General features: G+C 68.8%; 45 protein-coding genes (1 of these 45 running past the window's edge). 33 read left to right on the top strand and 12 right to left on the bottom strand.

Annotated features, from left to right (window positions below; genetic code table 11):
* Positions 1-345 precede the first annotated feature (345 nt).
* Entirely contained in the window at positions 346-993 is a 648-nt protein-coding gene (locus FYW95_RS23345; protein ID WP_160050843.1) for an HAD family hydrolase, read from the bottom strand.
* Positions 994-1,490: 497 nt separating this feature from the next.
* On the opposite strand from FYW95_RS23345, the gene FYW95_RS23340 reads away from it, so the two are divergent.
* The 6 genes from FYW95_RS23340 to argS are packed head-to-tail and all read left to right on the top strand — an operon-like array spanning position 1,491 to position 7,060.
* Positions 1,491-1,901 carry a dihydroneopterin aldolase gene (locus tag FYW95_RS23340; protein ID WP_159944009.1) on the top strand — a complete coding sequence of 137 codons (411 nt, stop codon included), beginning with the start codon at positions 1,491-1,493 and terminating at the stop codon, positions 1,899-1,901.
* 56 nt (positions 1,902-1,957) lie between these two features.
* Positions 1,958-2,509 (top strand): GTP cyclohydrolase I FolE, encoded by a 552-nt coding sequence (folE, locus tag FYW95_RS23335; RefSeq protein ID WP_236567928.1) that lies wholly within the window; start codon positions 1,958-1,960, stop codon positions 2,507-2,509.
* On the top strand, positions 2,506-3,021 hold the full coding sequence (gene folK, locus FYW95_RS23330) for a 2-amino-4-hydroxy-6-hydroxymethyldihydropteridine diphosphokinase (RefSeq protein ID WP_160050841.1): 516 nt from the start codon (positions 2,506-2,508) through the stop codon (positions 3,019-3,021). Before folE ends, folK begins: the two co-directional genes overlap by 4 nt.
* On the top strand, positions 3,021-4,547 hold the full coding sequence (locus FYW95_RS23325; RefSeq protein WP_160050840.1) for a hypothetical protein: 1,527 nt from the start codon (positions 3,021-3,023) through the stop codon (positions 4,545-4,547). Before folK ends, FYW95_RS23325 begins: the two co-directional genes overlap by 1 nt.
* Entirely contained in the window at positions 4,537-5,307 is a 771-nt protein-coding gene (locus FYW95_RS23320; RefSeq protein ID WP_236572290.1) for an SDR family oxidoreductase, read from the top strand. The genes FYW95_RS23325 and FYW95_RS23320 overlap by 11 nt, the downstream gene beginning before the upstream one ends.
* 25 nt (positions 5,308-5,332) lie before the next feature.
* A complete protein-coding gene (argS, locus tag FYW95_RS23315) occupies positions 5,333-7,060 on the top strand; it encodes an arginine--tRNA ligase (RefSeq protein ID WP_160050838.1) in 1,728 nt (575 codons plus the stop codon).
* Between the two features lie 125 nt (positions 7,061-7,185).
* Here argS and FYW95_RS23310 read toward each other — a convergent pair whose 3' ends face one another.
* Positions 7,186-7,368 (bottom strand): DUF397 domain-containing protein, encoded by a 183-nt coding sequence (locus tag FYW95_RS23310; protein WP_159944003.1) that lies wholly within the window; start codon positions 7,366-7,368, stop codon positions 7,186-7,188.
* Positions 7,365-8,252, bottom strand: a complete 888-nt coding sequence (locus tag FYW95_RS23305; protein ID WP_159944002.1) for a helix-turn-helix domain-containing protein — start codon at positions 8,250-8,252, stop codon at positions 7,365-7,367. Before FYW95_RS23305 ends, FYW95_RS23310 begins: the two co-directional genes overlap by 4 nt.
* A gap of 167 nt (positions 8,253-8,419) precedes the next feature.
* On the opposite strand from FYW95_RS23305, the gene FYW95_RS23300 reads away from it, so the two are divergent.
* The 13 genes from FYW95_RS23300 to FYW95_RS23245 all read left to right on the top strand — a co-directional run bounded on the left by FYW95_RS23300 (position 8,420) and on the right by FYW95_RS23245 (position 19,357).
* The gene (locus tag FYW95_RS23300) at positions 8,420-8,935 is read left to right on the top strand and encodes an ATP-binding protein (protein ID WP_160050837.1); all 516 of its coding nucleotides are present in this window, start codon (positions 8,420-8,422) and stop codon (positions 8,933-8,935) included.
* Positions 8,936-9,724: 789 nt separating this feature from the next.
* Positions 9,725-10,249, top strand: coding sequence for a hypothetical protein (locus FYW95_RS23295; protein ID WP_160050836.1), 525 nt, complete (start codon positions 9,725-9,727; stop codon positions 10,247-10,249).
* Between the two features lie 418 nt (positions 10,250-10,667).
* On the top strand, positions 10,668-11,045 hold the full coding sequence (locus tag FYW95_RS23290; protein WP_236572289.1) for a PKD domain-containing protein: 378 nt from the start codon (positions 10,668-10,670) through the stop codon (positions 11,043-11,045).
* A 13-nt stretch (positions 11,046-11,058) separates the two neighbouring features.
* Positions 11,059-11,697, top strand: coding sequence for an SAF domain-containing protein (locus tag FYW95_RS23285; protein WP_236572288.1), 639 nt, complete (start codon positions 11,059-11,061; stop codon positions 11,695-11,697).
* Positions 11,697-12,449, top strand: coding sequence for a CpaE/TadZ family protein (locus FYW95_RS23280; RefSeq protein ID WP_160050835.1), 753 nt, complete (start codon positions 11,697-11,699; stop codon positions 12,447-12,449). The genes FYW95_RS23285 and FYW95_RS23280 overlap by 1 nt, the downstream gene beginning before the upstream one ends.
* Positions 12,446-13,753, top strand: coding sequence for a TadA family conjugal transfer-associated ATPase (locus FYW95_RS23275; protein WP_160050834.1), 1,308 nt, complete (start codon positions 12,446-12,448; stop codon positions 13,751-13,753). Before FYW95_RS23280 ends, FYW95_RS23275 begins: the two co-directional genes overlap by 4 nt.
* On the top strand, positions 13,750-14,616 hold the full coding sequence (locus tag FYW95_RS23270) for a type II secretion system F family protein (protein ID WP_160050833.1): 867 nt from the start codon (positions 13,750-13,752) through the stop codon (positions 14,614-14,616). Before FYW95_RS23275 ends, FYW95_RS23270 begins: the two co-directional genes overlap by 4 nt.
* Complete coding sequence (locus FYW95_RS23265) at positions 14,613-15,515, top strand: type II secretion system F family protein (RefSeq protein WP_201294997.1); 903 nt, start codon at positions 14,613-14,615, stop codon at positions 15,513-15,515. Before FYW95_RS23270 ends, FYW95_RS23265 begins: the two co-directional genes overlap by 4 nt.
* Positions 15,516-15,534: 19 nt before the next feature.
* A complete protein-coding gene (locus tag FYW95_RS27830) occupies positions 15,535-15,702 on the top strand; it encodes a hypothetical protein (RefSeq protein WP_201294996.1) in 168 nt (55 codons plus the stop codon).
* A 5-nt stretch (positions 15,703-15,707) separates the two neighbouring features.
* A complete protein-coding gene (locus tag FYW95_RS23260) occupies positions 15,708-16,106 on the top strand; it encodes a pilus assembly protein (RefSeq protein ID WP_160050832.1) in 399 nt (132 codons plus the stop codon).
* Positions 16,103-16,525 (top strand): TadE/TadG family type IV pilus assembly protein, encoded by a 423-nt coding sequence (locus FYW95_RS23255; protein WP_160050831.1) that lies wholly within the window; start codon positions 16,103-16,105, stop codon positions 16,523-16,525. Before FYW95_RS23260 ends, FYW95_RS23255 begins: the two co-directional genes overlap by 4 nt.
* Positions 16,522-16,929, top strand: coding sequence for a pilus assembly protein TadG-related protein (locus FYW95_RS23250; protein WP_160050830.1), 408 nt, complete (start codon positions 16,522-16,524; stop codon positions 16,927-16,929). The genes FYW95_RS23255 and FYW95_RS23250 overlap by 4 nt, the downstream gene beginning before the upstream one ends.
* Before the next feature lie 7 nt (positions 16,930-16,936).
* Positions 16,937-19,357, top strand: coding sequence for an AfsR/SARP family transcriptional regulator (locus tag FYW95_RS23245; RefSeq protein WP_160050829.1), 2,421 nt, complete (start codon positions 16,937-16,939; stop codon positions 19,355-19,357).
* A 305-nt stretch (positions 19,358-19,662) separates the two neighbouring features.
* Here the strand turns inward: FYW95_RS23245 and FYW95_RS23240 are convergent, their stop codons facing one another.
* Entirely contained in the window at positions 19,663-19,833 is a 171-nt protein-coding gene (locus FYW95_RS23240; RefSeq protein WP_160050828.1) for a hypothetical protein, read from the bottom strand.
* Between the two features lie 383 nt (positions 19,834-20,216).
* On the opposite strand from FYW95_RS23240, the gene FYW95_RS23235 reads away from it, so the two are divergent.
* The 9 genes from FYW95_RS23235 to FYW95_RS23195 all read left to right on the top strand — a co-directional run bounded on the left by FYW95_RS23235 (position 20,217) and on the right by FYW95_RS23195 (position 26,887).
* Positions 20,217-20,630: a hypothetical protein gene (locus tag FYW95_RS23235; protein WP_160050827.1), complete on the top strand. Its 414-nt coding sequence runs from the start codon at positions 20,217-20,219 to the stop codon at positions 20,628-20,630.
* A 101-nt stretch (positions 20,631-20,731) separates the two neighbouring features.
* The gene (locus FYW95_RS23230) at positions 20,732-21,961 is read left to right on the top strand and encodes a DNA polymerase III subunit beta (RefSeq protein ID WP_160050826.1); all 1,230 of its coding nucleotides are present in this window, start codon (positions 20,732-20,734) and stop codon (positions 21,959-21,961) included.
* Positions 21,962-22,163: 202 nt separating this feature from the next.
* A complete protein-coding gene (locus FYW95_RS23225; RefSeq protein ID WP_236572287.1) occupies positions 22,164-23,036 on the top strand; it encodes an ArdC-like ssDNA-binding domain-containing protein in 873 nt (290 codons plus the stop codon).
* A 56-nt stretch (positions 23,037-23,092) separates the two neighbouring features.
* Positions 23,093-23,422: a hypothetical protein gene (locus FYW95_RS23220; RefSeq protein ID WP_160050825.1), complete on the top strand. Its 330-nt coding sequence runs from the start codon at positions 23,093-23,095 to the stop codon at positions 23,420-23,422.
* Between the two features lie 51 nt (positions 23,423-23,473).
* Entirely contained in the window at positions 23,474-24,025 is a 552-nt protein-coding gene (locus FYW95_RS23215; RefSeq protein WP_160050824.1) for a hypothetical protein, read from the top strand.
* Positions 24,026-24,128: 103 nt separating this feature from the next.
* Positions 24,129-24,323: a hypothetical protein gene (locus FYW95_RS23210; protein ID WP_160050823.1), complete on the top strand. Its 195-nt coding sequence runs from the start codon at positions 24,129-24,131 to the stop codon at positions 24,321-24,323.
* The gene (locus FYW95_RS23205; protein WP_160050822.1) at positions 24,320-24,886 is read left to right on the top strand and encodes a hypothetical protein; all 567 of its coding nucleotides are present in this window, start codon (positions 24,320-24,322) and stop codon (positions 24,884-24,886) included. The genes FYW95_RS23210 and FYW95_RS23205 overlap by 4 nt, the downstream gene beginning before the upstream one ends.
* Positions 24,887-25,146: 260 nt before the next feature.
* On the top strand, positions 25,147-26,235 hold the full coding sequence (locus FYW95_RS23200) for a DUF3560 domain-containing protein (protein ID WP_160050821.1): 1,089 nt from the start codon (positions 25,147-25,149) through the stop codon (positions 26,233-26,235).
* 139 nt (positions 26,236-26,374) lie between these two features.
* Positions 26,375-26,887: a hypothetical protein gene (locus FYW95_RS23195; RefSeq protein ID WP_160050820.1), complete on the top strand. Its 513-nt coding sequence runs from the start codon at positions 26,375-26,377 to the stop codon at positions 26,885-26,887.
* 76 nt (positions 26,888-26,963) lie between these two features.
* On the opposite strand, the gene FYW95_RS23190 is transcribed toward FYW95_RS23195, so the two are convergent.
* From FYW95_RS23190 to FYW95_RS23155, 8 genes are all read right to left on the bottom strand, one after another.
* A complete protein-coding gene (locus tag FYW95_RS23190; protein WP_160050819.1) occupies positions 26,964-28,031 on the bottom strand; it encodes a C40 family peptidase in 1,068 nt (355 codons plus the stop codon).
* Positions 28,024-28,908 (bottom strand): replication-relaxation family protein, encoded by an 885-nt coding sequence (locus tag FYW95_RS23185; protein WP_236572286.1) that lies wholly within the window; start codon positions 28,906-28,908, stop codon positions 28,024-28,026. Before FYW95_RS23185 ends, FYW95_RS23190 begins: the two co-directional genes overlap by 8 nt.
* Before the next feature lie 25 nt (positions 28,909-28,933).
* Positions 28,934-31,255: a type IV secretory system conjugative DNA transfer family protein gene (locus FYW95_RS23180; RefSeq protein ID WP_160050818.1), complete on the bottom strand. Its 2,322-nt coding sequence runs from the start codon at positions 31,253-31,255 to the stop codon at positions 28,934-28,936.
* Positions 31,252-33,039, bottom strand: coding sequence for a VirB4 family type IV secretion system protein (locus tag FYW95_RS23175; RefSeq protein WP_236572285.1), 1,788 nt, complete (start codon positions 33,037-33,039; stop codon positions 31,252-31,254). The genes FYW95_RS23180 and FYW95_RS23175 overlap by 4 nt, the downstream gene beginning before the upstream one ends.
* A 1-nt stretch (position 33,040) precedes the next feature.
* A complete protein-coding gene (locus FYW95_RS23170) occupies positions 33,041-33,967 on the bottom strand; it encodes a PrgI family protein (protein WP_236572284.1) in 927 nt (308 codons plus the stop codon).
* Positions 33,968-35,428: a TrbL/VirB6 family protein gene (locus FYW95_RS23165; protein WP_160050816.1), complete on the bottom strand. Its 1,461-nt coding sequence runs from the start codon at positions 35,426-35,428 to the stop codon at positions 33,968-33,970. It abuts the gene before it with no gap.
* Complete coding sequence (locus tag FYW95_RS23160) at positions 35,428-35,778, bottom strand: pilin (protein WP_160050815.1); 351 nt, start codon at positions 35,776-35,778, stop codon at positions 35,428-35,430. Before FYW95_RS23160 ends, FYW95_RS23165 begins: the two co-directional genes overlap by 1 nt.
* Before the next feature lie 190 nt (positions 35,779-35,968).
* Entirely contained in the window at positions 35,969-36,667 is a 699-nt protein-coding gene (locus FYW95_RS23155; protein ID WP_160050814.1) for a hypothetical protein, read from the bottom strand.
* Between the two features lie 331 nt (positions 36,668-36,998).
* On the opposite strand from FYW95_RS23155, the gene FYW95_RS23150 reads away from it, so the two are divergent.
* The 5 genes from FYW95_RS23150 to FYW95_RS23130 form a co-directional block, all read left to right on the top strand.
* On the top strand, positions 36,999-37,766 hold the full coding sequence (locus tag FYW95_RS23150; protein WP_236572283.1) for a hypothetical protein: 768 nt from the start codon (positions 36,999-37,001) through the stop codon (positions 37,764-37,766).
* Between the two features lie 91 nt (positions 37,767-37,857).
* The gene (locus tag FYW95_RS23145) at positions 37,858-39,009 is read left to right on the top strand and encodes a DNA cytosine methyltransferase (RefSeq protein WP_160050813.1); all 1,152 of its coding nucleotides are present in this window, start codon (positions 37,858-37,860) and stop codon (positions 39,007-39,009) included.
* Complete coding sequence (locus tag FYW95_RS23140; RefSeq protein ID WP_160050812.1) at positions 39,000-39,437, top strand: XF1762 family protein; 438 nt, start codon at positions 39,000-39,002, stop codon at positions 39,435-39,437. Before FYW95_RS23145 ends, FYW95_RS23140 begins: the two co-directional genes overlap by 10 nt.
* Before the next feature lie 412 nt (positions 39,438-39,849).
* Positions 39,850-40,056 (top strand): helix-turn-helix domain-containing protein, encoded by a 207-nt coding sequence (locus FYW95_RS23135; protein ID WP_160050811.1) that lies wholly within the window; start codon positions 39,850-39,852, stop codon positions 40,054-40,056.
* A gap of 61 nt (positions 40,057-40,117) precedes the next feature.
* Positions 40,118-40,433 carry the start of a tyrosine-type recombinase/integrase gene (locus FYW95_RS23130; RefSeq protein ID WP_160050810.1) on the top strand. It continues 1,148 nt past the right edge of the window, so the window shows 316 of its 1,464 coding nt (coding positions 1-316); it begins with the start codon at positions 40,118-40,120; its stop codon lies off the right edge, out of view.

The raw sequence follows: 40,433 nt of genomic DNA, 5'->3' as shown, positions 1-40,433 counted from the left end.
TCTGCTCTGATCGGTGCAAACGGCGGATCTCCGCCCAGTCCTCCACAGTGATCACCTTCCTGATCATCAGCAGAGGGGGTCAGATTTCGGACGACGCTACGGGGTCAGTATTCACGTGTCGCCGACAGCCAGCCGAACGTGCCTCGTATTTCTACATCGATGTCGCCCGTGCCCAGATGCGGGTTCGGCGGCCGGACGGAGCGCTTGACGCGCTGACCCGAGCATGGAGAGCCGCTCCCGAGCACACCCGGCTCCATCCGCAGGTGACCACGATGCTCACACAGCTGAGTAGAGCCGGTGGGTCACCGGCATCCGCGGCACGGGACTTCGCGGCTGCCGCAGGGCTCACTGTGCCTTAACCACGAGGTCAGTGAGTTCCTTCAGGGAATCGATGGTCCAGTCCGCGGCGGTGACGAGTACCGGGTCGTTCGCCCACAGGTGACCCCAGGGGCCGCGTCGGAGCAGGGCGGTGCGCAGTCCGGCGGCGTGCGCCGGAACGATGTCGTTGTCGCGGTGGTCGCCCACGTACACGATCTGCTCTGGGGAGCCCGGAGCCATGTCGATGACCTTCGTGAAGAACGCGGGATCGGGTTTGGCGACCCCCCACTCGCCTGAGGTGGCGATCCCGTCCACCGGCAGGCGCAGTTCCCGCAGCAGTTCCCCGGCTCGCACCGTCTGGTTCCCGGCGATGCCCACCCAGATGCCCGCCTCCTGGAGTGAGCGCAGCCCGGGGCGTACGTCCGCGTACAGGTCCTCCTCCTCGATGAGTTCTCCCAGACCCGCTTCCTCCCGCAGCCGCCGTTCCCGGACGAGGTCGAAGCCCGGCCGGAAGTAGTCGAAGGTCTCGGCGTTGTCGCGCCCCTCGGCGGTCACCGCGCCCAAGACTGCGGAGAAGGTGTGCCGGGGCACGTTGATCCAGTCCGCCCAACGCGCCCACTCGCGAGTGTCGTCCAGCAGGGTCTCGCCGACGTCGAACACCACGGAACGGATCATGCCTTTGGTCTTCCTCATCCGAGTTGGCCGCCTTGTCTGTGCTCATTGTGCCCGTGAGCAGAAGCGGTCCGCTCAGCCCTGACCGCCTCCCGCAACGCACCCACGAGGAACAGGGATGTGGCTGCCGGGGCATTGATCCTGTTCAGGGTGCCTTAATCGAACGCCGCGCATAATCCGAACACGAAGGTTATGCGCGTGCGCATAGGCCGTGAGAGTCGGGCACGGGACACTTCTGCCGTCGGACAACGGACGGAAGGGCTCAGCAACGACAGATGCGGTCAACGGAACAGTCAAACCGCCCGAGGGCATCAGCCGTCCCTTCAGCTCGTAGTCCGCTGCCGGTGTCCCTGTGTGCCGAGGAGCAGCAGAACCCCCTCCCGTAGGACACAGCCGCACAGGTCGCACACGCTGCGAATCCCGGCGCGGCGACACCTTCCGAATTCGCGTACCGGTTGCCTTGCCCCTCTGCCGACCCCTCAGCGATCTGATGGAGAGCCATGGACGAAATCGAAATCGACGGGCTACGGCTGCGCTGCGTCATCGGCTGCAGCGAGGAGGAACGCCGTGACCGCAGCGACGTGGTGATCGACCTGCGGATCCACACGAACACGCGACCGGCCGCGCGCAGCGACCATCTGCGGGACGCGTGGAACTACCGCACCCCGACCAAGGCGATCATCCGCGCGGTGCAGGCCGACCGCTCCTGGAACACCGTTGAGGCCCTGGCCACCGAGATCGCCCGCATCGTGGTCATCGACCACGGTGCTCCCCGGGTGCGTGTGCGCGTCCACAAGCCCGGAGCTCTGCGGTTCGCCGACAGCGTGGGCGTGGTGATCGAGCGGACCCCTCAGGACTTCCACCGCCCCTTCCCCGAACAGGTCCCGCAGGAGCAGGCGGTGAGCGTATGAGTGTCGAAACCGTGAGGAGCGGTGAACCGCCGTGCGCGGAAGGGTGCCGCCCCGCTGTGGATACGGAGCGTGCGACCAGCGCGGCGGCCGAGCTGCTCACCGCGTTCGGCTTGGACGTGTCCGCCGAATCGACCAAACGCACCCCGGAGCGGATGGTCAACGCCTACCGGGAACTGCTCACCCCTCGCGAGTTCGACCTGACCACGTTTCCCAACGACGAGGACTACGACGAGCTCCTCCTGCAGCGCGACATCGCGTTCGTGAGCCTGTGCGAGCACCACGCCCTGCCCTTCACCGGCACGGCCACGGTGGGATACCTGCCGGGAGACCGCATCGTGGGGCTGTCGAAGCTGGCCCGAGTGGTGGAGTTGTTCTCGCGCCGCCCCCAGGTGCAGGAGCGCCTCACCAAGCAGATCGCCATGTGGCTGGACGAGCACCTTGCTCCCAAGGGCGTGGGGGTGGTGATGCGAGCCGAACACACCTGCATGACGCTCCGTGGTGTCCAGGCACCCGGGACCACGACCGTCACCTCCTCGTTGCGCGGCGAGATGCTGAGGGACGAACGCACCCGTGCCGAGTTCTTCGCGCTCGGAGGTGCCGCACGGTGACCACCTCCCTGGAACCGCTCGTGATCGGAATGGGCTCCAACATCGATCCCGCTCACCACGTCTCCCTGGCCCTGGACGCTCTGCACCAGCGCGCGTCGGTGGTCGACACCTCCTCCGTCTACCGCTCTCCGGCTGTCGGACTCCCGGTCGGCTCCCCGGACTTTCTCAACCTGGCTGTCCGCCTGCGCTGGTCGGGAACGCTGTTCGAGCTCAAAGCGCTGTTGGAGGACATCGAGAACGGCCAGGGACGTGTTCGGGATTCCGGATCGTGGGTTTCCCGCACTCTGGACCTGGACATCCTGGTCGCCGGTCGTCTCCACGGGCAGGTCGGTTCCTTCAGCCTGCCGCACCCCGACATCGAGCGGTTCGCGCATGTGGCGGTTCCCTTGGCCGAGCTGGTGGGGGAACACATCCATTCGCGGCTCGGAGTGACCTACTCCGACCTGGCCACGAGCATGGACGCCTCACACATGGAACGGTTAGAGGTTCTTCCCCGAGGGACGGTGGCCTGATGGGGTGGCCAACCCGGGCGGCGGCGATCGTGTGCGTGCCCTGTCGTCGCCAGGGCGGCCACTTCCTCCCGACCTCCGAGCTGGTACTAGCCTCCCTGGACGGCACCGAACAACGCCATCCCGTGTTCCAGCTGGCCGCGCTGACACGGTCACCCCGTACTGTCTCCGAGCTTCGTCGGCGCGGAGTCGAGGAGATCGTGGTCGTCGTCGATGACCTGGCGGTGCCCCGCAGCTGGATGCTGCCTTCCGCCGCGGCGACGGTCGCCGACCTGTGGCCGGACCTGTGCGCTTCCTTCACCAGGGTCCTGGAGGGGGGACCGATCCCCTGCCGGGTGACGCTGTGGTCCCGCCTGGTGGAAGGCCTCGACTACGAAGGAGAGGTCGGACGGGTGGCGGTCCTGTGTGAGGGAAGCGCCACCCCGGAGAAGGATCCCCTCCACACGGCGTTCGGAACCGAGATCGCCAAGCGGCGCCGGTTCGAGCGTGAGACCGGACGAGGAGACACGGCGGAGGTGATGCGCCGACGCGCTGCCGCCCAGGTCGCCAACTACGCCGCTCAGGGCAAGCTCCTGCACGCATGGGGGCTGAACACCTACCTGGCTTGGACGGTTGAGGAGACCGGCCTCATGGCCGTGGTGGAGCCCGGCTTCACCGACCTTGTCCTGAAGGCCACCTACGGCTCGCTCCAACAGAACCAGGAGGAGCCGTGGGGAGCCTTCCCCGTTGACTTCAGCGAGCTCAGGGAAGAACTCCGCCTCTACGCCGACGACCTGGAGCGCACTCCCGGGCGGGTGCGCCCCGAGCTTGCCACCACGCTCCTGAACGCCTTGGCGCAGCTCCTGACACCGGGGACCCAGTCAGCGGCAGCACGTCAGGTCCGGGCGTTCAACCACGTCCTGTCCGGCGGACAGGCCAACCGGCTCCGGACGGAGAGGCTGTTGGAGGAGGCGCTGCGTCTGCCCCTCATACCCGGATGGGCTGTGGAGCAGACGGTCAAGAAGCTCTTCTGCCAACTGGCTTCCCGGTACGGCGATGACGAAGCCGATGCCGAGTACACCCGGCATGTGGACGTCGTGCGCTCCCTGAGCCGACGCCTGCCCGCACACAGGCGGGAACACGTGGCGTTGGCGTTGACCGGCTCCCTGGCCCTGGCGCCCGCGGGTATATGGCACCCCTTCTTCAGCGATATCGACGTCATGCCGCTGTTCTCCACACCTCCCCCGGAGGGCTTGGTGGCGGCAGTGCGTGCTTCCTACACCAGTACACCGAGGCCGCCGTGGCTGTATCTGAACGAGGGAGCCAAGCAGGGCCTGGCCGGTCTCACCCACGACCCCACACGGGGGATGTTCGTCGCGGACCGGCTCCACACCCTGACGGACACCGAGTACGGCAAGTTGTCCCGGCTGGTCGCTCCCATGCGCCATGTGGGCGGATCACCAGCGGTGTTCACGACCTTCACCGACGCTTATCACCGCCAGCGGCACGCCCGTTCCGAACAGCCGAGGGAGGGTGCCGGTGCCGACTGAGCAGCGGTGGGCGCTGATCACCGGGGCGGCACAGCGCACGGGTGCGCACCTGGCCCGAGGACTGGCCGCACAGGGGTACGGGCTGCACCTGCACACCCACACCAGAGATCCCGCGCCGCTGGCCCGCACCCTGCGTGCGGAAGCCGGGATCCCGGTGCGCACCCACCGAGTGGACCTGGCCGACACCGAAGCGGTACGCACCTGGGCGCACCACCTACGCACCGGACCGTGCCCGCCGAGCCTGGTGGTCAACAACGCCTCACCGTTCCCACCCCCACACCACGTCGACGACCTCGGCCTACTAGAGGAGGGGCTTCGCGTCCATCTGATGGCTCCGGTCCTCCTGCACGCGGCTCTTCCTGAGGAGGGCGGGCACGTGGTGAACATGCTCGACGCACGCCTCTCCCTGCTGGACGGGGTCAGGCCGGGATATGAGGTGTCCAAGCACGCCTTGGCCGCCCACACCCTTCTGGCCGCCCGGCGCCTGGCCCCACATGTGCGTGTCAACGCCATCGCGCCCGGCTTGCTGCTGCCTCCGCCCGGCCACGACGAGAAGCACCTGCGTGCCCTGGCACGCCAACGCAGCTGCCTGGGGCATCCCGCACAGCCGGACGACGTCGTCGCGGCGCTGCTCTTCCTTGAACAGGCGCGCTCCGTCACCGGGCAGATCATCCACGTCGACTCCGGTGAACATCTCGGGGGAAACGAGACGTGCACCGTGGCAGACTTGAAGCATCCCAGCGATTCAGACCAGGGATGAACAGCAATAAAAGGTAAGGAATGCTGTGACAGGGGACATCGGAGACGATCTCGGGCAGCGCGTTGTTGTTGCCATCAGTGCCGCGTTCGGAGTGGACTGCACGGTCGAGGAGACCGTGGTCCGGCCCTCCCAGCGTGTGGGCGTGGACTACCAGATCAACGCCGCGATGGCGTTGGCCAAGCGCCTCCGACGGCGCTCACGCGAGGTCGCCGACACGATCGTCACCCACCTCGAACTCGGCGACATGGCCGAGAACGTCGAGGTCGCCGGACCCGGCTTCATCAACGTCACCCTCTCCGACACCTGGTTGGGTGAGCACGCCGCCAGTTTGGCCGCCGATTCGCGGCTCGGCTACCAACCCGAAGCCCCGCGGCGTGTGATCATCGACTACTCCTCGCCGAACATGGCCAAGGAGATGCACGTCGGTCACCTGCGCTCCACCATCATCGGTGACGCGCTGGTCCGCTTCATGGAGTTCTCCGGACACGAGGTGATCCGTCAGAACCACCTCGGGGACTGGGGTACCCCGTTCGGCATGCTCGTCGAGCACCTGGTCGACGAGGGCCTGGACAAGCAGCACTTCAGCATCAGCGACCTCAACGTCTTCTACCGGGAGGCCCGGGAGAAGTTCGACAACGTGGAGGGGTTCGCTGACCGGGCCCGTGCCCGGGTGGTCGCCCTCCAGGCCGGCGACCCCGGCACCCTGGCGCTGTGGGAGAGGTTGCTCACCGAGTCCAAGCACCACATCGAAGCCGTGTACGAGCTGCTCGGCGTCAAGCTCACCCCCGACGACTACAAGGGTGAGAGCACTTATCAGCCCTGGCTCAACGATGTGGCCGACGAGCTCACCCGCCGGGGCCTGGCGGAGGTCAGCGACGGTGCCCTGTGCGTATTCCTCGAAGGCTTCACCGGGCGTGAGGGCAAACCGCTGCCCCTGATCGTCCGCAAGCGCGATGGCGGGTTCGGCTATGACGCCACCGACCTGGCCACGATCCGCTACCGCGCCCAGGAGCTCAAGGGCGACCACCTCGTCTACGTCGTCGGCGCGCCCCAGGCCCAGCACTTCGCGCTGATCTTCGCCGCCGCTCGCAAGGCTGAGTGGATCAGCCCGCAGACCGCCACGACACACGTCGGGTTCGGCAGCGTTCTCGGTGAGGACGGTCGGATCCTGCGTACCCGGGCCGGGGCATCGCTCAAGCTCACCGACCTGCTGAACGAGGGTGTGGAACGGGCAGCGGCCATCGTCGCCGACCGCACCGACCTGACGGAGGCGGAACGGGCGGAGATCGCTCGTGCGGTGGGCATCGGCGCCATCAAGTACGCGGACCTGTCGACGGACCGGGTGAAGGACTACCAGTTCGACTGGGACCGGATGCTGGCCATGGACGGCAACACCGCCGTGTACCTCCAATACGCGCTCGCGCGTATCCGCTCCATCATGCGTCGCGCCGAGCGGGTGCCCGAGCTGGGCGCCCCGGTGGTGCTGACCGAGCAGGCCGAGCGAGAGCTGGTCCTGACGCTGTCACGGTTCCCCGCGGCGATGCAGGCAGCCGTCGACTACCTGCAGCCGCACCGGCTGGCCACGTACCTGTTCGAGTTGGCCACCCAGTTCAGCTCGTTCTACGAGAACTGCCCGGTTCTCAAGTCCGAGGGGCGTGTTCGCGAGTCCCGGCTCGCGCTGGCCGCGCACACCGCCGCGGTGCTGGAACAGGGCCTGAACCTCCTCGGTATCGAGGCGCCTCAGAGGCTGTGACGGACGTGGGCGGATGCGACAACCGCATCCGCCCTTTTCCAGTGGTCGGCCGCTGATGTGGCTCGCCTCTCAGCCAGTCCGCGGTACGGACACCAGCCGGTAGGCCTCTCTGATGGGTAGTCCCCTCACTGGCCCTTCAGCTCGTCCAGGAAGGCGGCCCACTCCTGGCGGGGAAACGCGAGGGCTCCCTTCTCGGGGTGCACCGAGTCCCGAACCCCCACGAGCGCGGGTAGCTGTGCGATCTCCACGCACTGGCCCTGGTTCTGGGAGTAAGTGGACTTGTACCAGACGGCCTTGTCTGCGTTCACGGTGAACTCTCCGTACTCGGTGCCTCGTAGGTCTTCATGATCTCAGCGACCAGTCTCCTGGAATCCGCAGGGCTGAGAGCTTGGCCCCACAGATAGCGCCAGGTCTCCTCGCAGAGCTCTATGTCACTGTGCTTCTCCAGGTAGAGGTCTCCGGCGACCGTCTCGATGTAGGGGATGGGGTCCATGGCGGCAGCGGGGAAGTCCAGGATGACGAAGCTCCCGCTGGCTCCGGCGTGCACGCCCGAGGCCAGAGGGAGGATCCGGAGGGTGATGTTGTCCCGCTCCGCGCTGTCGAGCAGGTGGGCGAGCTGTTCCCGCATGATCTGCGGTCCACCGACCTGGCGGCGCAGGACGGCCTCGTCGAGGATGGCGTCCAGGCGGGTCTCCTGGGAGCGGTCCAGGAGGTTCTGCTGGCGTTGCAGCCGTACACGAAGGCGGCTCTCGACCTCCTCGGGGGTGAAGTCGTGCATCCCGTGAGTGAGCAGGTGACGGGCATAGCCCTCTGTCTGGAGGAGCCCCGGGACGACGATCACTTCCGTGTTGCGGATGGAGCAGGCGGAGGACTCCAGCCCGACGTAGTCGGCGTACCTGGGCGGCAGGGTGCTCTTGTAGGGCTCCCACCATCCCTGTTGCTTCGCCTGCCGGGCCAGTTCGAGGAGCTTTTCCTTCTTCCTGTCGTCGTCCACGCGGTACAGCTCGAACAGGCGCTTGAGATCTCTGATCTGGATGCCGCGTTGGCCGTTCTCGATACGGGTGACCCAGGAGGGGGCCACCTCCATCTCGCTGCTGACGGCCTTGGCGGTGAGTCCTCGGGTCTCCCTCAGCTCTCGGAGTTCACGGCCCAGGAGCAGGCGTCTGAACGTCGGGGTGGTGTCTGACGGCACGGGTGTCCTCTCTTCGTCATCGGCCATCTTCCCCCTGCCCTGTTCCATCTTCAATCCATAGGCAATATTGCCTTAGGTGGTTGCCAAAGGATGGGGTGCCGTGGATAGTAGCAGTAAGCGCTCCGTGCGAACGCGGAGTGAAGGAATCTCCCTTGGAGGCGCTTGTCGTGGAAGCAAGCGAAGGCGCGCCGACGCTCTTCGGTGAGCCTGTCAACCTGATCCGATTCCCAACCCCCGCGCAGTGCGTCTGCAGCGTCGAGCTGCTGGAACGCTGCCTGCCCGCCCGGCTGGCCCGCAGAACGGCCCACTCGTTTCTGAGCGCCTTCGATGTCCTCCCCGAACAGGCGCTGCAGATCGAGGAAGCCGTCGCGGAACTCGTCGCCAACTCCGAGCGCTACTCGCGCAAGCCCTGGCGGCTGCGTGTCTACCTCGACGACCACGCCCTGTGGGTGGGTGTCTTCGACGGTGACGTGCACACGATCGGGCTGCTGAGAGGCCTCCTGGCAAGGAAGGACGGTCCCGATCTGATGCGGGAGGACGGGAGAGGCCTGTTCCTCGTCCGGGTCGCCTGCGACGGCCAGTGCTGGGTGCGCACCGTCCGTACCGGTTCCGCCGAGGGCAAGGAAGTGCTCATGCGCTTCTCGGTACCGAACGCGGGCGACACGGCCGGTTCGGCGGCGTAGAGCGACTCTCCCATCCGCGCATACGAAAGTCCGGCCCGGCGAGCGCGTCATGCGGCGCGACGGCGCGGTACGGACCCTCCCGGTGGTCGAGGCCCACTCGGGCGAGCAGTTTCTCCCACCGGGAAAGCCCTGAACCCACCCCGACGCAAGAGCCCCCGGCAGCCGTGCGACCGGCTCCGGGGTTGGACAACGCTTGTAGGGAGCGCTGCCGAATGAACCTTATCTTCCCGTTACTCCACTGGCTGAGCCGGGCGTTCTCCCCGGCTCGCGGACGCCACCGTCCCGGAACCGTCCTGGAGGCTCCCCGTCCGGGAATCCGAACCGTGGAGCCAGCGCCGATACCTGCTCCGGTCCGCATGGACGACCCCGCCGACAGCCGAAGGTACTCCGTGCCCCGCCCGCCCTTCCTGGTCTGGGAGGCGAGGAGGTATGAGGAACGCAGAGCTTCGACTCACCTCTCCCGTCACGGACTCGTGCCCCAGACAGTCCGCTAGACGAGCGGAGGGCAGTGCCCTCTGACCTCGGAAAAGAATACGCGCGAAACGTTGGACGCCCCGCCTTCTGAGGGAACGCAGGCGGGGCGTCTCCGCGGTTCACGGTTCTTTTCCTTCTCTGGAGGAGTCAAGGAGAACATGAATGATCATGTTCATCGTTCACAGATAAACCTTACCTTTCGGTGAGGAACGCCTATCGGATCAGAGTTCCATGGCGGTTACGTCTTGGATTGCGGCGATTCCAGTACTAGCCTCGTCACTCCAAGTGAGGAGCTGCTGAGGAGCTGGAGGTCCGATGAGGCTCCACACGACTGGAGTGCTTCTCGTTGGAGCGCTCGTTGTCGGATGCACGCCGAGTGAGAGCGAACCCGACCCCCGGCCCAGCGCCCCGCCGGAACCCACAGAACAGGCACCGCCTGAAGACCTTGCCCTGGAGGCCTACACCTCCATGTGGGACGTACTGGTCGAAGAGGCCCGTAAGCCTGAACCCGACTACTCCCAGCTGGAGCTGTACGCCAGCGGCGACGCTTTGGCGCTCGTCGAGCACGGCTTGGTGGCCGAGGGGGACGAAGGCGTCATCGCCCGCGGTGAACCGACCTTCTCACCCGAGGTGGTCTCGGCTGAGGACACCCACGTCGAAATCGAAGACTGTATGGACTCGACCTCCTGGCTTCGGGAGAACGCCGAATCGGGGGAGCTCGTGGAACCGTCCCCGGAGACTCCCGTGCTTCGGAGGGTGGACGCGGGAGTGTCCTTCGACGGGCTTTCTTGGAGAGTGTCCGACCTGCGGATATGGGAAATCGGATCGTGCGATGGATAGCAAGAGGATTTCGTTCGCCGCCATCGCAACCGCAACGGCGGTCCTGGCGGCTCCAGTGCTCGCCTGGGCGGACCCGGACTTCCTCGGCGGCCACGTGGAATGCGGTTCCTCCGGCGGGCCTGGATGCGGTGTTTCCGCTGAGTCCGGTGGTGGGAACTCGGCTGGCTCCGGTGGCGGTGGCGGTGGCAGAGCACCCGCGCCTGAGTCTGAGAGCGGTGCTTCGGAAGGTATGGATTCTGCGTCGGCTGAACCCGAGTGCGAAATGGACGGTTCCGTAGCCCGGTGCACCACCTTCGCCAGTGAGCGAGGCATTGCGGAAGCCGAGGGAGTCGACTTCGAGAACCTTGCCTATGCCGCTCGCGCCGCGTTCCAGCTCTCCTCTCCCCGAATCTCGATGTCGCCGGGCGCGGACACACCCGTGCTCGTGCGCGTCCCGGTGTGGCTGTGGATCTCCTCCGATGACTGGCAGGCCGAGACGGCGACCGCGAGCGTGCCCGGCGGGTCGGTGACGGTGAGCGCCACACCCGCCTCCCTGTCCTGGTCCATGGGGGACGGCACGACCGTGGAGTGCGACGGACCTGGTACCGCCTACGACCCGCAGGCGCACGACCCGGCACAGGAGTCCCCGGACTGCGGGCACACCTACACCTCCAGCGGAGGCTATGACCTGACCGCCCGCGTGTCCTGGGCCGTGGAGTGGTCCAGCTCCGACGGTGGCGGCGGCACCATGCCCGCGCTGGTGACCCAGACCTCCACCAGCGTGCGGGTGGTCGAGTCCTCCGGGGTGGTCACGTGAGAGGGGAACGGACGTGGTAACCACAACCGGAGCCCGCACCGACAGCGATGAGGAAGCCCCCGTCCGCTTGACGGGACGCGGCACGCGCCGGTGGCGATCGCTGCTGGTCGCGGTGGCGCTCATGGTGGCCGGAGCCACCGCCGTGGTGCTCGCGCTCACCCAGGTGGACCAACGGGTGCCGGTGCTGGTGGCGGCTGGTGACCTTCCGGCCGGCCACGTGATCACCGCGGCCGACGTCCAAGTGGTGGAGCTGGCCGGAGCCGAGAGGTTGGCGACGGTGTCCGACATCGACCAGGCGGTCGGTGCCACGCTCACCCTCCCGGTGTCCGAAGGCGCGCTGCTCTCGGACGCGGTGCTCGGCGGGGACGGTGAACAACTCTCCTCGGGTCAGGCCGTGGTGAGTGCCCAGCTCACCGCCGGGCGGGTGCCCTCCTCGGTGCGCGCCGGATCGCAGGTGTCGGTGACCCTGACCGGGGACGGCGCGGATGTGTCCTTTCCGGCCCAGGTGCAGAACCTGACCCCGTTGTCGGGGGAAGCGGGCGGGGACGTGCTCGTCGACCTGGTGGTCGACGGAACCCACGCCGCCCGGCTCGCCCGGGCCGCGGCCGAGGACCACGTCGCTCTGGTCCAGACCCCTCACGGGGGCGGCTGATGCTGGTCGCGGTGTTCTCCCTCGCCGGAGCTCCCGGGGTGACGACCCTGTCGCTCGCGCTGGCCAGCACCTGGCCCGCCGCGGAGTCGGTGTGGATGGTGGAGGCGGACGCCTCCGGCGGTGACGTGGCCGCGTGGTGGCGCCTTCCGGTCTGGCCAGGGCTCGTGGACCTCGCGGCGGCCAGCCGCAGCGGGCAGGACCACGAGGCCGTGGACACCACGGCGTGCTCCCAGGTGCTGCCCGGGGGCCTGCGGGTGTGCGTGGCACCACCCACAGCCGAACGAACGGTCGGTGCGGTGGGTCTGCTCGCGCACAACCCCAAAGCCCTCACCGGCGAGGAGGTGACCGTGGTGGACCTGGGGCGCTTGACCCCGGACTCGTCCGCCCTTGCCCTGCTGGAGGCCGCTGACACCGCGGTACTCGTCGCCTCGGGCGACGTCGCCCAGCTCAAACGCGTCAAGGAAGCCGTCCCCGGCCTGACCGGTCGAAGCGCGCACCTGGGATTGGCCGTGGTCGACCCGACCAGGAGCAGCAGCGAGGTCAGTGACGCTGTGGACCTGCCAGTCTGGGCGCGGGTGCCCCAGGACGCGCGCACCGCGGCGTTCCTGCGGGGCCAAGGAGAAGTGCGCCGTCCGCACCGACGGCCTCTGCTCAGGCAGGCCCGTGCTCTGGGCCGCACCCTCGCGGAACACGCGCGAACAGCGGCTCCGCCGGATCCGACAGTGGCCAGGTTTCTGGGAGAGGCGCCATGAGCGAGGACACGACGCGATCCCACGTCCGTGAGGTCGCCGGGGAGGTGACCCGGCGCCTGAGCGCGCAGGCCGCGGACACCGACCCCGTCGTAGGGCAGGAGTACCGGACGCTGGCCCGCAGGGTCATCCGCCAGGTTCTGGACGAGAAGGCCAGCCGCGCTCTGGCCTCCGGACAGGTGGTGTTGGACCGCCAGGTTGAGGAGACCATCGCCCGGCAGGTTCTGGCACAGGTGTGCGGGCTGGGTCCCTTGGAGGCATTGCTGGAGGACGACGAGATCGAGAACGTCAACCTCACCGGCACACAGGTGTGGGTGCGCTACGCCGACGGGCGCCGCGCACAGCTACCGCCGATCGTGGACGGCCCCGAGGAGCTCATCGCCCTGGTACGGCGGATCGCCGCGGACTCACCCACGGGGGAGCGGCGCTTCGACCCGGCCGCCCCCATCCTGGACATGGCCTTGGCCGACGGATCACGGCTCAACGCGATCCTGGACGTCTCCCACCAGCCAGCGGTGTCCATCCGCCGCCACCGCTACCGCACCACCGGCCTGGGCCAGCTGCGGCGCCTGGAGACCCTGGACGCCACGCTCGTGGACCTGCTGCGGGCCGCCGTCCAAGCACGCCGCAACATCGTCATCACCGGAGGCACCGGCGCGGGGAAAACCACGCTGCTTCGCGCCCTGGCCGCGGAGATCCCGCCTGAGGAACGCGTGGTGACCATCGAGGACGTGCCCGAACTCGCTCTGGAGCGCGACGAGACCGCCCATCCGGACGCCGTGGCCCTGCACGCACGTCCGCCCAACACCGAGGGCCGCGGCGAGGTCACCGTCGCCGACCTGGTCCGGGCCGCGCTGCGCATGTCCCCGGACCGCGTCATCGTCGGTGAGACCCGCGGCAGCGAGACCGTGCCGCTGCTGACAGCGATGTCCCAGGGAAACGACGGCTCCCTGACCACCTTGCACGCGGCCAGTTCGCAGGGTGCGTTCACCAAGCTGGGCGCCTACGCGGCCCTGTCCGACCAGCTCCCGTTGGAGGCGACGTCTTTGCTGGTGGCGGCGGCGGTACACCTGGTGGTGCACATCTCCGCCACCCCGACCGGAGGGCGAAGGGTCACCAGCGTCCGCGAGGTGGTCGGTGCGGACGGAGCCCAGGTGGTATCCAACGAGATTTACCGACACGAGCACGGTGAGACGGTCTCGGCCGCCCCGCCCAGCCCGGAAACGAGCCGGGCGCTGAAGGCGGCCGGCTTCGACGTGGCCCACCTGATAGCGGCACCCGGCACGGTGAACGGACGCCGACGGTGACGGGGGCACTGGTACTCGGGGGAGCGGGAGGACTGCTGCTCGGCGCGGGGGCATGGTTCCTGCTGACGCTGGTCGTCCAGCACCTTCCCCGCGGAAAGGACGCGCGCGCACTCCACGAGAGAACCACCCGTACCCGTACCCTCCACGTGGTTTCCACCGTGCTGGTCGGAGCAGCGGTGGTCCTCATCACCGGATGGCCCGTCGCGGGACTCCTCGCCGCGGCCGGAACGTGGTGGCTGCCGCGCCTGCTGGGGCCCGACCACGACCACACCGCCCGGGTCGCCCAGGTGGAAGCGGTCGCCGGGTGGGCCGAACAGGTCCGCGACCTCATGGCCGGAGCCGCAGGCCTGCACCAGGCCATCGCCCACACCGTGCCCACCGCCCCCGAACCCATCCGCGCCGACGTGGCCCACCTGGCCGAACAGCTCCAGCAGGGCACCCCGCCCGAGGACGCCCTCCAGGAGTTCGCGGCCCGGGTCGACGTGCCCACCGCGGACCTGGTGGTGGCCGCCCTGGCCAGCGCGGCCAGCCGCCACGCCGCCGACCTCGGCGGACTGCTGTCCAGCCTGGCCCGGGCCGCCCGGGAACAGGCCGCGATGCTGGTGCGCGTGGCCGCCACTCGGGCAAGGGTGCGCACCTCCGCGCGCATCATCGCCACCATCACCCTGGCGTTGGCGGTCGGCCTGGCCCTGGTCAACGCCACCTACCTCGCCCCCTACAGCACCGGCATCGGCCAACTCGTCCTACTGGTCATCGGCGTGCTGTGGGCGGTGGCCCTGGCCTGGCTCGCCCGACTCTCGCGCACCGACCTGGGGCCACGAGTCCTGGCCCGAGAACACCCGCGGCGGGAGGTGCGGGCGTGAACCCGATCGCCCTCGCCGCCATCGGCGGCTGCCTGCTCGCCGCCGGGGTCTGGTACGCCCTCCTTCCCCGCCTGGACCGCCCCTCCCTGGCAGAGCTCCTGCAGGACCCCTCCCCACCCCTGGAACCCGCACCCTCCCACGAGCAGACCCCATCACCGGGGTGGTCGCGCAGGCTCGGTGCGCCCGCGGCACCCGTCCTGGCCGCACTGGGACTGCCGACCGCACGCACACGAGAGCGCCTGGCCGCCTGCGACCGGGACGTTCCCGGCTACCTGTCCCAAAAAGCCGCCATGGCCGCCCTCGCCCTCATCGTTCCGCCGCTCCTCGCCGCGGCCCTGACCGCCCTGGGCCTGTCCATCTCACCCCTGTTCGGCCTGGGGGCCTGGGCGGTCTTCGCCGCGGTGCTGTGGACGGCACCCGACCTGGAGGTACGCGACCAGGCACACGAGCGCTCCGAACAGATGCGCCACACCATCGCCGCCGTCTGCGACCTGGTCGTCATCTCCCTGGCCGGAGGAGCCGGAGTCACCTCAGCCCTGGACGACGCCACCCGGGCCAGCGACACCTGGGCCATGCGCCGCATCCGCACCGCCCTGCACGCCGCCACCATCCAACACCAACCCACCTGGACCGCCCTGGAAGAGCTGGGCGAGCGCTACCAGGTGCCCGCCGCCACCGAGCTGGCCGCGAGCCTGCGCCTGGCCGGAGCCGACGGCGCCCGCGTGCGCGCCAGCCTCTCCGCCAAAGCCACCTCCCTGCGTACGCAACACCTGGCCGAACTGGAAGCCGACGCCCAGTCCGCCACCGAACGCATGAGCCTGCCCACCGTGCTGCTCTTCGCGGGGTTCCTGATCCTGATCGGCTACCCCGCCCTACACCTGATCCTCACCAGCGTGTGAACCCGTCCTGGAGGAGACGATGTTCCCTTTCCTCAACCGCCCCGACCGCTCTCGTGAGAACTCCGATGAGGGCTACTCCACCGAAGCCGTCGCCGTGATCGCCACCCTGGTCATCCTCGCCGTCGGAGCCCTGGCCCTGATCTCCGAAGCCGTCCTGGGATGGGCCGAATCCATCAGCCTCGGGTGACCGCGATGCCCGGTCCGACCCCTCACCGCGCCGATCCCGAACGGGACCGGGGCAGCGCCGAGCTGGTGGCCGCCACCCCGCTGATGCTCCTGCTGCTGGTCCTGGTGGCCCAGGTCGCCCTGTGGGCGCACGCCACCCAGCTCTGCCAGACCATCGCCCAACACGGACAAGCAGCCACCCGCGCTCTGGAGGCGACCGAAGCCGACGGGCACGCGCGCGCCGACGAGGTCGCCTCCCAGCTGCGCGGCGAGCTGCTCCAGGACCTGGACATCACGGTGGAGCGCACCGATACCACCGCCACGGTCCAGGTGAGCGCGCGGGTGCCCACGATGGTCCCCGGCCTGGACTGGCCCGTGCACACCGCGGTCTCCGGCCCCGTGGAACACATCGGTGGCCAACCATGACGCACGGCGATCACGCACAGGACCGGGGATCAGCCTCGGCGGAACTGGCGCTGCTCACCCCCGTGCTGATCCTGATCGCGCTGCTGGTCCTGCTCGCCCACCGCCTGGTCACGGCAGGCATGGCCGCCGACGCCGCGGCACATGCCGCTGCCCGCGCCGCCACCCTGCAACGCACCCCTTCCGCCGCCCAGACAGAGGCTGAGACCGCAGCCGCCGAAGCGGTGCGTACGCACGCCTTGAGCTGCGCCACCCATGACCTGGCCGTGGACACCGGCGGACTCGCCCCCGGAGCGACCGTGGAGGTGACCCTCACCTGCCACGCGGATCTGTCCGACCTGGTCGGCTTGGGCGTACCCGGCACGCGCACCGTCGTGGGAACGGCGTCATCGGTGGTCGACACCTACCGGAGCACACCATGAGACGCCACGTTCACGACGACCGCGGACAGGCGACCGCGTTCCTCGTCATCATGGCCACCGCCCTCCTGCTGCTGGTCGCTCTGGTCTTCGACGTCGGCGGAGCCTTGGGGGAGCGCAACCGCAACCTCCAGCTCGCCCAGGAAGCCGCCCGCGCCGGAGCCCAGCAGATCGACCTGGCCGCCTACCGGGCCGACGGCACCCTGGCCCTTGACCCCACCGCCGCGGCCACGGCTGCGAACGCCTTCCTCACGGACGCCGGCGTGCACGGCACCGTCACGGTGAACGGCGACGTGGTCACCGTCACCGCCCAGAGCACCTACACCTTCCGCCTGCTCCCCGTGGGCCCGCGCACCGCCTCCGGCACCGCCAGCGCCACCCCGGTCACCGAACCCACCACGCCGTGAGACACCCATGACACACCAGCGCCTTCGCCAGATCGCCGCCCTCGCCACCACCCTCATCCTCCTGGCCGGACTGCCCTGGCTGGCCACCACCCTGACCTGGCCCACCCTCGACCTGTCCTGGACCAGCGTCGAGGTACACCTGCGCAGCGGGCGCCTGCCCGCAGGCGTGGGCACCGCGGCCCTGATCCTGGCGCTGTGGACCCTCTGGGGCCTGTACCTGGGCGTCCTGATCACCGAAGCGGTGGGACGCCTTCACCACCGCCCATCCCGGCTCCGGCCCCTGCGCCCCCTGCAACTTCTCGCAGCCACCACACTCGGCACACTCGCCGTCTCCCCGACCGTGGCCCATGCCGCACCCGCGACCGCCACGGTCTCCGAAGCCCCTGCCGAACCCAGGTCCCCCGAGGAAACCGGACCAGAGGCGCCACAGCAGGACGCACGAGAGCCGTTCATCGTGGACCGCTCCCGTCTCATCGACAGTTTCGGCTACGACTCGGCCGAACTCACCGAGGAGATGACCGAGGACGTGGAGGCCACCGCCGACCTCATCGCCCAGCACGGCTCCCCAGAGCTACCGATCACCGTGACCGGACACACCGACGCCGCGGGCGATCCCGACTACAACCTCGACCTGTCCCAGCGACGCGCCGAAGCGGTCGCCGACGTGCTGCGTACGCACCTGGGTGAGGACGCCGTGATCGAGGTGCACGGCGAAGGCGACCGCTCCCTGCTCGACACCGACGACGACGCAGAGCAACGCCGCGTGGAGATCTCCTACAGCGTGCTCGTCACACCACCGGCACCGGACAGCCCACCAACACCCGAGGTCCAGGACGCCCCCGAACAGGTCCACGCCCCCGCGGTGGGCATTTCCCTGCCCGGCGGGCTCATCCTGGCCATGACCACCGGTGCCGCCGGTGTGGTGGCAGGGATGGCCCTCGAACGCCGACGCGACCAACCGCAGCACCCCCAGCTCCAGGGCGAGACAATCGCCGAACACGACGAGGCTGAGAGCACACGCCACACCGCCGAAGCGGCGTCTTCACCAGCCACACCCCCGGATCCCGAGGAAGGCCCGCCTCCGGACCTGGCGATGATCGACCTGTCCCGCGCTCCCGGCGTGGGCATCACCGGCCCCGGAGCAGAGAGTGCCGCCCGCACGCTCGTGGCCCGTGCTCTGGACCGGAGCGAAAGCGCTCTGAACGTCGTCGTGCCCAGCAAAGACCTGCGCCTCCTGCTGGAGGAGACACGACGCCTTCCCCGCCTCGGCGAAGACGCGTCGATCATGGTGACCGACACGGTTGAGGACGCCCTGAGTCTCCTCCAACTCCAGGTCCTCACCCGCCACCGGGCCGCAGAGGAAGACGACAACGAAGACCAGGACGCCCCCCTTCAAAGCGGCCCCCAGTTCGTACTGTTGACAGGCGCGGACACGGCCGTGGCCGCAGAGATCACCTCCCTGCTCGGCCACACCCGGAACGCACCACTCAGCGCCGTCCTGCTGGGCCCATGGCCGGACGGGAGCGGTCCGACCCTGAGCATTGACGCCCAAGGCGTCATCACGGCGGCCGATGCGCCCTTCGCCGAGGTCATCGGCCACCGCTGGGCGCCCACCACCACCGCTGAGCTGCACCAGTCACTGCTCACCCACCACCACAGGTTGGCCGGAGACGCGACCAACACCGAAGAGGCAGACCGGGCGGACGCCGAGGCAGCGGAGGCCAATCCCAACCCAGCACCACCCGCGGACCAAGGAGGGGCTGAGGGTGCTGTATCCGTCACTGTGCTGGGCCGCATCACGCTGGCCGTTCGCGGCCAGCAGGTTCGTCCGCACCGCCGAGCGGCGTACGAGGTGCTGGCCTACCTGGCCGCCCACCCGGCCGGGGTACGCCTGGAGGCGGCTGTCGACGCGATGTGGCCCCAGGACACCGGGCACCGGGCCATCAGACGCTGGCACGACGCCTGCACCGCCGTGCGCACCTCCTGCCGCCCCCTCCTGGGAGAGGAGGCGACCGCGGTCATCCTCCATGACGGCGACCTCTACCAACTCAACCCCGACCTGGTGGTGTGCGACCTGTGGAGGCTGGAACAGCTCCTGGACGACGCGACCGACAGCGATGACGCGGCGGTCCTGGTAAGCAGCGCCGCGGCCATGGTGGACGGCGACTTCGCTGACCAAGCGGACTACTTCTGGGCGGAAGAAGTCCGGGAGAGAATCCGAAGCCAACTTCTCGGAGCGCTGACTGAGTACTCCAAAAAGGCAGAACCACGCCAGGCGATTTCCATGCTGAACAGAGCGCTCAGGCTTGACCCCGTCGCTTCTGAAGCTGCTCAGGAGTTGGCCAGGCGGTATGATGAAGAAGGCGACGTGAAATCCGCAAAGCGAGTGCGAGAAAAGCACCAGATGGAGCTGCGCCATGCGGAGTAGAAAAGCTCTTTCGTATTTCGCGTCTCTGTTTGGCCTTTCGTGGTCGTCGTTCTGATTCTCTTCCTGGTTTCTTTTTCTGCTCCTGCTTGGCTGGCCTCTGGCCCAGCCGCAACCCCCGCCCTGCCCCCCGCCCTCCTGGCTGGCTACCCCTTGCAATGACGTTTGTGCAGTTCAAGGCGTGGGTGAGGGTGGTCGGCCCACCGCCTGACTGGTGCCGCATGCGGCCCTAAAAAATTCTCTCGGCATCGGCGGGCCACGCCCCTCTTGGCGACATGGCGGCCATTCGAGGCGTCTTTTCCTTCCCTTCATTGTTCCCAGCGGATGCTTCTCTTTCTTTTTTGATTGATCTCATCGGCGTTTATTTCTGCACTTGCCTCTTTGGTGATGTCGCCTTCTTTGTGCTTCTTTGTGGGTGGCGCCGACTGCCATGAAAAGGGGTGAAAAAATCCCTCTGCGGTGTTTATTGATCTGTCCATTTTGGGTATGATCTTAAGTGACTAGCAGGGAGATGATCATATGCCTACCGTGTCAATCCGGCACGACGTGGGCGGGCCTTTTGGTCTGCTCAACGCGCGTGAACCTTTCCAGTCCCACGGCGCCATGTCCGCCTACGGATTCCCGCCCTCCCGTACCGGTCTCCTGCCCTGGGAATGGGTTGAGGCTTACCGGGCGGACCGGGAAAACCCGGGAATCTCCTATGTCGTCTACTCCTACCAAACCCCAATCGCATGGGTGCGTAAGGACGGAGAGACGGTCATTCCCGATGTCGGGTATTCGGTGACCACCACCAGGCACCAGGGTCTGTGCCGCGCGTGGCTCTAGGTCGACTGTCCGGCAGTACGCGCGTCACCTCCTGCGCGTGCTGCCCACTGTCGGCCTAGAAAACGCCAACGCGGAAGGAAAGCACATGCCTAAGCGCGTTCTTTACCTCGGTGTCTTCCACGGTGGCCACTGTCACCCGTTCGGTGACGTGACCAGCGAAGGGGAGGCGTTCACCTCGCGCGCGGACGCCTGGTACCAGCTCCGCCAACGCGTGACCGGGAACGGCCACTGTGAGGTGTCCTATCCGGTCATCAGCGACGACGGGGACATGGTGCGCACGCGACCGTCCGAACGCACCGACAACGGTTTCCCGCTTCTCCCTGAAGACGCCTTTGTTGACCTCTACCGCGTGGTTCCCAGTGAACACAGCGAATGGGGTTACCTCTCACCCGAACCGGAATGCAGGATCATGCTCGGGCCGCGTGGCGGAATGCGTTGCGAGTCGTTCTGATTCTGGCCGTGACGGTAGGCCACAGTGCACGCGTTCTGTGGCTTGCCACCGGGGCCACGAATCCTCGGAAACACAACACCGACCGTTTCCTTGGGGGAAACATGACTACCGTTCTGGAAAGGACACACGAGGTCGATTCCACGCGCGCCACGACCGGTGCGTTCACCACCACGCGCGCCACCCTGGTGGACGCGTTGGCGACGGTAGGCGTTGCCGTCGCGGCGCGTCCGTCCGTCCCCGTTCTGGCCGGGGCACTGCTGGAGAGCGACGGAACGGACCTGTTGGTGCGCGGCTTCGACTACGAGGCCGCTGTCACGGTGCGCGTTCCCGATGCGGTGGACGTCCCCGGGCGTGTGCTGGTCTCGCATCACGAACTGTCCAAGCTGCTCAACGCCATGACGAAGGGCATGCGCAAGCGTGACGCGGACGGCCTGCCGGTGACCGTGCGCGTGCGTGACGGTCACTTCGCCACCGTGGAGGTGGCGGACAGCGCCATGCCCATGGAGCTGTTCCCCGTGGAGGACTACCCGGACCTGCCCGAGTCCCCGCCCGTGTTCGCCCACGTGGACGGTGACCGGTTCGTCGCGGAGACCCGACGGGTGCTGCGCGCGGTGGGACGTGATGACACCCTGCCCATGCTGACCGGCATGAAGGTGGACGTCCGCGACTACGGGCTGACCCTGGCAGCCACGGACCGCTACCGGCTGGCCGTCGGGCACGTGCGCGCGGACGTCGTCACCGACACCGCTCCCGACAGCGGTGTCCTGATCGACGGCGCGCTGTTGGGCAAGACCCTGCCCAAACTCGGGAGCGACATCCGACTCGGCTACGGCCCTGGTCCGTTCGGGGACCTGGTGTCGCTGCAGAGCGGACCGGTGTCGGTGGTGGCGCGCCTGCACAACGATGGCGAGTTCATCGATTACGCCAGCATCCTGCCCACCGAAAGGGTGGGGACGGTGGTGGTCGACCGTACCGAACTGGTGACCCAGACCGAACGGGCAGCCGCTGTTCTGGCAGCCAAGGGCCACAAGCACAACCCGGTCACGGTCACGGTGGCAGCCGACGCGCTGCGCGTGTCCCCCTACCTGGGGGAGGGGGCCCAACACGTGCGCACGCGCACCCTGGCAGCCCGTACCAGCGGCATCGGTGATCTGACGTTCGGACTCGACCACCGGTTCTTCACCGAAGCGTTGGAGAGCTTCACCGGAGAGTCCCTCACCCTGCACCTTCAGGGGCCGGAAAAGCCGTGCGTGCTCACTGACGCGCCCGACGGGCTGAACGATCCCACGGCGTTTCGCCACCTGCTCATGCCCCGGCGACTGACCAGCTAGCGCACAGGTTCCGGCCGCTGCGCCGCGCAGCGGCCGGAACACCACCGCGCGCACGTCCCCGCCTTCACCACACCCTGCCGACCGCGCTGCTGCGCTGCGCGTGCGCTCTCGGTCGTGCGCTCAACCCCGATCAGAGGTCACACACGGACCTGTGACCTGTGACCGCAGTTGAGACACAGCACGCAACCCAGGGAGGAGCCCGATGTCTCCCCGCAAATCCAGGAAACTCACGCCCGAAGAACGACGTCAGCGGCTGACCCAGGTGCAGGAACGGCTGAAGACCGCCGTGGCTGATCTGACCAGCAGCGACGGATGGCACGCCATGGTGACCTCGCGTGCCTGGTTGCGCCGCTACTCGGTCAACAACCTGATGCTGATCCTGCACCAGTACCCCGACGCACGTGACGTGCGCGCGTTCGGCGCGTGGTTGAAAGTCGGCCGTCACGTGCGCAGGGGAGAGCGGGGCATCCGCATCCTCGCGCCGGTTCGCTACCGCGTGGAGGAGGAGAGCGAGTCCACGGAGACCGACGACACCGGACGGCGCTACCAGGTACGCGGCTTCACGGTCGAAACCGTCTTCGACGTCTCCCAGACCGACGGTGACCCGCTGCCGGAACCGGCCAACGCAGTGCCGGTGGAACTGCGGGGTGCGGCTCCCGAACACCTGTGGAACCAGGTAGCCGCCATGGTGGCCGCACGCGGATACAAGCTCGAACGCGGTGACTGCGGCGACGCCTACGGCTACGTCGACTACCGCACCCGCACCGTGCGCGTGCGCGACAACGTCGACCCCGCGCAAGCGGTCAAGACCCTCACACACGAGCTGGCGCACATCCTGTGCGACCACCACACCCGCACCGGACTGACCCGCCAACGGCGGGAAGTGGAGGCCGAATCGGTGGCCTGTCTGGTCAGCGCGGTCATGGGACTGGACACCTTGGCCTACTCGGTGCCCTACGTCGCCGGATGGGCCGACGACACCGACGCGGCTCACACCTCGGCGGAACACGTGATGGCTGTCGCCGACCAGATCACCGAACACCTGGTGGAACACGCCCGGCAAGCCGTGGCCTGATGCCCGACCCCTGTCAGGGGCGTTGTGCAACGCCCCACCACGAAAGGAGAGCAGCCGTGGCCGTGCTGACCGTGGAAGTGTTCGCACTCGCACCGGACACCGCCGCACCGCTGAACCAGAGCCAGCAGTACGACCTCTTCACGCGGTTCACCGACGCGATCACCGTGCTGACCACGCCCTATGGCCCCGTGGTGGTCATGGGCAGCGCGGTCGACACCTACGACAACGGCGCCCTTGTACACGCCTTGTGCGTGGCCACTTCCGGAGAAGAGGCCACCGAGACCGTGGCCGCACACCTGGAAACGGCGATGGCCGCCGACACCGAGACCTTCGCCCGCTGGGAACTGGCTGCGGGGCGAACCTCGGTGCTGTGCAGCGACAACTGATCCCGGCTCCACCAACGTCGGGCCGGATCACCCCACACGGAAGGAGTACACATGATCACGCTCACGCATACCCGGATGCGGGTGCCCAACGACCGGATCCGTGTCACCAGTCTCAAGCAGGTCGACGTGGGTTGCGGTATCGCCTGGTCGGCCGTGCTGCGCGCTGACCGGCGCACGCTCGGTGCCATCACCAACGACGGCCACGGCGGGGCCACCCTGTTCCGTCCCGAGGACTCCGAAGCCCGGAACACTGTGGACCGCTTCGTCTCCAAGTGCCGGGACCACCACGGCGAGTCCATGAGCGAGGAGTCCGTCTTGGACAACCTCGCCAACGAGTACGAGTACGCGCGTGACGTCGCCCGAGCAGAGCGCGCGGGTCAGTACCTGGTGCGCTACTTCGACCGCGTCGACATCCCCGGATTCATCCGCTTCGAGCTGACGCGCACGGCGCCGCCCGACTACGACGGGGCCCTTCGGGCCACCGCTCGGCTGACGCTGCCCGAGGAGGCGGTACGCGCCGAACTGTGGATGGGACAGCGGGGATGGATCGAGTTCCACCGCACCGAGGAAGCGGACGACCAGTACCCACAGGGGCCACGGTGAGCACTCGCTCCCGATGAGCCGGGGCTGACCTGTAGGCCCAGGTCAGCCCCCACCGCACCACCGAGAACCAACGAGATCACATCGCTGAACGAGGAGATACGGCATGACCAGCCTATCCAGCGCGCCTACGGCGGGCGCTGCCGTGCAACCCGGTACCCACCAGGTCATGGTGTGGCTGTGCCCCGCCGGACAGCTCGCCCACCTGGTGCCGCTGCCGCCCGACAGTGCCCGGGAACTGGCGACCCAACTGACCACCGCAGCCGACGTCGCCGACCAGCTGAGCAAGGAGGAGTCGTGAGCACGCGCGGAGCCATCGCCGTTCCCACCACCGGCAAGGGCTGGTGGGGGCGCTACCACCACTTCGACTCCTACCCCACCAAGCTCGGAGCCGAGCTGTTCCGGCTCTACCACGACACCTTCGACCGCGACCACGAAGCCATGGCGCAGGTACTGGTCAAGGACCACCCGGCAGGCTGGTCCACGCTGATCCGGATCCACAGCCCGTCGGTGTTCGAACGTGAGCACTTCGAGCACGCCGGGTTCATGAACCTGGACGATCCCGACTACGGCCTCTACCCGCTGTGCTACTGCCACGGGCAGCGCGAGGAGGAGGAACAGGTCCTCACCTGCCGGTGTCCCACCGACCCCACGGGATGCGCCCCGGTGTTCATCGAGTGGGCCTACGTCATCACCCCGGCCGGTCTGCTCGCGCTCACCTCCTGGCACCCCGACCCCGGGGCCGGGCAGGCGTTCGTCCACCGGCCGGTGGCGTTCGTGGACTGGGACCGCGAGACCGAACCGGACTGGGAACAGGCGCAGCGGCGCGCTCGGCTGATCGAGGTCGCGAACCTGACCCTCTAGGGAACGCGCACCGGACCCGGGACACAGAAAAAGGGTTGGCCGGACACAGCCCGGCCAACCCCGGTCGTGACCTCTAAGTGACTAGCAGAGAGATCGACCGCTCCCACCGTAACGCAACGGCCCTCGCGTACGCACGAGCACCCCGAACCCGGCTCACGCCGCCCGGCGACTCGTGCCTGTGCAACCACCACGGACGCGGCCTTGCCGGTGTGCTCCGAGTGCCCTGAGGGCCATATGCGCCGTCGAGGAGGCAACCCACGATGTCCATCACCATCCGCCACAACCGCACCGAAGGGACCCTGGTCTTCGGCACCGCCAAGGGTGACGGTGCCGCTCCCGCGCTCAAGAGCGCTGGGTTCCGTCCGTCCCGCAACCTTCCCGAGGGAGCCTTCTGGTACCTGCCGCACTCCCGGGACAAGGCCGCCCAGCGCCGACGCATCACCGAGACCGCAGACGCACTGCGTACGCACGGGTTCGACGTCGAGATCGACATCGACGACACCACGCCCGGCCGCTCCTTCGCTGAGGCCGAAGAGGAGCGGTACGAGCAGGCAGCCCAGCGCGCGGACCGCTACGGCACCTACGCCAGCAACGCGGCTGGCCGCACCCAAGCCCATGAACAGGCCTACCGGGCCATGGCAGAGCAGTGGCCGCCCGGCCAACCGCTGATCTCCGATGCCGCGCGGCGCTCGCACGCCCGAATGATGGCAGCCGACGAACGGGCCCAGAGCGAGGGACGCAAGGCCAGCCACTGGTCCTCGCGCGCCGATACGGCCGCGCGCTACCAGAGCGCTCGCCAGGACATCCCGACCACGCTGCGGCGCATCAAGAAACTGGAAGCCCAGCAGCGCCAGCTCGAACGTGAGCTGGAAGGGCGCGTGGAACTGCTCTCCAAGAACGCCGCACCGCCCGAGGGCGCCGTCAGGCTCGAAGACACCCCTTGGGGCACCGCCTATCGGCTGGTTCCCGTGGGAGACCACCGGGCCCGGCTGGAAGCCGACCTGTTCCAGGTCACCAGGACGCTCGCCTACTGGCGTGACCACGTGGCCCACGCCGAGCAGGAGGGGGCCAAGGTCTGGAGCGCGAAGGACTTCGTCAAGGGCGACTTCGTCAGGATCCACGGCACCTGGGTGGAAGTCCTACGGGTCAACCCCAAGTCGCTGACCGTGCCGTGGGCGCACCTGTGGGTGGGCCAGCGGGTCTACACCCGCGCCGACGCCGAAGCCTCCCAACGGGGCCGTCGCCCCGACGGCAGGCTCTACACCGATCTGCTGCCCTATGACAAGGTCACCGCCCGCGCCAGCGCCGAGGACATCCGCCGTAGGTTCCCCGACCGCGACATGCCGTGACCGTACACGCAGCTCCGGTTCGGCGCACGAGCAGTTATGCGCCCACCTGTGCGTACGCACTGCCCATGGGGTGCGGACGGGTCATCACAAGCTGCCAGCACGTCATCCATTCCGCCCCGCCTTCATGAAGGGAGATCCCATGCTCACGCTGCCCCACACCGGGATGCGGGTACCCCACACCGGCATCCGGGTCGCCTACGTCACGCCCACCGGGGTCGGCGAAGGAATGTCCGCTGTCGTCAAGGACGGGAACCGGACGCTCGGCGTCATCACCATCAGCGCCCGGCGTGACTTCGCGTCCCTGGAGATGACCCAGAAGAACCGCAGGATCCTGGAGCGGTTCGCTGACCAGTGCCGAGACCGTGACGGCCGACCGCTGCCCCACGGCGAGGTCTGTGACCTGCTGGTGGCCGAACGCCACTATCAGCAGGAGGTCGAAGAGGCCCAGCGTGAACAGCGCGTCCTCATGCGGACCTTCTCCCGTACCGGCCCGCCCGAGCTGCACAGCGTCGGAGCACAGGGGCCCGTACCTCCCGGTGCCGAACTCCAGGTGTGCGCCGCTGTGGAGCTGGGGCCCGACGTGGTTCGGGCCGAGGCCTGGCTGAACGGCCAATGGGTGCAGGTCCATCCCGTCACAGGTACCGCCGAGTGAACCCCAGTGTGGGCTCCCTCCATGGAGGGCTCATGCTCAACAGGAGGGGTCGACCCGCACGGGTCGACCCCTCCTGTCACTGCGAGGGCTGCACCGGCCGGACGGCACCGGCGAACGCGTTCGCGTAGTAGGGCATATCGATCGGATCTAGCCGCACGACCTTGCCGGTCCCCGGGGCGTTGATCATCTGCCCCTCCCCGACGTACATGGTCACGTGCCCTGGCTGAGGGTCGGGGCCGACGTTGAAGAACAGCAGGTCCCCCGGCTCAATCTGGGACAGGTCGACCCGTGTGCCATGAGCGAACTGGTCGGTGGTCACGCGGGGGATGGACACACCGGCGGCTTCCCAGGCGCGCATAACCAGCCCCGAACAGTCGAAGGCATCCGGCCCGCTCCCACCCCATACGTAGGGCTTGCCGAGCTGTTCCAGGGCCCATTCCACAGCCCGGCGGCCGACCTCGCTGCCTCCCTCGGGCCCCGCACCGGTCGACAGCCGGTCGTAGCGGTCGATGTGGGCCATGACCTGGTCCACGTACCAGTCGGCGGGGTTGTACCGGAACAGAGCCTTCTCCAGATCATCCCGGTGGGAGAAGTCCACCGGTGCCCCTCGGGCGCTCTGGCACAGCTCGACCGCGGTCGAGGCGACGGAGTCGTACACGTTGTGCGGGTCAGCGCGGCCGTCCCCGTTGCCGTCGACTCCGTACCTGTCCCAGTTCGCGGGCAGGTGCTGGGTGAGTCCCACGGCCCGGTCGTACTCGGCATCGCCGTCCCACTTACCGTTGTCGGTGTCGTGGTGCGGGGTGAGGTTGCCACCGACACCGGAGCCGTCCAGCTGCGGGCCGACGAACGGCGGTTCGGTGGTGCCGTCCGGGGCGATGGTGACCGTGGCTCCGTGGTCGGACTCCACCACTCCGACACCGGCGAGAACGGACCAGCGCATGCCGGTGCAGTGGGTGTACTCCGGCCCCTCCAGGATTGTGGGGCCGCGCCCGTAGGCGTCCAACAGGACCGGGTCGATCCCGTCCACCTGCTCAGGAGCGGAGGTGCTGGGCGTATCGAAGGCGGAGAGCGCCACCGAGACCACCAGCACGGGTGCCAGGAGGGCACCCGTGCCGAGGAGCAGCCCGCAGCCGAAGCTAGCCATAGGCCTCCCTCCAGTCGAACAGGGGCGGCTGGTGCGCCTCCCCTTCGATGAGGCCCGTCAGGCGGCGGGGGCGCAGGTGCGGATCGTCCAGGCGCGTCCACACCCGCTCGGCGGGGTGGTCGCCGTGGACCGCGGTGGCCACCGGTACGGGGGTGGTGGCGCCCAGCGCGCGGCGCACGTGGGCTTCCCGCTTGCGGGAGGGCAGGTAGAACAACACGATCCCGCGCACGTCAGCGGTCGCGGCCAGTTCGTGGTAGGCGTCCAGCTTGGCCGACAGGCGACGCAGCCCCTCGGTGCCGTTGTCGAACTCCAGGAAGAAGGAGACCGAAGCGTCCCCCACGGTCCACACCCCGGCGCCGTCGGGGCGCACGATGTCCCCCCACAGGTCGGCGCATTCGCCCTCGGTCCACCACCGCAGGTGGGCGTCGTGGGCCTCGTCGCGGGTGTGCGCGTACAGGTCGGTGAAGACCTGGTTGATACCCAGGGTGTGGGCCAGCCGGGTGCTGGTGGCGTTGGCCAGGGCCCGGTCGCGCCGGTAGCCGAACTCGCGCAGGGTCATGCCCTCGTCGGCGGCCAGAATCTCCGCGCCGGGGGCGTCGAGGACGTAGTGCCACGGCGAACCGCCACGCGGCTGCCAGGGGCGCAGGCGGTCCAGGGCCCGGAGCCGGTACAGGGTGGCGAGCCGCTGTTTGGCGGTGTTGTAGGAGTTCCACCCCAACGCGGTGAGCTGGTCGGTGGTGAACACCTGGTGCCGCCAGATGAGCCGCATGAGGTGGCGGTCGCGGTCGGTCAGACGCCGGGCCAGGGTCTTGATCACCTCGGGGGAGCTGCGGGGGCGGACGGGGTCGCGGTGGTCGGGGCGAAGGACGACGGACACGGCGAAACCTCCCAAGGGGTGGTGGCTAGGGTCGGACGCGGTTGGCTCTCGCGGCCTTGCGCACGGCGGTGGCCCGGCCGGGGACGGGCGGGGGCAGGGGTCGGGTGCGCAGGGTGAAGGCCGGGCTCAAGGCGCCGTGGGTGACCAGGCGCGCGGCTGCCTGGTAGTGGGCCAGGTGGGACAGGTCGTGCTCGGTGAGTTCGGGCTGGACGTGGCGTACCAGGGCCCGGGCGTCTTCGGGGCTCAGGTCGAAGAAGACTTTGGAGCGGGCGTTGGTGCTGGTGGCCTCACGCAGGTCCCGGGGGAGCTGGGCCAGATCCTGGTGGGCGAGCACCAGGCCGGCCCGGTAGGCGCGCGCTTCGGCGAGCATGTCGCCCAGCCCGTAGGGCAGCGTCAGGAAGTTGTGCGCCTCGTCCAGGAAGACGCCGATGTCACGGCGCTCGGCCTCACGCTGGCGGGCCCTGGCCAGCACGGCGCTCCAGGTCTGGGCCAGCACCAGGGACCCCAGCAGGGCGGAGGTGTCCTCGCCCACGACCCCTTTGGGCAGACGGGCGATGACCACGGCATCGCGGTCGAGCAGCTCGGGCAGGTCCAGCGAGTGCTGGGGCCGGGCGGCCAGCAGGTCACGGGCGAAGTCCCGCAGCAGCACGGCTCTGAGCTTGTTCAGCAGCGGAGCGGTCGCATGGGCGCGGGCCTGATCGGACAGCCCCTCGTACCAGCGCCAGAACCCGGCCAGGACCGAGTCGCTGTCCAGGTGGGCCGTGGCCCGGCGACGGAAACTCGTGTTCTCTAACAGTCGGGGCACGTTGGCCAGGGACGCCTGCGGGGTGGCCGAGAGGGTCAAACAGCACGAGCGCAGGATGTCGTCGGTCCGTGGCCCCCAGGACTCGCGGTAGATCCGTGAGAAGATACCGGTGACCAGGTCAGCGGTGCGCACCGGATCGCGACCGCCCAGCACGTTCAGACTCGGGGGAGGGGCGTCGTCATCGGGGTCGATCAGGATGACCCGGTCCATGGCCGACTCCGGTATCCGGGAGAGCAGCAGGTCGGACTCGCCCTTGGGCTCGATGATCACGCAGCCGCGCCCCTTGGTGATGTCGTCCAAGGCCATGCCCATGAGCAGCGTGGTCTTCCCGACACCGGTCCCGCCGATGATGTGGGTGTGCTGGCGTGCGTCAGCGGTGCGCTGGGCCACGGTGCGCCGTTCGCTCTGCTCGGCCGTTCCCAGCACGCGGGCCTGGGGCATGTCGGTGGCTACCTGCGGCGGGGGCGGCACCGGTCGGGCAGGAGCTCGTTGCAATCCGGGAACCGTTTCGTCCAGGGGCAGGTGGGCGATGGCGGCCAGCTCGCGCGCGGTCAGCAGGTCACCTGAACCCATGGTGCGGGCTCGGGCCCGCTCACGGGCCCAGAGCCACAGCCGGCGACGCTGGTAGTAGTTGTGGCCGCTGAAGACCGCCCACGCGGCGGCCACGGCGTGCGCGCGCCCCCGGCGCCGCTGCCGGGAGGCACCGTCACGGCCGGGAGACAGGACCAGGTAGCGGATCTGTGTCTCCAGGCGGGGCTGGGTGGACTTGTTCAGGATCGCCTGGATCTCCCGCCCGGCCTCAGGGCGCAGGGCCAGCAGGCTCGCCGCCCGGTGCCGCCCCGGAGTGAGGGCGTCGAAGGCGTTGGAGCGCGGGGTGTAGTCATAGCGCAGCGACGCCGCGGCCCGGTTGGCGCGGCGCAGCCGACGCCCGGTGACCGGGCGCACCCCCACCTGAACCAGGACCTCCTCGTCCTTGGCCAGATCCCCGGCCGCACCGATCAGGGCGCGCAGGGGGTCTTCCTCGAAGCGGTCCTTGATGGGGTAGTGGTCTGGGCGGGCGAGGCGGACCGCGCCCGCGTGGGCGTACGCCTCCTCGCGCGGGCTGGCCACATGACGGACGCTGACCGAGGCTCCCGGCCAGGCAGACGAGATCGCACGTTCGACCATGCCGGGCGGCAACGGGCCGGGCACCCACATACGGATGTGCAGCCCGTGCACGCTCATGGTGTACTCCCACACCAGGTGGGGTTGTCCGAATAGCAGGCGTTTCCACCAGGGGCGCAGCGTGCCCAGCATCTGACGCCACAGATCCTCGGCTCCAGCCAGATCGCTCTGGGGCGGGGGCAGGATCTCCACCAGGCGAGCGTGGCGCCCCCACCCCCATTGCCGCACCCACCTCACGATGTGGCCGAGGATGATCAGGCCCATCACGCCGGGGGGAAGGGCCATGAGAAGCAGCAGACCGTGGTCGAGGGCCACCTCGGCCACGAAGGTTCCCACGGTGGTAGGGAGTTCTCCCACGTCGATGAACCAACGGGTCACAGCAACTCCTCCCCGTCCTCGTCCTCCCACAGAGGGAAGTCCTCGCCGGTGTGGGAGGAGGCCAGTTCGGCGGGGTCGGTGGTGACTAGGGCGTGTTCGGCGTCGCTGGCCACCACCCGGTAGGCCACCCGCAGGTCCGCGCCGCTGCACAGCAGGGCATCACCGGGGGAGGCGGTGAGCAGGTACTGCTGTTCGCCCTCCGACAGGGAGAAGGCCTCGGCGACCTGGCCGATGGCCTGGGGTGCCTGCCGCATGAGGATCTGGGTCGCGCTGTTGGCGACGATCGCTTTGCCCAACTCGCTGCCGAGCACGTCGGCGGCGTCCTGGGTGGCCAGCCCGAACGCGGTCCACCGCTTGCGCGCGGCCTTGGCCAGCCGGAACAGGAACTTCGCCCCTTCGGGCTCGGACATGAGGATCCACCCCTCGTCCACGAGCACCATGCGCGGGTGGTCGGGGGTGGCGTCGGCCACGGTGCGCCAGATCGAGTCCAGCGCCATCAGCGTGCCGACCGCCTTGAGCTCCTCGGGCAGTTGGCGCAGCGACCACGACACCAGGTGCCCGGTGGGGCGCTGGGTGGTGGGCGCCCGGAACAGCTCGCAGTAGGACCCGCTCACGAACGGCTGGAGCTGGAGGGCCAGGTCCTGGGCGTGCTCGTCGGAGTCCGCCTCCAGGGCGGCCACCAGGTCCTTCATGAGCGGAGCCGGGCGTGACCAGGTCTTCTCGTCGGCGGTGATCCCGGCAGCCCGGTAGGTGGCCACCAGGGCGCGGTCCAGTGCGGCGCGGTGCCGCGCGGACAGGGCGCCGCCGAGCATCACCGCCATCAACGTGTGCAGGAACAGCGCGCGCCGGGACACCGCGTCGCGCCGGGCGGAGGCGTCCAGCGCCAGGTCGAGCGGGTTGAGATGGACGTCCGGGGCGCCGAGTCGGATGACGGTGCCGCCCACCGCCTGGGTCAGACGGGTGTACTCGTCCTCGGGATCGATGACCGCGGCGGTTACCCCGGTGTACAGGGAGCGGAGCAGGTCGAGTTTGCAGAAGTAGGACTTGCCCGCCCCGGATCGGGCCAGGACCACGCTGTTGTAGTTGTCGCCCGCCCACCGGTCCCAGACCACCACGCCCGCGCTGCTGACGTTGAGCCCGTAGAGCACGGCGCGGTCGCTGGTCTGTACGGCCAGGTCCGGGCTGGCGAAGGGGAAGGAGGCGGACAGGGCGGCGGTGTCCATGCTGCGCCTTTGGCCGAGCAGGTCCACACCCAACGGCAGGGCGGAGACCCACCCCTGGAGTTGGCGGTAGGAGGCTGGGCGCAGGTCGAGCAGCATCGAGGAGCACAGGGAGCGGACGTGGTCGACCTCCTCGGCCAACTCCTCTGCCGTGCGCGCGTGGATGGTGAGGTAGAGCCCGACCCGGAACAGCTTGCCCTCGCCCCGGGCCAGGGAAGCGGCCATCTCCCGGGCGTCCTCAGCGGCCACCTCGGCCTCGAAGTCCTCCAGTTTGCCCTTCTCCGCCGTGGTGCGGCTGGAGGCCTCCAGCCGGGACATCTGTCTGCGCAGCCGGTCGGCGGCGGTCTGCGCGGGGACCGGATCGATGTGCAGGGACACGTCGAGTCGCCCGGGGTAGGTCAGCAGGGGTTCCATCCACCCGTGGCCGACCTCGGCGGGGTAGCCGGTCACCGCCCAGCTCGCACTGACACCGCCTCCCACACGCAGGTGGCGAACAGCGACCTCCACCTCGGCGGCCACCAGCCCCTCACCCCCGGCAACCGGGGTTTTCTTGCGGGTGAACACCTCAGGCCTCCCTCTCGTAGACGGGACCCGTGATCACCGCATCGGGGTTGGCGAGCCCTTCCGCGGGGGTGTGCTTGCTGGCCGGTTCGGCCGTGGAAGAGAGCACCGCGGCGACCTGGCCACCGGTGAGCACGTGGGCTCTGGAGCCGGCGGTGGCCAGCCCTCTCACCGCGTCCTCGGCGCGTCGCCGCACTGTGACGGCCCCGTGCGAGACGTCACCGGGCTCGGTGAGCACCAGGACGATCTGGCGCCGCAGCAGGTCACGGGACTGGGACATGTCAGCCAGGTAGTCGGCGTGGTCGCGGGCCGCACGCTCCAACGCCGGGTGCGGCAGGTGCGGCGCCGCCTGGTCGAGGGCGTCCACCAGAGGGTCCAACCGGATGGACTCGGCGCGGATGAGGAACTGCACGGGGGTGGTGAGCGAGTTCAGATAGGACGCGAACCCGTTCACCAGCCCGGCCTGCTCGTCGGGGGTGCGCAGCGCGAAACTCACCGTGGAGCAGGAGACCAGGACCGCGCACCCGTGCTCGGCTAGATCCACCACCCCCTCATCGGAGATCGCCCGCACCGGCAGGTTGAGCGGGGCCGGTAGCGGTGGTGCGGTGGCGTCGACCCACGAGGGCATCGGAGCCGCTTCGCGAGGCCCCGTCGTTCGGCGCTTGGGGGAGCGGCCGAAGCGCAGCGCGGCCAACAGCAGACGGTCCAGGCTCAACCCGTCGCGCTGGACCAGGGCAGCGGCCACCGCGGCACCCATTACCGGGACCGCTACGGCCACGACCACCAGCGGCGGCACCAGGTGCCCCAACGCCGAGTAGGCGGCCCACACCCCGACCCCCGGAACACCGATGATCACCAACTGCCGGGCGGTGAGCCCGGCCAGGATCTTGTCCTCGCGCTCCACATCAGCGGGCATACGTACACGCGACACTCACGACCTCCTTCGAGGACGGGGACGAGACTGCGAACGAGGCCGGGCGGGGGCAGCGAACAGCGCGGGCTGCTGGGGGCGTGGCCGGGGCGGCGGCAGGTTCCGGGCACCCGGCAACATCTCCTGCCGCGGCTGAGGTTCGCTCCACTGCGGCAACGGCTCCTGCCGCCACCGTGCCTTCGCCCTTGGCCGGGGGCGCGGCAGTTCGGGTTGGTGATAGCGGCGCCGCTCCCGCAACCGGGCCTGGGCACGCCGGTCGATCTGCCGGTCCATCCCCGGCAACGCCTCCTGCCGGTAGGGCAGCCGCGCCGAGAAGTCCGGCAACTCGGGCTGGTGCCACCTGCGCGCCACAGGAGGGGGAGCGGGTGCCGGTGCCGCAGCCGGGGCACGGGCCGTCCCGCGTGCGGCGCCAGCGGCGGCTGCCCCGGCCTTCTTGGCCGCGAACGCCTTACCCAGGCCCCGGAAGACCAGCAGGCTGACCGCGAGCTTGGCCCCCTTGACCAGGGGCGACTTCTGGTAGTTGAACACCTGCTTGAACGCCCAGAAGGGGATGCGCACCATCACGTACATGCAGCACAAGATCAGCAGGACGTCGGTGGTGTCCTGGGCCGCCTCGACGAAACCCGGGGCGGCTCCCCGGGACAGGAACAGGGTCACCACCAGGCGCAGCACCAGGGCCTGAGCGATCTGGATGACCATCAGCGCGCCCATCGCCCGCCACCACAGGCGCGCGAGCCCGTCGAGTTGGGGCAGGGCGTGGCAGGCCAGCGCCAGGGGAGCGGTCACGGTCAGCAGGAACCACAGCACGATCCGCACGATCGCCGCGAGCAGGAAGAAGAAGGACAGCAGCGCGGCGATGAGCATCATCAGCATCACCACGACGGCTTCACCGCGCGGATCACCCAGCACCCGTCTCAGCGTGGTGGTCAAGTTGTCGACGGTGACCGCTCCGTCGAGCATGTTCACGGCGATGCCGTTGGCCAGCTCACGCATCATCTCGGTGAGCAGGAAGGAGGAGTTGGCGGCGATGAACCCCAGCACCACCCGGGGCAGCAATTCTTTGACCCCGGCGGAGGTCTGCACGGTCTGGTAGCTCATCAGCAGCACCCCGGCGGCCACGACCACCAGGACGTACAAGGTGTTGGTGACGGTGAGGACCTCACCCCACGCCGTCCTGACCCCGTCGGTGGGCACAGGGGTGGCCAGTGCGGGCAGCGCCGCCAGCGTGATGGTGAACTCGACACTGTCCGCGATGAACTCGGCGACCCAGCCGTAGAAGCCGACCGAGACCCGGCATCCGTAGTCGAAGGTCCCGCACTCCTCAGCATCGGTCGGCACGGGCTCGCCCGGTTCCTCGACGGTGTCCGCGGGAAGTGGTGCGGCCACCACACCCGCGGGCGATCCGACCAGGACCGCGCCGCTGAGGAAGACGACGAGGGCCGCCGCAGTCCACGGGCGCATCACAGCCCCACGAACCCGCGCAGGATCTGCACCAGGATCGGGGCGAGGGTCGCCACCAGGTAGCCCAGCGCGGCGTACTTCAACGTGTCCTTGGCCTTGTTGACCTCGCCCGGATCGCCTCCGGCCAGCAGGTAGCGCAGGCCGCCGATGGTCAGCAGCAGCGTGGCCAGCACCACCAACAGGCCCACGATCCAGTTGCGGATGTTGGTGATGACGGTGTCCAGGTCGCTCACCCCGGGGTCCTCGGCGTCCTGCGCCCAGGCGGGCCCCAGGTCGGCCCAGCCCAGGAGCAGGCTCGCCGCCACAACGCAGACCAGCAGGGGGCGGAGCCAGTTCTTGAACGCCTCCATGATCTCCACCTCGTTTCGGTGAGAACCCGCAGAACGCGGCAGGGCCACATGGAGCAGAGGCCGGGGCGAAGAGCCGACTCCTCCTTTCGGTCAAGGGTTGTATCGGTGGGCGCTTGACACCGCCTTCGCCCCGGCTGTCGTGATCCCTCTGCGGGTGAGGGGGAATCCCCCCTCACACATCAAGAGGAATTCAGAGCCCGAAAGCGCTCATCGCCTCCGCGGTTTTCTTCTCCTTCAGGGCGGCGACGAGCTTGGCCTCGGCCATGCGGCGCCAGCGACGTGCGGTGATGTAGGCCAAGCCCAACTCCTGGGCGACCCGGGCCAGCGTGCCGCGCTCCAACCGGGTCCGCGCGACCAGGTCGGCCTCCACCGGGGACAGCACCCCCGCGCGGACGGCCTCGGCCAGAACCGTGACCGGGCCCCGACCGCTGATGGCCTGGTCGGTGGTGTGCGCGTTGGGGTTGTACTCCACCCACCGGTGCGCATCGCGCAGGTGACGGTAGCCGTACCGGCTGGCGGTGTTGGCCACCGCCGACCACAACCGCGCCCCCACATCGGCCACGTCCGGTGGAAGGGAGCGCACCTGTTCCACCAGGGCGGTCAGCATTTCCGCCTCCACGTCCGGGACGTGCTGGGCGGGCACGCGCGCGTACCGGGCACAGGCGATGACCATGCGCGGCAGCATCGCCCCGGCCGCGATCACCGTCCAGGTCGCCTCACCCGCCCGAGAACGGGCGAACAGGCGATGCCAGAGCGCATCGGCCACTTCCGCGGGGGCGTGACGCAACAGCTCCAGTACCTGGGCGGCACCCACCTGCACCGCGTCGACCTCACCCAGATCCCCCGTCGGCAGGGCTGGCTGGTCCGGCCCAAGGGTGAGCAGATCCACGGATTGCCGCAGCACCTCAAAGGGCCGCTCATGGCTGTGCATCGTGAAGACTCCCTTCGTGTCGGGAGTTCCATGGAGCACAACGCGCTTCGCAGGAAATGAGCAGGAGGGGAGCAATAATTGCTGCTCACGGCATGCGTGATATCTGCTTACGGACCGGCGAAGCCCCTCTCCTGTACAAGCGTCTCAATACCGCAGAAAAGAGGGACCTGGCCATTCCCGTGAAGGGCCGTGCGTACGTGTTGCGTACTCGGCCGGTGAAGATGAGCGCAAACGCCACCCTCGTTCCTCTTGATAGGTAGAGGCGTTCGACACCGGCCGACCACCACCGATGACCCACCCCACCCCACCCCGGCAACGACTGCTGCTTCTGGACGGCAGCCCCGGAGCGACCACCCTGCTGCTCCTGGCCGCACACGGAGCGCTCCCCGCCTTCGACGCCGTCCTGGTTCCCGACACCCGGTGGTATCCGCCCCGGACCTATCGCTACCTGGAGCGGCTCCACCACATCGCCGCCGAGGCCGCCAAGCCCTGGCACTGGGCCAAGACCAGCGACACCGCCCAGGAGTGCCTGAACAGTCACCGGTCGTGCCCCCTACCGCTGTTCACCCTCACCCCGGACGGCATCCCCGGACGTCTGCCCCAGGTGTGCGCCCGCCGTCAGGGCATCTCCCTCGCCGACACCACCCGCCGTCTGCTCGGCTGCCCCCGCCCCACCTCGGTCCCCGAGGGGGTCGTGGCCGAGTGCGCCACGGGGGAGGCTCTCGAACACGCTCACCACCCCTTGGCCATAGGCCCGCGCTACGTCCGCTTCCACCGTCCCCTGGTCGATATCGGCTGGACGAGCACTGACTGTGCCGCCTTCCTGGCCCACTACGAACTGCCCGCAGACCTGGACCTGGCGTGCACAGCCTGCCCGATGCGCTCCAACCGGTCATGGCGGCACCTGCGTGCCACCGACCCGGCAGCGTTCGCCGACGCGGTCGCGGTGGACACTCTCATCCGGCACGGCCACCCCGAAGCGGCATCACACGGCATGCCGCCCGGCACCACCTTCTTCCTGCACCCCGATCGGATCCCCTGGATCAGGTCGACCTGACCGCTGGCACCGATGCCTTTCCGGGCGGCTGCATGCCCTGGGCATGCCACGGCAAGGACATCGACTCCGCAGCGGATGGGAGTGGCATCCGATGACTGCGATCCTGCCGTCGCACCGGTCCACAGCCTCCGGCACCGACATGGTCTCCATCGGATCGCTGTGCACCGGCTATGCCGGTCTGGACATGGGCGTGGCCGCGGCGCTGGGCGGCAACGCCCGCCTGCTCTGGACCGCCGACCATGACCCCCACATCACCCGGCTGCTCATGCACCGCTTCCCCGACGTGCCCAACCTCGGCGACCTGGCGGCGGTGCGCTGGGCCAGGGTGGAACGCCCCGAGGTGATCACCGCGGGATTCCCCTGCCAGGACGTCAGCGCGGCCGGCCCCGGAGCCGGAATCGAGAAGGGAACACGCTCAGGTGTCTGGCACCACGTCATGGACGCCGTTCGCCACCTACGACCACACCTGCTCGTGCTGGAGAACGTGGCCGCCCTGCGCTGGCGGGGCCGAGGACTCGACCGCGTACTCGCGGACCTGGCCCGCACGGGGTATGACGCGCGCTGGTGTTGCGTACGCGCCAGCGACATCGGAGCACCCCACCGCAGGGAACGCCTCTTCGTTACTGCCCACCCCGTGCGCCAGCGACGCACACCGGGGCCCCTCCGATCCCACACGGCGCACGCGACGCGGACGCCAGGTGCGGGTGGCCGATGTGCTGTGCCACCCGCCCCACACCCCCGCCTACGCCACCACCCGCACCGCACACACCACCGGGCGCACCCGCACCCCCAGGCGCCTGCTGCCCACACCCCTGGCCAGCGATGCCACCAAGGGCAGTCCGCAGCAACGGGATTCGCGCGGGCGCCCCACGTTGCCCTCCGCGGCCATCGGTACGCACACCGGCGAGCACACCACGAAGACGCCCCAGCGGCGGTGCCGTTCGCGTACACCTGGGGCGAGTACGAACCCGCGATCCGGCGGTGGGAGGAGGTGCTCGGCACAGCGGCACCCCCACCCACCGAAACCGGCACCCGGGGACAGCCCCGGCTGAGTGCCGCCCTGGTCGAGTGGATGATGGGCCTGCCCATCGGATGGGTCACTGATCCCGGCCTCGCGTTGCCGCGCACCGCCCAGCTCCAGGCCCTGGGCAACGGGGTGGTACCGCAGCAGGCCTGCGCTGCCGTGCGGCACCTGCTCGCTGAGGAAGCCAGTGCCGAGCCGGGAGGCGCGGCATGGGACTGACCCTGGTACCTGTGCCGCTCGCCGAAGCCAAGGCGTTCATCGAGGTCTGGCACCGGCACCTCAAACCGCCGCGCGGCCACAAGTTCAGCCTCGGCCTCATCGGTGACGAAGGGGTTCTGGTCGCTGTCGCCGTGGTCGGGCGACCGGTCGCCCGAGGGCTTGATGACGGCCGCACGCTCGAAGTCACCCGACTCGCCAGCGACGGCAGCCGCAACACCTGCTCGATGCTCTACGCCGCCTCCTGGCGGGCAGCGCGGGCACTGGCCTACCGGCGCTTGGTCACCTACACCCGCGCCGACGAATCCGGGGCATCACTCAGAGCGGCCGGATGGCGGCCCGTCGCCGAACTGCCTGCCCGCGAGGACGGGCACCCTCCGCGACGTACACGTGCCGAGGGTGTCTCACGGACCCGGTGGGAGGCGTCATGAACGGCATCCTCTGCGCAGCCATCGACGGTCAGCGTCTCGGTGCAAGCGGCATGCCGGTGGTTGCCGTCCGGCACTGGAAGTTACCGCAGCCAGCGACCTTACTTCAGGGTGACATCAGTATGTCCAAGTCGCAAGAAAACGGCTCTGACCAGCTGAAACGGTGGAAAATGGGAGTGGGTGGGAACTACTCTGAAGGTCCTTCGCAGCTGTGGCAGCCCAGAAGCGCCATGGCCATCGAAGCCCCATCATGCAGCGCTGAAGCGGAACGGATGCTTCCGCGAAACGTACGCAAAGCGTACGCACAGCGTTTCGAAAAGGGCATGCACGCGCTATTCCCCTCAACCTGCTCCTTGGCGGACGCTCCACCTTGCTGTGCCGCAGAGGCACCCCCCTTCCGCTGGGAGCTGCCCTGATGGGTGAAGGCACACACAGGAAACGGCTGTACAGCGTCGAAGAGGCGGCACGGCTGCTCAGCATGGGACGCACCAAGACCTTCGCCGAGCTCAAGGCAGGCCGACTGAAGTCCGTGAAGATCGGTCGTGCACGCCTCATCCCAGCTGAGTACATCGACGACTTCGTGGAGCTGCTCAAGCACGAAGCGGATTGCGACAAAGGGTAGGCCACCACGGGTTGCGCGCCTGGCGGAGCGCGACCCTATTACGAGGAGTATCTGAGGAGAGATGGCCAGCGAGAAAAAGGGCGAGCGAGCCCCGAACGGTCGTTCGACTATCTACTACAGCAGCGCCGACGGTCAGTGGCACGGACGCGTCACGATGGGAGTCAAGCCTGACGGCAGTCCGGATCGCCGGCACCGTCGCGGCAAGACGGAAGCTGAGGTGACCAAGAAGGTCCGTGCCCTCGAACGCCAGCGTGACCAGGGACGGGCCACCAAGGCCGGTCGCACGCCCCGGGTAGCCGAATGGTTCGAACGATGGCTCACGAAGATCGTCAGTCGGGAGGTGGACCGCAGCACCTATGACACCTCCTACGAGCCCA

The organism is Nocardiopsis sp. FR4 (assembly GCF_009830945.1).
GTDB lineage: Bacteria > Actinomycetota > Actinomycetes > Streptosporangiales > Streptosporangiaceae > Nocardiopsis.
The sequence above is the reverse complement of the archived record's forward strand: the minus strand, read 5'-3'. Positions and strand labels throughout refer to the sequence as shown.

Coding starts and splice junctions, on each gene's coding strand:
- FYW95_RS23345 (WP_160050843.1), bottom strand. CDS start 993: ATGATCCGTTCCGTGGTGTTCGACGTCGGCGAGACCCTGCTGGACGAC.
- FYW95_RS23340 (WP_159944009.1), top strand. CDS start 1,491: ATGGACGAAATCGAAATCGACGGGCTACGGCTGCGCTGCGTCATCGGC.
- FYW95_RS23325 (WP_160050840.1), top strand. CDS start 3,021: ATGGGGTGGCCAACCCGGGCGGCGGCGATCGTGTGCGTGCCCTGTCGT.
- FYW95_RS23295 (WP_160050836.1), top strand. CDS start 9,725: ATGAGGCTCCACACGACTGGAGTGCTTCTCGTTGGAGCGCTCGTTGTC.
- FYW95_RS23280 (WP_160050835.1), top strand. CDS start 11,697: ATGCTGGTCGCGGTGTTCTCCCTCGCCGGAGCTCCCGGGGTGACGACC.
- FYW95_RS23275 (WP_160050834.1), top strand. CDS start 12,446: ATGAGCGAGGACACGACGCGATCCCACGTCCGTGAGGTCGCCGGGGAG.
- FYW95_RS27830 (WP_201294996.1), top strand. CDS start 15,535: ATGTTCCCTTTCCTCAACCGCCCCGACCGCTCTCGTGAGAACTCCGAT.
- FYW95_RS23260 (WP_160050832.1), top strand. CDS start 15,708: ATGCCCGGTCCGACCCCTCACCGCGCCGATCCCGAACGGGACCGGGGC.
- FYW95_RS23255 (WP_160050831.1), top strand. CDS start 16,103: ATGACGCACGGCGATCACGCACAGGACCGGGGATCAGCCTCGGCGGAA.
- FYW95_RS23250 (WP_160050830.1), top strand. CDS start 16,522: ATGAGACGCCACGTTCACGACGACCGCGGACAGGCGACCGCGTTCCTC.
- FYW95_RS23245 (WP_160050829.1), top strand. CDS start 16,937: ATGACACACCAGCGCCTTCGCCAGATCGCCGCCCTCGCCACCACCCTC.
- FYW95_RS23240 (WP_160050828.1), bottom strand. CDS start 19,833: ATGGACAGATCAATAAACACCGCAGAGGGATTTTTTCACCCCTTTTCA.
- FYW95_RS23230 (WP_160050826.1), top strand. CDS start 20,732: ATGACTACCGTTCTGGAAAGGACACACGAGGTCGATTCCACGCGCGCC.
- FYW95_RS23225 (WP_236572287.1), top strand. CDS start 22,164: ATGTCTCCCCGCAAATCCAGGAAACTCACGCCCGAAGAACGACGTCAG.
- FYW95_RS23215 (WP_160050824.1), top strand. CDS start 23,474: ATGATCACGCTCACGCATACCCGGATGCGGGTGCCCAACGACCGGATC.
- FYW95_RS23210 (WP_160050823.1), top strand. CDS start 24,129: ATGACCAGCCTATCCAGCGCGCCTACGGCGGGCGCTGCCGTGCAACCC.
- FYW95_RS23200 (WP_160050821.1), top strand. CDS start 25,147: ATGTCCATCACCATCCGCCACAACCGCACCGAAGGGACCCTGGTCTTC.
- FYW95_RS23195 (WP_160050820.1), top strand. CDS start 26,375: ATGCTCACGCTGCCCCACACCGGGATGCGGGTACCCCACACCGGCATC.
- FYW95_RS23190 (WP_160050819.1), bottom strand. CDS start 28,031: ATGGCTAGCTTCGGCTGCGGGCTGCTCCTCGGCACGGGTGCCCTCCTG.
- FYW95_RS23165 (WP_160050816.1), bottom strand. CDS start 35,428: ATGCGCCCGTGGACTGCGGCGGCCCTCGTCGTCTTCCTCAGCGGCGCG.
- FYW95_RS23160 (WP_160050815.1), bottom strand. CDS start 35,778: ATGGAGGCGTTCAAGAACTGGCTCCGCCCCCTGCTGGTCTGCGTTGTG.
- FYW95_RS23150 (WP_236572283.1), top strand. CDS start 36,999: ATGACCCACCCCACCCCACCCCGGCAACGACTGCTGCTTCTGGACGGC.
- FYW95_RS23145 (WP_160050813.1), top strand. CDS start 37,858: ATGACTGCGATCCTGCCGTCGCACCGGTCCACAGCCTCCGGCACCGAC.
- FYW95_RS23140 (WP_160050812.1), top strand. CDS start 39,000: ATGGGACTGACCCTGGTACCTGTGCCGCTCGCCGAAGCCAAGGCGTTC.
- FYW95_RS23135 (WP_160050811.1), top strand. CDS start 39,850: ATGGGTGAAGGCACACACAGGAAACGGCTGTACAGCGTCGAAGAGGCG.